Source organism: Rossellomorea oryzaecorticis (assembly GCF_045897515.1).
Lineage (GTDB): Bacteria > Bacillota > Bacilli > Bacillales > Bacillaceae_B > Rossellomorea > Rossellomorea enclensis.
This window is the reverse complement of record NZ_JBJOSA010000002.1, coordinates 288,358-346,028: the sequence shown is the minus strand read 5'-3', so window position 1 is coordinate 346,028 and position 57,671 is coordinate 288,358. Positions and strand designations below refer to the sequence as shown.

Below are 57,671 nucleotides of genomic sequence, written 5' to 3'. Positions count from 1 at the left end.
TTAGCCAATACTTCAAGTTTAACCGGGTACTCCACTTGAACATCTTTACACAGTACAACGCGAAGTGGGATCATTGGACCGAATGGATCTGGTCCCATTAATACTCCGCCGGTAGAGGAAGCAATAACTTGCGTTGCTCTAATGTTCAAGTTGTCGTTCGTGATGCCTGTAGGCACACAAAGAGCGATTTCATCAGTGAACTGTGTTCTGACTGTGAAAGAACATTCAGCAACTCCATCGATCAGGATGGTTACTTCTACAGGTACTGTCCACACGATCAATACTCTGCCGGGATTACCGTTTTCGATGATCGTACCTGTCACACTGACATCTGACGGATCAACAGGAGCAGTCTGAACTTCTACTCGCTGACCTGCTGCCAATGCTGCACTGACAGCTGCGCGGCAAGCTTCATCGGGAATGAAGTTCTTGTTTTCATACTTGTTTGCAAAGAACACCCAGTCATAGACTTTGTCTACGCGGATACATTCTGGAGCAAGGTCGTTCGTGTCTAGAGGAATCGGTGACGCTGAAGGTGTAGGAGTCTGGGAACCCCTGATTTGTTTACGTTTTGTCAAACGAATCTTCCTTTCTTTTAAATGAATATTTATATCACACTATATCCTATGGACGAGAAGGAATTTGGTATAGAGTAAATACCTATTTTTCTGAAAAAAATATAATAGGCGTTTTACTAGTTTTTTTAAAATCCGCTGAAAATAGGCAGATTATATAGACATTTGACAGTATTACTTTAGAAAAGAATTCATATTATATAACATGAAAAGGGGGGATGTAATAAAAGTAAGTAAATAAAGCTATCAAATAATCCTTTAAATTTAATTATAAAATTGAGATCTTCGAATACCTTTTGAATGAATATTACGAACGTGAAGAAATGACCTATCATTGCAATGATATTTATTATATATATAAAGCCGTGTAAACGCTGGGAAGTTTACACGGCTTTTTCTATGGGAATCACATCATGGTTCAATACATACATTTAAATATAACCATACATCCCCGAAAGCATAACTGTGAGGAGAGGTGAAGAACAATGAAGCAGCTCACCCAAACCCAGCTGCAGCAAATGATCATTCATTATAAATCTGAACTTCATAAATATCAGCAAAAATGCAGAGCGCTTGAAACTGAACCAATGGCTCAACTGCTGACAACAATAAAATCGGAACTGTCCCGTGTGCAAACTGAAAATGAAACACACGCCAAAGAGGCTAAGGAGTGGAGAAGTAAATATGAATTCACTTCACAAGAACTTAATGAAAAGTTGAAAACAGTAAAGAGCATGCAGACAGAATACAATAGATTGCAATCAGAATTACGAATAATAAAAAAAGCTCTTATAAAAGAAAAGAAAATGAATTACAATAACTGCTCATTGGCAATGCACCTTGAAAGCGACATTCATTCGTTAAAAAATACAATTAAAAGACTGGAAGATGAATCCACTTCCCTTCATATTAATGTTGCGTTTATTTGTGAAGATTTACGAAAAGAACAAATTAAAACCCATTTTACGGAAAAATTATTGCTGGTCACAGAAATATCGATTTACGAAGCAGCTCAGAAAATGCTGGATCAACAAAAAATTGAGCAGCTTATTAGTAATACCCGTTCGGAAAAAGAAGCTTTAATGAAGAAACTCGAATCTTTTAATAAAGTGAATACAGAACTTCGCAGGCATAAAAGTCATACCGAGCAACAATTAGAGGAAGAAAGAGAAAAAGTAAGGTTGCTTGAGGAAATCGTTCAACAAGAAAGAAAACAAAAAAGCGAATTAGCACATGCCCTGTTATCATTTCGCAAAAAATTTGAAAAGATGCAGAGCATCACACGATATAAAGATAATGAGCAGAAGTACGAATGAGACTTAATTTTGACTAAATTCCGTATTTTTTTATAACTTTTCAGCCTTCCAAATCTGTTTTTTCATGTATGTCAGCTATATCATCATTCAATTTGATAGAGTTGCGCATATGATAGAGAGATTTAGTTAGCAGAAAGGATGAAATAGTAGAATGGGTATCTATTTAGATGGACGTACAAGTCAAAATGCAAGTCTTGCTGAAAGTACGACCACCCCGATACTGGTTGGGGATGAAGAACTTTTCGGCATTATTGGATTGGATGTGACAAAAGCAGTTGTAGGACAGATAAGAGTTTCTTTTTCAGGAACCGTGGCAGTACAGCTGCCTTTGCTCCCAGTTTTAACCGAAGTAACCATTACAATTATCAGGGGTACTGAACAAACCGGTCTCACAACTGTTTATTCAGCCACCCAGCAGCTCAGTCTTGAAATTGCAGGACCGCAAATTATTACATTCTCGGGGGCAGACTTCAATGCACCAAAGCCGCAAGCCGGTCCACTCGTTTACAGTGCATACATCACCGCTTCTGCAGCCGGGACCATTCGTGTTGGACCTGAAAGCTTCAGCGCCATAGCCACTGCAGGATAAAAAATAAGCCGTCTTAAGCAGACGGCTTATAATCTTATCTATTTACATAAACTCCTTCAACAACCCGCCAAACGTCTCATCATCAAGCTGCAATTCATGAGAATTCAACGGCTCATCTGAATACCCGGCGACAAGCTCCTGATAAGAAGGCTGCTCAGAGTTCTGATAAATCAATCCTGTCACAAGCCCTTCTTTTTCCATCAAGACATTCATCGCCTGCTCGCGGTTGGATGGGTCATAGCCTTCCACATCGGCAAGCTTCGTCAGATTTTCTTTGAACCAGTCGTATGTGTTGATCTTATTATAGGTTACACAGGGACTGAATACGTTGATCAAGGAAAATCCTTTATGGTTAAGTCCGGCTTCGATCAGGGCAGTCAGTTCTTTCAAATCAGATGAAAAGCTTTGGGCGACGAATGTAGCACCCGCTGTCAAAGCCATTTCCATCGGTGCAAGAGCCGGTTCGATCGATCCCTGCGGGGTTGACTTCGTTTTGAATCCGGAAGAGGAACGAGGTGAAGTCTGGCCCTTCGTCAGTCCGTAGATTTGGTTATCCATTACTATATAGGTGATATCGACATTCCGACGGATGGCATGGATCGTATGGCCGAGGCCGATGGCGAATCCATCCCCGTCCCCTCCTGATGCTATGACGGTAAGGTCTTTGTTTGCCATCTTCAACCCTTGGGCAATAGGGAGGGAACGTCCGTGGATACCATGGAATCCATAGGAATTGATGTATCCCGAAATACGTCCTGAGCAGCCAATCCCAGAAACGACCGCTAAATTCTCGGGATCGAGTCCCACATTTGCTGCAGCGCGCTGGATTGATGCCTGTACGGAGAAGTCACCGCATCCCGGACACCAGTTGGGTTTAACGTTATTTCTGAAATCTTTGAAGGTAGCCATGGATTAGTTCATCTCCTTACATCTTGAGTATATTTCGTGCGGCAAGAATGGAGTCCCATCGTACTTCGTCATATTCTTGATTTTACTGCCGTAGCCGACATTCATTTTAATGATGCTTGCCAGCTGTCCTGTCGCATTATGTTCGATGACTGCCACTTTTTTGGCTTTTTGCATTAATGGCTCGAGTTTTTCTGCAGGGAAAGGATGGATCAGCCTGATATGGGCATGATTCACTTTCATTCCGTCTGCTTCCAGTCGGCTCATCGCTTCCTCGATCACACCCCTTGTAGAGTTGAAACCAATTAATAATAAATCAGCTTCTTCGTGAGGTGCATGGATATGAACAGGATTATCAAAGTTTATTTTTTCGATTTTTCGCATGCGCTTGTCCATCTGCGCCTGGCGGTTGACCGGTGATTCGGATGGTTTTCCTGTTTCGTCATGCTCTACTCCCGTTACATGGTGGATACCGTTTTTCATTCCTGGCGTCACACGCGGCGAAACACCATCAGGCGTCACTTCATAGCGCTTGAAATATTTCTTCGGTTCCAATTCTTCCAGCTCTTGCTGGCTGTTGACCAGTTTACCCCTGCGAATCTCCACTTTACTGTAATCAAGCGGTTCAACCGTCTGCTTACCGAGGGAAAGCTGAAGGTCAGAAAGAATGATGACCGGACATTGATATTCTTCTGCAAGATTGAAAGCCTCGACTGTGTCATAAAAAGCTTCCTGAACGGTACTTGGTGCCAGGACGATTTTAGGTATTTCACCATGTGTACCATAAATCATGGCCATCAGATCCGATTGTTCCTGTTTAGTAGGAAGTCCTGTAGAAGGTCCACCCCGCTGTGTATCGACCACTACGAGCGGCTGTTCGGTCATGCCTGAGAGACCGATTGCTTCCATCATGAGTGAGAGACCTGGTCCCGCAGACGCAGTAAATGAACGGATCCCTCCATAATTAGCACCAATCGCCATCGTGGCAGCTGCAATTTCATCCTCTGTCTGGATGACTGTGCCGCCGACCATCGGTAACTTCTTAATCAGGTATTCCATGATCTCCGATGCAGGTGTGATCGGATAAGCTGCCATCAATCTGACGCCGCCTGCCAATGCACCGAGTGCGATTGCATCATTTCCAATCATGAACATCCGTTTTTGTCCATCAGCTTCTTTCAGCTGCAGGGCTCCTGTTTTATCCCCCAGCTCTGTTTTCATGACTTGATATCCCTGTCTGATCGCTTCCATGTTCTTCTCTACTACGGTTTCACCTTTGCGTCCAAAAATTTCTTCAACGACTTCCTTGAATACTTCAGGGTCCAAATTAAGGACAGCACATGTGGCGCCGACAGCGACCATGTTTTTCATGAGGGACGTACCAAGCTCCGAAGCAAGTTCCGTGAAAGGCACTATGTACAATGAAGCCTCTGTGTCTTCTGGTTTTTCCGGCTTGAATTTAGCATCTGCAATGATGACACCGTCACTATGCAGTTCTTTATAGTTCACATCGATTGTTTCCTGGTCGAATGCCACCAGAATATCCAGGTCATCCGCAATTGCGCGGACCTGGGTCGTGCTTACACGTATCTTGTTATTTGTATGTCCTCCCTTGATGCGCGAGGAAAAATGTCTGTATCCATATAAGTAGTAGCCAAGGCGGTTCAATGCAATGGAGAAAATTTCACCGGTGCTTTCGATCCCTTCCCCCTGCTGGCCGCCAACTTTCCATGAAAGTTGTTCCTTCATCTATTACACCCCTTCTTACAGGTCTATGATTTCTTGATTTTCATAAAATTCAAGATTTCTATTATATACGTACTAAATAAGTTTATCACTTTTCTCTTTAAATCACTACTCCCTGAACCGTGATAAATAAAAACCGGCCGTGCGAGGGCCGGTTTTTATTCTAGCATTTAATCCTTCTATTAAAATTCCCATAAAGAAATTTCTTAATTTGCTTATCAGTATAATATCTCTGCAGGGTCCCTATCAGATTATCATATTGCCTGTAGAAGGATAATCCCTTTACTGTCGTATCAATCCCGTCAAAATCAGATCCGAAACCAACATGTTCCTCTCCTCCGAGGCTGCATATATGTTCAATATGCCTGATGATATCGGTTAGTTCCGCGCTGCCTGCTTTGTTTAGGAATTGGGGGACAAAGGTCACTCCTATTACACTGTCTTTCTTTATAAGAGCTTCGATTTGCCCGTTTTTCAAGTTTCTTGGGTTTGGGCATATTGAGTAAGCATTAGAATGCGATGCAATCGGAAATCGGGATGCTTCAATCGTGTCCCAAAATGCTTTTTCACATAAATGGGATACATCAGTCCAAATTCTCTTTTCATTCAGGAAATCAATCATTTCGTAACCGAAATTGGTCAGCCCCCCGCCTCGCGGTTCCAGTGCACCATCTGCAGCTGCATTGGCCCAATTCCATGTAAGTCCTACTGAACGCACCCCAAGGCGGTAAAGCGTTTCCAGCTTACCGATGTCCTCTTCTATTGCTTCAGCGCCTTCGAGCGTCAGCATTGCACCTATCTCGTGTTGTTGAAGCTTATCAATATCTTCTTTTGATGTGACGAATTTAACATCCCGATGAGGTTCAATGATCCTTTTGTGAAACAGATTCACCATATTTAAAGCTGCCTGAAATCTTTGACCCGGTTTTAAGTAAGATGGTATATAAATAGCAAACAACTGCACTCTGGCTCCTCTTTCTTTCAACTGAGGATATGTTATGTGCATATCTTCCTTTGACTGAAACGATAATTTATCCGGATCAAGATAGAGTTTCATCAATACATCACAATGGGCGTCGAAGATCATTACTTTTCAAATCCTTCCTTCAATCATATATGTACTATAATAAAACATAAAAAGGCTGTCCACTAAAGAAAATCTTTAACGAACAGCCTTGTTTCTTGGAATTCCGAATAAAAAGTACGAACGTATAATCTACATTGACTGCAACCTGACTAATTATCTGGGTTCCGCTATTTATCTGGGCTCCACAATCAATTTGATCGCTGTACGTTCTTCCCCATCAATCTGTATGTCTGTGAAAGCAGGAATACATATCAAATCTAAACCACTGGGAGCCACAAATCCTCTTGCAATCGCAACTGCTTTTACTGCCTGGTTCAAAGCACCTGCCCCGATTGCCTGAATCTCAGCTCCCCCTCTCTCACGAAGAACACCGGCGAGTGCACCAGCTACAGAATTAGGATTAGATTTTGCTGAAACTTTTAATATTTCCATTCCTTTTCCTCCTTGTCATTTCCCCCATACCGCATGTCCGTGGTAAAGAACAAACTTGGTATAAATGATTCCACTGCTACTATATTCAGGAAATGGACAATTCATTCCGGTATGGGTGAAAAAGGAACGAAAAACATTAATATTCTGCCATGAAAGGATGATCCTGATTGATAAGGATCCGCTCTATCTTTTTGGCTTTACCGGTCTTATTATCAATATCTATCAGACATGCACTTAGGATTTTACGCCCGTCTTTCGGTACTTCAAACCTGACAGGCAGGCTTGTTTGGAATCTCTTTAATACAGAGTCTTTACTCATCCCCAGGACTTCATCATATGGCCCTGTCATGCCCACATCGCACATAAAAGCTGTACCTCCAGGCAGAACTCGATTATCAGCTGTCTGCACATGCGTATGCGTGCCGATCACTGCTGATACCCTCCCATCAAGAAACCAGCCCATTGCCTGCTTCTCACTTGTTGCTTCAGCATGAAAGTCGACAAAGATGACAGAGGTCTTCTTTTTGGCTTCATCCACCAATTCATCGACAATCTTGAATGGGTCATCGAGAGGAGGCATGAAGGTCCTGCCTTGTGCATTGATCACCGCAATCGTCTTACCGTGGACTTCACCAAACACTAAGCCGCTGCCTGGAGTGCCCTCCGGAAAATTGGCCGGCCTGACCATTTTCTTGGATGAATCTATGAATTCAAAAATATCTTTATTATCCCAAGTATGATTCCCCAATGTCACCATATCTGCACCGTCTTGAAGGAACCTCTTGTAAATTTTTTCGGTGATCCCCCTGCCTGATGCAGCATTTTCCCCATTCACGATTGTAAAATCAGGTAAATGCTTCTTTTTCAGCTTAGGCAAGTATTCTGAAATCATTTCACGGCCCATTGAACCGACTACGTCTCCAACAAATAAAATTTTCATATAAATCCCTTTCTCAATATGTATTTACAAAGGTAAGTATTCGATATGTAGCTTATTGTAACACATTTAACCCGCCCGCTATGCATGAAGCCGAAATGACTCTCTTACAATCGAAAAGCGGAGGCGGCTCGTTCAGGAGCGACAAGCATAAGATGAACTTATCGAAAAGGCGTTCTTTGCCTTTTTGGTAAGTTTAGCTTATGACCTCGAGCTCCTAGCCGCCGGAGCTGGACAAATAAAAAAGCTGACCCCGAAAGAAATCACTCTTTCGGGTGTCAACCTGATTATTTCGCATATTCAACGGCCCGAGTTTCACGGATGACCGTTACTTTGATGTGCCCAGGATAATCCAGTTCGTCTTCGATCCGTTTGCGGATATCCCTTGCTAAACGGTGGGATTCCAGATCGTCGATGGCTTCTGGCCTTACCATGATGCGCACTTCACGTCCTGCTTGGATCGCAAAGGATTTCTCGACTCCATCATAGGATTCGGAAATCTCTTCAAGCTTTTCAAGACGACGGATATAATTCTCAAGCGTTTCACTTCTTGCACCCGGACGGGCTGCAGATAGGGCATCTGCTGCTGCGACGAGAACCGCGATGATTGACGTCGGTTCTGTGTCTCCGTGGTGGGAAGCGATACTGTTGATGACAACAGGATGTTCCTTGTACTTAGTTGCAAGTTCCACACCAATTTCGACGTGGCTTCCTTCCACTTCATGGTCGATTGCTTTACCGATGTCATGCAGTAAACCTGCACGCTTGGCAAGTCTTTCGTCTTCTCCAAGCTCGGCTGCAAGCAATCCGGAAAGGTAGGCCACTTCCATTGAGTGCTTCAAAACGTTCTGACCGTAACTTGTACGGTACTTCAAACGTCCGAGAATCTTGATCAAATCCGGGTGAAGGCCGTGAACCCCAACTTCAAATGTTGTCTGTTCACCGATTTCACGGATATATTCATCCACTTCACGGCGGGATTTATCCACCATTTCTTCAATTCGTGCAGGGTGGATACGTCCATCCTGTACTAATTTCTCTAATGCAATTCGAGCCGTTTCCCTTCGGATCGGATCGAAACCAGAAAGAATAACCGCTTCAGGAGTATCATCAATTATGAGGTCAATTCCTGTCAATGTTTCCAGCGTACGAATGTTACGTCCTTCTCGCCCAATAATTCGACCTTTCATCTCATCATTTGGCAGGTTCACAACGCTAACTGTTGTTTCTGCCACGTGTTCAGCAGCACAACGTTGAATAGCAAGTGAAAGGACTTCTTTCGCTTTCTTGTCAGCATCTTCCTTCGCACGTGTTTCATGTTCCCGGACCATGATCGCAATGTCATGGGAGAGCTCATTTTCCACGCGGTCGAGAATGATTCCTTTCGCTTCATCACGAGTCAGGCTCGAGATTCGTTCAAGTTCAGTCTGCTGTGATCGTACCATCTCGTCCACTTTGCTTTCCGTCTCTTCAATATGTTGTTGTCTTTCGTTAAGAGCTGCCTCTTTTCTTTCCAGTAAAGCTTCGCGCTTATCAAGCGTATCATCTTTACGGTCGAGGTTTTCCTCTTTTTGCATCAAACGATTTTCTTGTTTTTGCAATTCATTTCTTCGTTCACGAAGTTCATTTTCCATTTCAGTGCGAAGTCTATGATTTTCGTCCTTTGCTTCCAGTAGTGCTTCTTTCTTCAGAGCATCTGCCTCGCGCTTAGCATCTTCTAAAATCTGCTCTGCTGAACCTCTGGCACCGGCAATCTTTGCTTCAGCAATGGACTTACGAATTAGGTATCCAACAACTACACCGACGATTAGGCCAAGCAAAATGGAGATGATTGTAATAGGTTGCATTATTTCACCTCCTCTTGCTATGAACTTTCATCATGTCTTTTACATGTCGGCTTGTACATTGCTCATTTGAACTCAATATACAGCGCTAGGCTTTCAAATATTCATTCGAAAAATTTGTAAAATATACATGTTAATTTTAAATCTCAGAAAATTTATTGTCAAGGGGTTGTCCGGTCTAACACTGGATTTCTCTAGTATTTCTTTCGATTCGACAAAAATCGATAATAAATTTATTAAAGTTTACATAACATTATTACGTTAAATACTGTTGTTCTTTTTAAACGTAGTCTCAAAAGACAGGGACAAAACTAAACTGCGTCTAAAGTCGAACTCATTGGTTTAGGCTCTAAACAACGCCATTGATTTCCGTGCAAGACTCGCTTTCCGTGGGAGTCTTGCACGGAAAATCAACCGCTGCAAAGAGCCCGCACCTAACTTGTAAATTCAAACTAAAAACCCGAACTGATTTGCCTGCTAGTTCGCAAATCAGTTCGGGTTTTTCTGAAACTAAATCACTCTTGTTCCAGCCTCTTCACTCACTCTTAATCTTCCAATAGACTGAGTTCGCCTTGATCTTCAGTGTCCGCAGCTCCTGTATCCAATCCGTAATGGTCACGGATTTTCAACATGATTTCATTGCGGATTTCGGGGTTCTCTTTCAAGAAGATTTTTGCGTTTTCACGGCCCTGTCCAAGGCGTTCTTCGTTATATGAGTACCAGGCACCGCTTTTCTGAACGATATCCAGCTCTGATCCAAGATCGACGATTTCCCCTTCTTTAGAGATACCTTGTCCGTACATGATATCCACTTCCGCAACACGGAAAGGAGGAGCGACTTTATTTTTCACGACTTTGATTTTAGTTTTGTTACCAACCATTTCATTGCCTTGTTTCAGGGTTTCTGCACGACGTACTTCCAATCTTACGGAAGAATAGAACTTCAACGCGCGTCCACCAGGAGTCGTCTCGGGATTTCCAAACATGACTCCTACCTTTTCACGAATCTGGTTGATGAAGATCGCGATGGTCTTCGATTTGTTGATTGCACCAGATAGCTTACGAAGTGCTTGAGACATTAAGCGGGCTTGAAGACCGACGTGCGAATCTCCCATTTCCCCTTCGATTTCCGCTTTAGGTACAAGTGCTGCTACAGAGTCAATCACGATGGCATCTACTGCACCGCTTCGCACCAGTGCTTCAGCGATTTCCAATGCCTGCTCACCAGTATCAGGCTGGGAGAGCAGTAGTTCGTCTATGTTTACCCCAAGCTTCTGTGCGTATACAGGATCAAGTGCGTGCTCGGCATCAATGAATGCTGCCTGTCCGCCCTGTGCCTGTACTTCTGCAATTGCATGGAGTGCCACGGTTGTTTTACCTGAGGATTCCGGTCCATACACCTCAATAATTCTTCCGCGTGGATACCCGCCGACTCCAAGAGCCGCGTCAAGGGCAAGTGATCCGCTTGGAACGGTTACGATATTTCTGTCAGTTTTTTCCCCAAGCTTCATGACAGAGCCTTTTCCAAACTGTTTCTCTATTTGTTTCAAAGCCATATCTAAGGCTGCTTTACGATCGCTCACTATATTTCCTCCTTTGAAAATAGATTATAAAGACAACTTATAAGCTTGTCTCAAATCCAACCTATCTATACTATAAACCATGTAATAGAAGAAAACAAGAAAAAAGTCGAACATCCATTCGGTTTTTTTCACCTGACAGCCACAATTAAAAAACTGTCCGACGGTTAATCCGCGAACAGTTTTTAATCGGTTCATGTCAATTCTTTCAACAAATAATGCCACCCGTACTTCGCCGTCCGCTTCCGATTGCCATTCCTGCCTCCAGCAAGATTTAGAAGGAACGCTTTGGCCGGCCTGTCTTTAACCGCAAGACCGATCCACACAGTGCCAGCCTTTTTACCATCGAGATCGTCCGGGCCCGCCACTCCCGTAAAACTGATCCCGATATCAGATGCAAAGAGAGTGCGCACATTTCCAGCCAGTTCGAGCGCACACTGCTCACTTACCGCCGAATGCTGTTTCAGTGTGTCTTCCCTGACAGAAAGTACTTTCTTTTTGATTTCATCCTGGTAACAGACGACCCCTCCCTTTAAAACAGCCGAAGCTCCAGGGAGCGTGGTGATTTCAGATTGAAAGAGTCCGCCTGTAAGGCTTTCCGCACATGAAAGTGTCAAGCCTTTGTCTTTTAATAACTTCATCCCCACTTCTACAAGTGAGTCTTGGTCGTATCCGTAGAAATAGTCCCCGACCACATTTAATATCTTCTCTTCCACCCCATCCAGTAGTTCAGCTGCCACACTTTTTGACTCGTGTTTGGCTGTGAGCCTAAGGGTGACTTCTCCATCTCCTGCGAGCGGTGCGATGGTTGGATTCGTCTGCGTATCTATCAGCTCTTCCAAATCCGTCTCCAGCTGAGCTTCACCGATTCCAAAGAAACGGAGGACCCGTGAATATATGATTTCTTTCCTTTTTAACGTACCTAAAATGGCAGGGATTCCATACTTGCTGAACATGGGACGCATTTCTGACGGCGGTCCCGGGAGCAGCATATATGATATGTCGTCTTTTTTCAGGAACATACCCGGTGCCATTCCGTTCTCGTTTTTCAGTGACGCAGAGCCTTCAAGGATGAGAGCCTGCTTTTCATTGTTAGGCGTCATTTGACGCTTTGTTTTCTGAAAGTAAGCTTTAATCGACTCCAAAGCTTCTCCATCCATGGAAAGTCCTGTACCAAGTGCTTTGGCAATCGTTTCTTTAGTCAGATCATCTTTAGTAGGTCCCAGCCCGCCTGTGAAAATAAGCAGATCTGCCCTTCCCTGTGCAACTTTAACCGCCTGCGACAAACGGACAGGATTGTCTCCGACGCTTGTATGATAATAAACGTCCACACCTGCTTCAGCAAGCTGTTCGGATATGTATTGAGCATTTGTATTGGCAATCTGTCCTAATAATAATTCTGAGCCCACTGCTATGATTTCAGCATTCACTAAGATTTCCCCCTTAAGTAGAGTCTTTCTTATAAAAGAAAGAGATGATTCATGAATGAATCATCTCTTATAGATTATAGCGGGAATGGACATTCGTCCAGCTTCCGGCTTAAGAAATCACTTAGAATTGATAAATGCCTTCTTATTATGTTTGAAGTAATCCCAGCCGGACCAGATCGTAAAGAACATGGCAATCCATAATGCGATGGTCGCAAATGGCAGGTTGATCAATTCAAAGATGGCATTATGAAGCAATAGTGCGGAGATCGCGATGATCTGTGCCCACGTCTTAATTTTCCCCAACTGTCCTGCTGCCACCACTTCACCTTCACCTGCAAGAACGAGTCGAAGACCGGTCACTGCGAATTCACGGCTGATGATGATGATGACGATCCAGGAAGGAGCAAGTCCAAGTTCGACAAGCACAATCAGTGCTGCAGATACAAGCAGCTTGTCCGCCAAAGGATCTAAAAACTTTCCGAGGTTGGTTACCATGTTATACTTTCTCGCATAATATCCGTCTATCCAGTCAGTAGTCGATGCGATGATAAAAATCAATGCACCGACAAAATGTTTCACCGGCATTTCAGCACCGAGGAAAACCATCTCTCCCCAGTTAAGGGGTGCAAGCATGATGATTAAGAATAATGGGATCAAAAAGATCCTTGAAATTGTAATCTTATTAGGTAAATTCACCTTTCTACCTCCAATACTTAGAAACAAAGATAATGACTATGGATGGCACATAAATTTCATTGCTCCTCCATAATTATTACTGGGATTCCGCAGGATTATACTGGATCACTATATCTTGTCGAACCGTTTCAGTTGGTATCTTATACTCCAGCACTTTCCCATTTACATTGATATCAGTGTTGGCTGCATTACCCAGAACAAGGTAGGCCTGCTGATCATCTGTAAAGTCGAAATCCTTTTTATCATCTTTATACAGCATCCCTTGGAATAACACTTCATCTTTTGAGTTATACACGGCGACCCATGCGTCACCTTTAGCTGCCAGCTCAAGTTTAAACTGATCAGCATCCTTTAATTCATAGGTCGTTACTGTCCCCTCGGTTTTGACAGCCTCCAGGGATTGTTCCTTTTTCACTTCTTCATTATTATCTTTTTCTTCCCCGTCCTTATTATCATCTTTTTCTGCTGAATCCTTCTGCTCAGTATCTTTACCATCCGCAGGTTCTTCATCAGGCAAATCCTTCTGATCCACGGCTACGGGTTCTTTGTTCGAGGTATCTGCATTGCTTGCATTGTCAGCTACCTTTGTTTGAACAAATACCCATACGGCAACCAATACTGCAATGACAAATACAGCAATCAAAATTTTCGGGATGACATCCAAGGCTTTGGAGGAACCCGCTGAAACTCCTTTCCTCGTCTGAACACGAGAAAGAGAGACAGGAATTTCATCATCATACGCTGCGGGAATTTCTTCTTTATATTCTTCAAAAATGACTTCCGGCTGGAGCCCCACTGCTTCACAATATTGCTTGATAAAAGCCCGGACATAGAATTTACCCGGCATCATGTCGTAGGAGCCTTCTTCAATTCCAATTAGATAACGCTTCTGTATCTTCGTTACTCTCTGTAAGTCGTCAAGGCTGAAGTCTTTTGCTTCACGAGCTTCTTTAAGACGTTTTCCTAATTCCGTCACTAGTTAACACCTTCCCATTTTAAAAATCAAAACCTCCAAAATCCGAATTTTGGAAAAGGTTATTTTGTTGGGCTAATTCATATGTAATCTCTTCTTCAGGGGTGTTTCTGAGTTCAATGATATAATCAAAATCATCCAGTGAGTATTCTGAATTTTGAACAAATACATCAGGGTGCTCGATGACTTTAACAGCCGGAAGACGCATGATTTCCCTTACCAGCTGCCAGTGCTTTTCGCTGGCACGCCTGGTTGAAACGATGCCATCTATAATGAATAGATTGTCAGAGGAATATTCATCTTCAATCAGCTTGCTTCTGATTGTCTGCTTCAATAAAGTGGACGAAACAAACAGCCATTTTTTATTGGCACATACACTCGAAGCCACTACGGACTCAGTTTTACCGACTCGCGGCATGCCCCTGATCCCTACAAGCTTATGCCCTTCCTGTTTGAAAAGTTCTGCCATGAAATCCACAAGCAGGCCCAGTTCATCACGAACAAATCTGAATGTCTTTTTATCATCTGCATCACGCTGTATGTAGCGTCCATGCCTGACAGCGAGTCTGTCCCTAAGTTTAGGTTCCCTTAATTTCGTCACATTAATCGTATCCATTGTCTGCAAAATCGATTCCAGGCGGGTTATCTGCTCTTCATTGTTGGCAAGAAGAAGCATTCCCCTCCTGCCTTCGTCGACACCATTGATTGTTACAATATTTATGGAAAGCATCCCTAACAATGAGGAGATATCACCTAAGAGGCCGGGACGATTTTTTTGTATTTCATACTCTAAATACCACTCTTTTCGCTCCATTGGTTCCCTCCTGAAATTATATGAGACAACATTATCCGACAAGATCGGGGATATTTCGATACTATCACTTGAAACATCTAGCTTTTATAATAAAGGATTTTCACCTAATAGAAAAGGAAAACCTATAGAATTCATACAATTTCTGCATAATACAGAGATAAACAGTTCTTTAGGATGATTCTGCCTGAAAAAACTTTGCAGACAATATCTGCAAAACGAAATGGGTGCATAAGAAAAGGAGAGGAAAATTCCCTCTCCTTAACGAGTACCGTTGTTGTTAACCAGCTTGACCATCATGTTTGCAATCGCATGCTGCTCTTCAGGAGAAGCGACCGACCATAAATCGGCCAATACTTTTTCCTGATCATTTTTAGGTTCAACCTGTTTAGCCAGGTAGTCCCCGATTTGATAAGCCAAATCACCTACCGTCTCATTTTCCATTCCGGTATGCTGAGCTTGATTCAGGCGGTCACCTAAAAAGTTTTTCCAATCTGACCAGTTATCTAATACAGACATGGCAATGAACCTCCTCATATTTGAAATACAATGTTAGTTTGTATCATGATGAGAAAAATATGCGCGTCCTGAAAAAATATTAAGTATGCCACCCGCCATTTACGGCGAGTGTCTGGCCGGTTATGTAAGAAGAATCATCTGATAAAAGAAACGTGATGGAAGAAGCAATTTCGGTGCTGGATGCAAGTCTGCCCATCGGAATTTCTTCACTGACCTGCTGGATTTCCCCGCTTGAAAATGAACCCATCATATTTGTCTCTACAGCTCCGGGAGCAACCGCATTGACCCTGACCCCATTTAAAGCCGTTTCCTTGGCCAGTGCTTTTACAAAGGACAGCTGAGCGCCTTTGACCGCAGAATAGACGACTTCGCAAGACCCGCCGATTTGCCCCCAGATAGAGCTGACAATCACAATATTGCCCCTGCTCTTCATTAGTTTCGTAAGCAGCCCCTGCACAAGCAGCATCGGACTTTTTATATGGATATTGATCATGCGGTCCATTTCTGATTCCTTCTGATCTTGAAAAAGCCCCCAGCCTGCAACACCGCTTGAGTAGACAATCGCATCAAGCTGGAAGATGGAGTCAATGACCTTCTTCACCTCGCTTGGCTCAGTCAAATCTGCTTGAATCGGTATTGCCTCGACACCAAGCTCCTTAATTTCATTCATCAAATCAATGATTTTATTTCGGCCGGTATGATAATGAAGATATAAGTTCCATCCTTTTTCTGCAAGAGATATGGCGGTGCTTCTGCCTATACCGCCTGATGCCCCGGTTATCAAAGCATATTTCATTCATTCTCCCCCAAACATAATGAAGAACCGCCCCTGCTTAAAGGGCAGTTCCATTTTCTTTATGATTTAGGAACAACTTGACACACAGTGAATCGCTCTTCACTGATGATTTTGTCAGCGACATTCTGAATATCATCATAGGTCAAGGATTCCAAGGTTGGCACTACATCGAATAAATCCATTTCATTGAATGCGTACCTTGTAAATTGGTTGGCAATAAATTCAGGTGAATTCACCGCACGCAGGAATGAACCGATTTTTTTCTTTTTCGTCCTCTCAAGTCCTTCTTCTGTATATAAGGAGCCTTCTTTCGCTTTTAACAAAAGTTCCTGCAGTTTCTCAGCAAGTAAGTCAGGTTTTTCGGTATCGCCGCCGACAGTCGCAAATCCGAAACCATTCTCCTGTGTATAATCATAATGGAATGTCTCATCTATAAGTCCCTCATTGTATAGATCAAAATAATGAGTCGAACTCTTTCCGAACAATAGATCTAATAAGACATTCATTGACAATTCCTGTTTCAGCATCTCTTTTCCTTGCTGAGTAGGTTCAGGGGCCTTCAACCCTACCAGGCATTTAGGGGACTGAACATTCATTTCGAGAACCTGTTTCTTTTCTGCAACTTCTCCAGGTTCATCCTCGAATCGACGCTTGATCTCAGACATTTTCTCATATGGCTTCTTATCCTGATTAGCGCGGACTTGGTTCATGATCTGTTCTGGATCGACAGGACCCACGACAAAGAGAAGCATATTGCTCGGGTGATAAAACGTATTGTAACACTGATACAGCATATCCTTGGTAATCGGAGTAATCGACTCGATGGTGCCGGCGATATCGATCTTGACAGGATGATTTTTGTACATGTTCTGAATGACACCGAAGTACAGGCGCCAATCAGGATTATCGTCATACATCGTAATTTCCTGTCCGATGATGCCCTTTTCCTTTTCAACTGTCTTTTCGGTAAAGTACGGATCCTGGACAAAATCAACCAGAGTTTCAAGATTTCTTTCTACATTATCCGTGCTGGAAAATAGATACGCCGTCCTTGTAAAAGAAGTGAATGCGTTGGCAGAAGCCCCTTGGCGGCTGAACTGTTGGAATACATCCCCATCTTCTTTTTCAAACAGCTTGTGTTCGAGGAAGTGAGCGATACCATCCGGCACTTTCACGAATTCATCTTCATTCAATGGAACAAAGTTGTTATCGATGCTTCCGTATTTTGTTGTAAAAGTAGCATATGTTTTATTGAAACCTTTCTTAGGAAGAATATACACATCCAACCCGTTGGACATCTTCTCATAATAAAGATTTTCTTGAATCTGATCGAAGGAAATTTTCTTCATTATTACTCCTCCATTCCTGTTAAGAAGTAAATTGTGTCCAGCTCTACTTTATTAGCTGCGGCAATGATTTCTTCTTTGCTCGTTTTTTCGACTTCTTCAAGCCAGGTCCTGAGATCGATTTGCTTCCCGGATACAGCATTATGATAGAGGACTTCGATCAGCCCCCTTGAAGTATCCACCGTTTCAAGCATTTGATTTTTTATGACGGCTTTGGTCTGTTCAATCTCACTGTCTGTAAAGTCACCATTTTTCATGGCCTCAAGCTGCTCATTTATGATGCCTACTGCTTGATCATAGTTTTTAAATTCTATTCCTGACATGACCATCATAAGACCTTTATGGCTTTCAAGACGGCTTGCTGCATAGTAGGCAAGACTTGCCTTTTCCCTCACATTTATAAATAGTTTTGAATGGGAGAATCCGCCGAAAATGCCGTTGAATACCTGAAGTGCATAATAGTCCTTATCTCCGTACTGGGTGTTCGTACGGTATCCCATATTCAATTTACCTTGTTTGACATCCTGCTTTTCTTTTACTACATTTTCCTTTGATTTACGCTTCACTTCGGAAGTATCAACATTGACTGCTTCTCTCGCTGACAAGGAAAACAGACCGTCACATAAACGTTCAACCTGGTCCACATCGACATCACCTATGACGTAGAGATCGATTTGATCTTCACTGATCACTTTTTTGTAATAGTCATATAATTCGCTTGGAGTGATTGGATCGACGTGATCAAGCGTTCCATTTACGTGCAGAGCGAAACGCTCTTCCTTACACATTTCTTCTACGAGCCTTGAATTGGCATATCGCATTTTATCGTCGTATACTGCCTGTATCCTTACTTTCTGATTCCTCTTCTCTTTCTTGACCGTATCCTCGTCGAATTGCCCGTTCTCTACATTAGGATTCATCAATACATCTGACATGAATTCCAGACCTTTTTCAAGAAGCGGTTCTGAATCCTTTAGAAATTTCTCGTTTGCAATTTCCACCGAGAAACTGATGACATGATATTCCCCTTTTTTACCGAGGTCCGTAAAAAAGCTGGCACCGTATAATTCATCTAAATAAGTACGGAGCTTTGTTGTATTCGGGTATGTCTTTGTGCTGCTTTGCATGACATGCGGAAGAAGTCCGCGAAGCGTGACAGTTTCCTGATCTAATGGAGCTTTCATTTTCATCACAAGGTTGTTAGTTTTATACTTATCGGTTTTGACGATATGTAGTGTATAGCCCTGTTTTTTCTTAACGACTTCATTAATGTCCGTCATGGTACCGTCCTCCTTGTCCATACTTGCATTTTATACGTTGAACTAAAAAAGTAATAAACACCATTATTGTGCGGTATTTTAGTTTAACTATACATGTTGTGATAGAAAGAATTCAAGCATCTTCCTCTGCTGGAAAAATCGACACATGCAACTTCTATCATTATATGTTGGAAAGTATTTGTTCAGAATAGATCTTCATATATGCCGATTAGGAATTAACTAGCGATTTCTGTTAGTAACATTATGTGTAGAGGGATATGCAAACCTAATATAGAAGAGTTTTTTCACTCTCATCTTCATTTGATTCCATGCTTCACCGCTATTGATTCCCGTGTAAAACTCCTCTTCCGCGGGTGGTTGTGAGCCTCCTTTTCTTATTCATGGGGGGGGCACGCTGTCCAGCTGCAGGGCTTAGATGCACATGTCATAAGGCAAACCGGCCAAGAAGGCAAAGAACGCCTTCTAAGCCGATTCATCTTATGCCACACGCCTCTGAGCAAAGCCCTTCCGCTTTTCCAATAGGAGTCTTCGTCTTGCACTTCAATCAACCGGTGGTTAGAGCTAATATCTGATTGTACATTTAAACGAAACTAAAAACCCGAACTAAATTGCTTCCTAGAAGGCAAATTAGTTCGGGTCTTTCTTAGACTAAAACACTTATGTTCCAGCCTCTTTTCAATTATTAACGACTTCCCTTTACATACGGTGTACCTAACGCTTTAGGTGCATCGGCGCGGCCGATGAATCCTGTAAGTGCAAGGATCGTCAGTACGTATGGAGCGATCAGTAGATATACGCTTGGAATATTCTCGAATAACGGTATACTGCTTCCGATGATGCTCAAGCTTTGGGCGAAACCGAAGAATAAAGCTGCACCCATTGCGCCAAGCGGATGCCATTTACCGAAGATCAAAGCGGCAAGAGCCATGAAACCCTGCCCGCTGATGGTCGCATGACTGAAATCAGATGATATGGACTGGGCATATACCCCGCCCCCGACACCTGCAAATGCACCAGAGATGATAACGCCGATATAGCGCATCTTCGTAACGTTGATCCCCATTGTATCAGCGGCCATAGGATGTTCACCGACTGAGCGAAGGCGAAGGCCGAATGGCGTTTTGAACATGACATACCATACAATCACTGAAACTAATATTGCGACAAACGGGGGCCAATACGTATTCGAGAAGAAGATGTCGCCGATGACCGGGATTTTGTTGAGCAGCGGGATATCCACTTTACCGAATCCTTCAGAAATAATATCTGTTTGGCCTTTACCATAAATACGTTTAACCAGGAACAGCGTCAAACCGATTGCAAGCAAGTTGATTGCCACACCGGATACAACTTGATCGGCCCTGAATGTGATGGAAGCTACTGCGTGCAGGACAGCGAGTAATCCCCCCATGACCATTGCCACCAGAAGAGCCACCCATGGTGTCGCGGCCCCGAAAGTATCCGCAAAAGCCAGATTAAAGACGATGCTTGAAAAAGCGCCGATTACCATCAATCCTTCAAGTCCGATGTTGACAATACCGGATCGTTCGGAAAACGCTCCGCCTAAAGCAGTGAAAATAAGTGGCGAAGCCCATAATAATGTAGATGGGACTAGTATTAATAAGACATCCATGAAGCCCACTTATTTCACCCCCTTTTTACTGAATCGTTGAATTAAGTATCTGATCATGTAGCCTGAAGCAACAAAGAAAATGATAAGAGCGATAATGATGTCTACAAGTTCATTTGGAATACCTGCTTCCAGAGGCATATTCAAAGCCCCTACTTTGAGTCCACCGAACAAGAGGGCTGCAAACACAACTCCGATCGCAACATTTCCTCCGAGTAAGGCAACTGCGATTCCGTCAAACCCTACACCTGTGAAGCCGCCTTTGATAGACGCGTATCCAAATGTTCCGAGTCCTTCCATCGCGCCGGCAAGACCCGCGAAGGCACCGGAAATGACCATTGATAAAATGATGTTCCCGTTGACATTCATACCTGCATATTGAGATGCATGCTGGTTGAACCCGACAGATCGAAGTTCATAACCGCGTGTAGTCTTCTCAAGCAAGAACCACATGATGAATACGCAGGCGAGTGCAATGAAAATTCCCCAGTGTAATCTGGAGTAATCTGTAAGACTCTCGAAAAATGGTGATGATAAGGAGGCAGAGTCGGCAATATAATCCGTACGATCCTTACGTTCAGTCAAAACATCACGGATAATCGAGTTTGTTACATGAAGAGCGATATAGTTCATCATGATTGTGACGATGACTTCGTGCACCCGGTACTTTGCTTTCAGCAACCCCGGGATGAAGCCCCAGATAGCCCCTGCCAGTGCCGCAGCAATGACGGCCATAGGCAAATGAATGTATTTAGGCAGGTCGTCAAACGCAACCCCCACCCAGACAGCTGCGAGCCAGCCGACAATAAGCTGACCCTCTACCCCAATGTTGAAAAGCCCTGTCCTGAATGCAAATGCTACTGCCAGTCCGGCTAAAATATATGGAGTCACCTGTCTGATTGTTTCACCTACATAGTAGACCTCGCCAAATATCCCCTGCCATAAAGCAGAATACCCGGCAACAGGATCGTACCCGCTCACTAGCATGATAATGGTTCCAACAATGATACCTAAAAGGACAGAAATGACCGGGATTAATATATTTGTTAATCGATTAGACATTTGTGTTTTCCCCCGTTCCCTTTCCTTTAGAACCCGCCATTAACAGACCGAGTTCTTGTTCAGTCGTTTCTTTTGGATTGACAATCGCAACGATTTGTCCTTCATAAATGACCGCTATCCGATCACTTACGTTCATGATTTCATCCAGTTCAAATGAAAGCAGCAATACAGCTTTCCCGTTGTCTCTTTGTTCGATCAGCCGTTTGTGGATAAATTCGATTGCACCGACATCCAGCCCCCTGGTCGGCTGAGCTGCAATCAGCAAGTCCGGATCCCGGTCGATTTCACGGCCGATGATGGCTTTTTGCTGATTACCGCCGGAAAGTGCCCGCGCAAGTGTAAATTCAGTCGGAGTTCTTACATCAAATTCCGTGATGAGCTTTCTGGCTTGATCATAAATCTTTTTATAATTTAAGATTCCTTTATTGGAGTATGGCTTTTTATAATAAGTCTGAAGGACCATATTTTCCCCTATCGGGAAATCCAATACCAAACCGTGTTTGTGGCGGTCCTGAGGAATATGGCCCACTCCGGTTTCAAAAATCTTACGTGGTTTCATGTTCAAAATTTCTTTTCCATTCAGTTTGATGGAGCCGCTCTCTGCTTTATGAAGTCCGGTGATCGCTTCAATAAGCTCTGTTTGACCGTTTCCATCAACACCGGCAATACCGAGGATTTCTCCTGCTTTCACCTCAAGATTCAGCCCCTTCACCACAGGTACATTGCGGTTGTCTTTTACGTTAAGATTAGAAATTTCCAAGACTTTACCTTCAGGGACTGCTTCTGTTTTATCTGTCTTGAACGTAACTTCTCGACCGACCATCAGACTCGCCAAATCATTCGGATTTGTTTCCGACACTTTTACTGTTCCGATTCCCTTCCCTTTTCTGATAACGGTTACATTATCACACACCTCCATAATCTCTTTGAGCTTATGTGTGATGAGAATGATTGATTTGCCTTCTTTGATAAGGGTTTTCATAATCTGGATAAGTTCTTTAATTTCCTGCGGGGTCAGGACGGCGGTAGGTTCATCAAAGATCAGGATATCCGCACCACGGTAAAGAGTCTTAAGAATTTCCACACGCTGCTGCATACCTACTGAAATTTCAGATATTTTAGCATTAGGATCGACCTTAAGCCCATACCTCTCGGAAATATCCAAGATATCTTTTTCAGCTTTTTTAATGTCTACGGATGCCCCTGATTTCGGTTCCCTGCCGAGGATGATATTCTCAGTTACGGTAAATGTATCAACAAGCATAAAATGCTGATGGACCATTCCTATACCGAGGTCATTTGCTATGTTAGGGTTTGTGATGTTTACTTTGTTACCCTTCACGCGGATCTCACCTTGCTCCGGCTGATAAAGTCCAAATAAGACGTTCATTAACGTTGACTTACCTGCACCATTTTCACCAAGAAGCGCATGAATTTCACCTTGTTTTAACTGAAGGGTGATATTGTCATTTGCCACGATGCCCGGGAATTCCTTTCGGATGTTCAACATCTCGATTACATAATCCATTGCTTTCACTCCTTGCGTAGGCTGGGGATAGATAGTTTAGTAGTTAGAGGTCAGACCTTGGTCCGCCAGAAAAAAGGGTTTCCCCTGTTAAAACTCTAAATGAAAGATAGAAGATATGAGTTCTATACTTCAATTAAAGTTTTAAAATCACAAACCTTCTTTTAGTAAAATAATACCAATCCACAACCGGCGGTTAGTACTATATATCCAGTTTTCTTTAAAGAAAAAGGGATAAGAGACCGGCATACCATGGCCCGCTTATCCCTGTTGTCAGATGACGATTATTCTGCGGAGAAAGCTTCAGCGTCTTTCAGAGATTCAGGTACTTTGATATCTCCGTTAGCGATTTTCTCTTTCCACTCGTCTACTTTTGCCATAACTTCATCTTTGTTTGAAAGTTCATCATTAAGTTCTGCAAGACCTACACCATCTTCGTTAAGGCCATAAGAAATCACTTCTCCACCAGGGAAGTTTCCTTCTTTAGCTTTGTTGGAAAGGTCTTGTACAGCGTTATCAACACGCTTCAGTGAAGAAGTCAATACGATATTATGATCTCCTACTTTACCTTCAGCAGTTTGGTCGGAGTCAACACCGATTGCCCAGATTTCACGTGAAGGATCTTTCTCTTTCAAGTCACGTGCTTCTTTGAAAAGACCATTACCTGTTCCGCCCGCTGCATGGAATACAACGTCAGCGTTTTGTGAGTACATTTTTGAAGCGATCGTTTGACCAAGTTCTGCTTTGTCGAATGCACCAGCATAATCAGATACTACTTCTGCATCAGGATTAACCGCTTTGACACCTGCAAGGAAACCAGAATGGAAACGTTCGATAACAGGGATTTCCATACCGCCGATGAATCCGATTTTATTTGTTTTAGTCGCTAAACCTGCAACAACACCTGCAAGGAAAGAACCTTCCTGCTCTTTGAAGGTAATGCTTGCAACGTTAGGCTGATCGACTACAGCATCAACGATAGCAAAGTGTGCATCTTTTTGCTGTTGTGCGATATCATTGATTGCACCTTCCATAAGGAAGCCGATTCCGTATACTAAGTCAAAATCTTGACGAGCTAATGTGTTTAAGTTTGTAGCATAGTCTGCATCAGATTGAGATTGAAGGTAATCGTAACCGCTCTTGCCTTTTTCCATTCCGTGTTCTTCACCGAATGCCTTTAAGCCTTCCCAAGCTGATTGGTTGAAAGATTTATCATCTACTCCACCAACATCCGTAACCATTGCTACTGTAAACTGATCTTCTTTACTCTTGCCATCACCACTAGATGCACCTTCTTCTTTGTCACTTGAACCACATGCACCCAAAATCGTACCTGCTGCAAGAACAAAAGACAGCGCTAAACCGAATTTACGCTTTTTCACCTAGAGTACCCCCCAAAATTTGTTGTAATGAATTAGTAGAAAGACAGTTTACTAAACTCGCTTTCTCAATACATGGAAACTGAATTTGTCTGATCTGAAATAGTTTACTGAGTACAGAATCGGCTCGTCGTTTTCATCAAAATGCATTTGTTTGAGAACGAGTAATGCCGTTTCGGGCTCGCAATTCAGAATCGGTGAAATCTTATCGTGGTATCCCATCGGTTCGATCTGGGCGACTGCATGAGTGATTCTTCTATTCTCCCTATTCTCAAGAACGGAAAAGATAGAATTATCTTCATGGGTGAAATTCCTTGTGAGTATCCTCTCCGGAATTTTGTCCACGCAGTAAACCACGGGTTCACCGTTAGCTGTTCGAACTCGTTCAACCAGAATCATATCCTCCGCTTCGTCACTTTGAAACCTTTTCGCATCATCCTCAGTAGCTTCTTGAGTCGTTGAGCTTAAGAAAATGGTTCCCGGCTCCATTCCTGCCTGTATGATCATATTGGAAACGCTGTTCAATTGCTCGATTCCTGAAGTGAACAAAGGTTTAGCGTTTACAAAGGTGCCCACACCATGCCGGCGGATAATGACACTTTCTTCTTCAAGGATTCTCAAAGCTTCCCTGAGGGTAGCTCTTGAAACTCCCAGCTGTTTGGAAAGATCAAATTCTGAAGGGAGTTTTTCTTTTTCTTTATAAACTCCTGCATCAATATCCTTTTTCAAACGGTCAATAACTTGTAAGTATAAATGTCTATTATCTGTTTTTATTGTCACTGGAACCACCACCAAATTTTCTCAAGACATCAGACCTCTGATGTATATCTTTCCTACTAATCGAAAATACTATAACACTTTTCTTTTAATAAATAAATAGCATTATGTGATTTTGTCGAAAAAAAAGACCAATAAGGCAATTCTGAAAATTTTTTTGGTAAAAAATAGGTTAAAAAGCGTGGTTATGTCTTAAAAACATTAAATATATTGCATATTATTACACAAACAATCTTGATTCTTACTTTTATTAATATTACTGAAATATTCAACTTGATTTTGAAAACGCTTTTAATAGTATATCACATTAGTGGATAACCTAGAAGATGAGAGTGAATACCTGATATTTTTAAGGATTTTATCAGAAATTCCTGGTTCTTTCTTAACCGAAGGACTATTATATGCGAGTGCAGCACATCCTCATAAAAAAAGTGAAGCCTCCTTAAATCAAGGTAAGCTTCACTTTTCTTAAACTCTTATGCATTTTGTTCTTCAGATGGTTTGCCCACAAGCACGGTCCGAGGTTTGCTTCCTTCGTAAGGGCCGACTACCCCTCTTACTTCCATTTCGTCTATTAGGCGTGCAGCACGCGTATATCCGATCCTGAACCTGCGCTGCAGCATCGACACGGAGGCTGTTTGCATTTCCGCAATCAATTGTACGGCATCATTATACAACTCATCTTCCGCTTCACCGCTTCCAGAATCCTCAGGTATATCATCAGGAATCATTTCTTCCTGATATTGAGCTCTTTGCTGGGAAATCACGAAATCGACAATATCTTCCACTTCCTCATCCGACAGGAAGGCACCCTGTACCCTTGTCGGCTTGGAAGCACCTACAGGCATGAACAGCATATCTCCCCTGCCGAGTAACTTTTCTGCTCCCCCTGAGTCGAGTATGGTCCTGGAATCTGTCTGGGAAGATACCGCAAAAGCAATCCGTGAAGGGATATTCGCTTTGATAACACCCGTAATGACATCAACGGATGGTCTTTGAGTTGCGATGATTAAATGGATTCCCGCAGCACGCGCCATTTGGGCGAGACGGGTGATGGCATCCTCTACATCATTCGAAGCGACCATCATCAAATCTGCCAATTCATCCACAATTACAACAATATACGGCAGCAGCGGCTGTTTCTCTTCATTCTCCAGATTCTGCCTTTTTACATAGTCATTATAGCCTTCTATATTCCTAGTTCCTGTATGAGAAAACAATTCATAACGCCGTTCCATTTCACTGACCACTTTTTTCAGTGCCTGTGAAGCTTTCTTGGCGTCCGTTACCACTGGTGCCAGAAGATGCGGAACCCCGTTGTAAACATTCAATTCCACCATTTTCGGATCGATCATCATCAACTTCACTTCATGAGGCTTAGCCCGCATTAAAATGCTGGTTATGATTCCGTTGATGCAGACACTTTTACCACTGCCCGTTGCTCCCGCTACAAGCAAGTGAGGCATTTTATTGAGCTCTGCCAGCACAGCTTCCCCTGTAATGTCCCTGCCAAGACCTATCTGCAGTTTTGATTCCGGTTTATGATGCTGTTTAGACTCCAGCACTTCCCGCAGGGAAACCATGGCAACTTCAGAATTAGGAACTTCTATCCCGATCGCTGACTTACCTGGTATCGGTGCTTCTATCCGGATATCTTTAGCTGCCAGTGCCAGCGCAAGGTCATCACTCAGGTTCACGATTCTGCTGACTTTAACACCTACATCCGGATGGACTTCATATTTAGTGACGGCCGGGCCCAGATGAACCTGGGTCACCTTCGCTTTTACACCGAAGCTTTGAAACGTTCTCTCAAGCTTTGCAGCATTTGCATGGATCAACTGATACTCATTGCTTTGATCCGTTTGCTTTGGACTTTTTAAAAGCGTCAAAGAAGGAAGTTTGTAATCTTTATTTTCCACTTCGGTGAACGTGATCGGCGGTGCAGAATCTGTTTCTTCCTCATTGCTGTTCTGCGGCTGGGCTTCCTTGGCCTTTTCGGATTGGTCTTCTTTCTCCTTCTCTGAAGGCATTCCGCCATATGCCCTTTCTGCAAAATTGGAAATGATCGGTTCGATTTTCTCCTCTTCTTCAAGGTTAGCCGGGGGAACCGGTGCTTCTTGCTTTTTCGAATCGTTGTCTTCTTTTTGTTTGTTTTGTTTCTTCTCCGCCTTTTTATGATCTTTGGACTCTTTCCATTCGCTCATATCAGTCTTGAAAGCTGCCCATTGACCGCTTAAGAATTCACGAAAGCTCGACCCTGCCTTCCCTAATACTTCTCCCAGTGACTTGCCCGTCACGAGGATGATACCAATCAAGATGAATGTGGCACTGACGATCCTTGCCCCCTGAGAATCGAATAGGAAATACGAGACAGCAAATAAGATACTCCCGATCATTCCACCGCCAAGATCTGTTGTGCTGGTTTCTCCGTTTACATCCATCCAGTACAAATCCCATGTATTCATAATGACGCTCGGATTCTCAAACATCCCGTCATTGGAAAGGAGATCAAATAATTTCACATGACTTAATAGTAAAAAGCTGGCGACAATGATATAAAGTCCGAGTAATCGCCGGCTGAACAGTAGCGGAATCTCTCTTTTTATCATTAGAAAGCCTGCAATGTAGAGTACTAATAATAATGCGGCCATATACCATTCACCCAGGAAAAATCGAAAGAAATAGACGAATGCCTTCCCAACGGCCCCAAGCTCAATAATGGAGATCAAACTTAAGGCTATCAATGCCAGCCCGGTAATCTCGTATTTGATCGTTTTTTTCAGAGAATCAGTTTTTGAAGTGCGTTTCTTCCGTTTTTTTCGTTTTGCCAATATGTTTCACCTAAATTCTTTAAATTCTCTGTTGTTATGTAATTGAAGAAAGGGCCGATCACTTGGGGCAAATCATGTGCCTAAGGTGTCAGACCCTTCTCAATAAATGGATATAAGTTTACATCACAGATTCAACTTTATTATAGCATATCCAATATTTACAGAAAATCCTCTTTCTTAATTCGTGATAAATTCCCCCGGACATATTGAGCTGTTCATATAATGAGCAGGGTCACTGCTCATCACCCTGATGACCCGGTATTTATCTTCTACTTTTTGAACAAGCACAGGGACTCCCTGGTGTTCAACCATCATCTGTCCGCTGAAATCCGCTGCATCTGTTGGATATACCTGCTCATAAGGGACGGTTGTATATAGAATCATTGGATCAATCCTTCTTTTTCATCACTTTGTTTTTTGATTTCTATTAATTCATTGATTTTCCGGATGGCTGAACCAATGCCCCCGATTCCGTCAATCAACCCATATTCTACGGCATCATCCCCTACGACGTTTGTCCCGATATCCCTTGTGAGGTTCCCTTTTGCAAACATGAGATCCTTGAATGCTTCGTCTGAAATATTACTGTGTTTGGTCACAAAGCTGACGACACGCTCCTGCATTTTATCAAGATACTCAAACGTCTGGGGAACCCCGATGACAAGACCGGTCAGCCTCACTGGGTGGATGGTCATGGTTGCGGTACTCGCAATGTATGAAAAATCACAGGATACAGCAATCGGAACCCCTATGCTGTGCCCGCCGCCCAGTACAACGGATACTGTAGGTTTAGATAAAGACGCAATCATTTCAGATATGGCCAGGCCAGCTTCTACATCTCCTCCTACAGTATTAAGAATGACCACCAGACCTTCTATTTTCGGGTTTTGCTCAATCGCCACTAACTGAGGAATCACATGTTCATATTTCGTCGTTTTATTTTGCGGAGGCAGCTGCATATGACCTTCTATCTGTCCTACAATCGTTAAACAGTGAATATTGGAATCCTGAGAAAGCTGGGGTACATTCGTTTGGCCCAGCTGCTGAATTTTTTCCATCAAACCTGATGGCTTGCCTTTTCCATCATCGTCAGTTTTATTCGGCTGTGCCGGCTGCTCTTCGTTCATGTTCAACTGATTTTCGTTCATAATGACATCTCCTTTTTCAATTCCTTCTGTTGTTATTATTTTTATAAGAGCGCCATTTCATACTAGCTAACGTGGTACTCCCGATATTGAATACAGTCATAAATAAAAAAGCTGTCCGTTTGATACTAAGCGGACAGCTTTTTCGCATTTTATATAAATCATACTTCCATGATGATAGGAAGGATCATTGGGCGCCTTCTTGTTTTGTTGAATAGGAAGTAATTGAGCTGGTCCCGGATGTCCTGCTTGATAGCGGACCATTCGAAAGAGCCTTTTTGAAGATATGTCTGGACGACGTCGGTGACGATGCCCGAGGCACCTTCAATCAGTTCCTCCGATTCCCTTACGTATACAAATCCCCGAGAAATAATCTCAGGTCCAGCTACAATTGCTTTCGTCTTGCGGTTGATGGTCACCACCACAGTGAAAACACCGTCTTCGGAAAGAAGTTTTCGATCGCGGAGGACGATATTTCCAACATCCCCGACTCCGCTTCCATCAATGAGTACATTGCCTGCCTGCACCCTGCCGCTCATTTTCATTTTGCCATCTTTATACTCAAGAACATCACCTTTATCCAGGATGAAAATCTTTTTATATGGCAGCCCAATATCATGAGCAAGCTGAGAGTGTGCGACAAGCATTTTATATTCCCCTTGAATCGGTACAAAATGCTTCGGTTTCATGATATTAAGCATGAATTTTAAATCCTCTTGGCTGCCATGTCCGGAAACATGGACTTTCTTGTTTGCTGTAAGCACATCTGCACCGGCTTTGTATAACATGTTGATTGTCCGTCCGACAATCACTTCCATCCCTGGAGATGGTGTCGCTGTGATAAGTACAGTATCGCCGGATGTGATATTGACAAGCCGGTGGGATTTCTTAGCCATCCGCTGCAATGCTTCAAATGGCTCACCCTGGTTACCTGTAGCAACTATGACGATTTCATCATTAGGGTATTCTTCGATTTCATCGAGCGAAATCATAATTCCCTCACGAATGTGAAGGTATCCCAGCTTCAATGCAACATCATATACCCGCTTCAAGCTTTTGCCTACCACAGCCACTTTACGGTTGTTTTGCTCTGCTGCATCAAAGACCTGCTGGAGGCGGATCAAGTTTGATGCAAAGCATGCGACGATGATCCTGCCCTTTGCTGTACGGAATGTCTCAGTCAGCTGATTGGCGATGACCCCCTCAGATGTGGTATAACCAGGCCTTTCCGCCTCCGTACTATCCGATAGCAGACATAATACACCACTGTCCCCGATTGCCGCCATTTTCCCCAGGTCCGGTCTGTATAGGTGTTTCGCGGACTGGTCGAACTTAAATTCTCCTGTATGTACAATGGCACCTTCAGATGTATGTATACACACTCCAACCGAGTCAGGGATGCTGTGGGTGGTTCTAAAGAAAGAAACCTGTACGCCATCAAAGTTCAACAGACTGTCAGTATGGACCGTGAAGAATTTCACATCTTCTGGCATCTTGGCGTCCTTTAATCTTGATTTGACCAATGCATTCGTCAATTTCGTCCCATATACCGGTGCTTTTATTTTACTTAATACATATGATATTGCACCGATGCTGTCTTCATGGCCATGTGTCAGGAAAATTCCTTTCACGCGATCCTTATTTTCAATCAAGTACTGGATATCGGGAATGACGATATCGATTCCCAGCATTTCATTCTCAGGGAACATCAGTCCCGCATCGATGATGAAGATTTCATGGTCCACTTCCACTACGTACATATTCTTGCCGATTTCACCTACTCCGCCTAATGGGATTATGCGGATAGCCTCATTTTTTGTCTTACTCACAATTTGTGTCCTCCTATGCTGTGCTTCCCCGATCTATAATCAGTCAAATTCATTATACTTGATACCTTTTTTTAAGTACAACCAATTTTATCCTGTAAAGGAACGTAAAGGGTCTGCTACGTTCTGCTGAATGATATCGAAGCTTGCATCATTTTTCTACGTAACTATTTCGATACCGGAAGATCAAATCCTTTTTTTAATTATATATTTTTCCTTTTAATCAGTGCTTTTGATCAATCGAGTAGGGGGGGATGATTAATCCCCGACCTCTCACACCACCGTACGTACCGATCGGTATACGGCGGTTCAATCAAGATGATTGACGAAGACTTTCGTACCTAACGATAAGACTTAGGAGCCCTTGGCGATTCCAGAAGGAATTGCCAAGGGTTTTGTGTAGTATTGGACTCTGTGCGATCCTCCAATAACCCTTTCGGGTATTACCCCACTCATATGCTTTCCATTTTGGAACGCCGAGCGCAATGAGGTTACGGACCTTCGTTTTCGGCAGTTTCCACTGCTTCCACAGACACATTCGTAATCTTCTTCTGATCCATGCATCCAGGTATTTTAGGAAGCTGGGTGTATCAGCGAGTTGAAAATAGCCGATCCATCCCATTAGATATTGGTTCAGCTTTCTGATTCGCCCCTCCATCGACCACCCTGAAGATCTTGAAGTTAGAGAACGGATTTTCTGTTTCAACCGTTTTATACTTTTGGCGGCAACTCTGACTTTTGGTTTGCGATTTGATGTAAAACTAAAGCCAAGGAACGTTCTTCTCCAAGGACGGTCCACCGCAGATTTCTTTCGGTTTACCTTCAGTTTAAGTTTCTTCTCAAGAAACGTTGTCACTGAATTCATCACCCGGTTACCGGCTTTAGGCGAACGGACATAGATATTACAATCATCTGCGTACCGTATAAAGCAAAGCCCCCGTTTCTCTAATTCCTAGTCCAGTTCATTCAAAATGATGTTAGAAAGCAATGGACTAAGAGGGCCTCCCTGTGGAGTACCTTCCTCACTCTTCACCTTTACACCTTCTATCATAATTCCGGCATTGAGGTAAGAACGAATCAGTTTCAGAAGTGTTCTGTCCTTTACTTTCTTCGCGAGAAGACCCATGAGCTTGTCATGATTCACTCTGTCGAAGAATTTCTCTAAGTCAATATCGACAACCCAGCGATATCCTTCCTGGATATACGTTTTCGCTTTTCTTACGGCGTCATGGGCACTCCGATTTGGTCGGAACCCATAACTATGATCAGAGAAGGTTGGATCGTATATCTGAGAGAGTATCTGGGCAATTGATTGTTGAATCATACGGTCTGTCACCGTTGGGATACCTAACAACCGGACGCCGCCGTCTGGTTTCGGGATTTCGATCCGACGTACCGGGTCCGGCTTGTAGGTTCCCCCAAGAAGATTCTTTCGAATCCTCTGCCATTCGTGCATGATATGCGATCGCAGGTTTTGTACGGGCATAAGATCCACGCCATGGCTTCCCTTATTACGCTCTACACGTTTCAGTGCTTCAAGCATATTTGGTTTAGACAGAATCATATTCATCAACATCACTGATATTCCTTTCCTTCGTGTGTCACGTTTCCTCTTTCGATGGCCCTGCCTCACACTCCCACCAGCCCTCACGGAATTCACCGTTACCTCTAAGTGGACAGCTCATTTCAGATTGTCTGTGAGTCTCTCAGTTACCATGAGCCAGGTCGTGGCACTCTCTTGATTGTTCAGTCCTTCCCGGCTTCCTCGAGAAAAGCCGGTACTATGACCTCGGCTGACTTCTGGCGGTTCAGCGAAGAATCGCTTCTCCGGTTACCAAGTATTCAAGGCGTATCCGCCAGATCTCCCCGGGTAAGAGTGCAATCTTTCCCTCCATCTATCCGCCTCATTTACTTTCTGCACCTTCGACAGTTCGGACTTCATCTTGTATTGCAGACTTATCCAGTGCAACAAGCCTTATATGAGATTCGTGTTCCTCGGACCGGAGGTTTGCCGCCCGCTTCCTTCAGATTCCGGGTCGCCCCGGACACCCTTGCGTTAAGCTAACCGCTACAACTGTCTTCACGGCTCGGGACTCTCACCCTATAGATCACACCCATGCCGGGCGCACAATAAAAAAATGTGCAGGTTATCCCTGCACATTTTTGACTATATACTTTTGATCAATTGGCTGAGTTTTGTTCTTTCTGCTTCGGATAATGGAATGAGCGGAAGACGTACAGAACCGAAATCCATACCTTTCATTTGCAGTGCGGTTTTTACTGGTGTCGGGCTCGGGCTTGTGAACAAGCCTTTCATAATCGGCAGCAACTTTTGATGGGTTTTGGCTGCAGAGGCAATATTGCCTTCTACAAATTGATGGACCATTTCCTGCATCTGATTCCCGATGATGTGGGATGCAACTGAAACGATCCCGCTCCCGCCGATTGACAAGATTGGCAGAGTAAGGCCGTCATCACCGCTGTACAGTGCAAAGTCCTCCGGTGTATTAGAGATGATTTCCGTCATGGCATCTAAATCACCGCTTGCTTCTTTGACAGCTGTGATATTATCGATTTCTGACAATTTGATGATGGTTTCCGGCGCAATATTCACTGACGACCTGCCTGGTATATTATAGAGCATGACAGGCAGCGAGGTTGATCCTGCAATTACCTTGAAGTGCTGATATAACCCTTCCTGACTTGGCTTATTATAATAAGGGGCCACCAGCATGATGGCATCGACGCCTGCCTCTTCTGCTTTTTTTGTCAACTCAATCGATGCATGCGTATTATTGCTTCCCGTTCCAGCTACCACAGGGATCCTGCCATCGACGACTTTTACAACATGGCGGAATAAGGCAACCTTCTCTTCTTTTGTTAATGTTGGCGATTCCCCTGTTGTGCCAGCTACCACAAGGGAATCAGAGCCATTATCAATTAAATAATTTATCAGCTGGGTCGTTTTGATGAAATCTATATTTCCTTTATGATCAAACGGAGTGACCATTGCGGTAGAAACACGGCCAAAATTCAAGACTTACACTCCCCTTTACTAAATCTATCCTGCTTTAAATGTGCAATGTGCCTTCTCTAACTGAAACGTGTCATGGAGGGCATTCACCGCGCGGATTAATTCATTTTCCTTTACCAGTACCCAGATCGTCGTATGGCTGTCTGCGGATTGAAGTATACGGATTCCATTGTCGGACAGAGATGTCACGATAGCCGAAGTGACCCCCGGCACACCTGTCATCCCGGCGCCGACTACCGAAATCTTGGCACAGTTTTCTTCTATTGCGGGGTCGTAACCTTTTTTCTTTAGGATCGCCACTGCTTTTCCGGCAAGAGGCGAAGCAACAGTATAAACGACTCCTCGGGGGGAAATGTTTATAAAATCAACGCTTATCCCCTCATTTGCCATTGCCTTGAATACTTCAGCCTGAAGGTTATACTGATCCTTTTTGGCGAATACTTTAATCTGGGTAAGTTGACTTACATGTGCAATACCCGTGACTGGGTGATTTCTGAATTCTTTGTGTGCCTTTGTATTTTCTGCAGTCGTCACCAGTGTGCCTTCACCCATCGAGTAGGTGGACCTTATCCGGATCGGAATATTTGAATTCATTGCAATCTCGACTGCCCTCGGGTGGATCACTTTCGCCCCCTGATAAGCCATATTACAAACTTCATTGTAGGAAACAACCGAAATCGGCCTGGCTTTTGCCGATATCCTCGGATCTGCAGTCATGACGCCTTCGACATCGGTAAAAATATCAATATACTCCGCTTTCAATGCAGCTCCAAGTGCAGAAGCAGAGGTATCGCTTCCTCCCCTGCCTATCGTGGTGATGTCCCCATCTTTTGTTGCCCCCTGAAATCCTGCAACGACCACAGCATCATGGTTTTCAAGTTCCTGGTATAAACGGCTGCATCTCATTTCAATGATTTTTGCTTTTGTAAAATCATTGTTTGTTACAAAGCCCGCCTGAGCCCCGGTTAATGCTGTGGACCGGATGCCCTCATCTAGCAGCATCGTGGAGAAAACCAGACTGGAGATAATTTCACCGCAGGATAACAGCAGGTCCTGTTCCCTTTTACTTACAAGGGCATGTGTGCCTCCGATCAAGGATAATAGGGAGTCTGTGGCATATGGTTCTCCCTTCCTTCCCATTGCAGAGACCACTACAACGACCTTATAACCCTTATCGATTGCTCCTTTAATATGAGCAAGAGCCTTTATCCGGCTTGCTTCATCCCGTACAGACGTCCCACCAAATTTTTGAACGATCACTTTCATGACTACACCTCATTGTCAATGTTCAAGAGGCATGAAGGCTGTGAATTGGCTGATAATAGGATACGAATAGTAGAAGGACGATCCTCTTATTTATTTCACTAATCCAAGTTTAACAAGGCTTTCAGCAATCTGTACAGAGTTCCATGCTGCGCCTTTCAATAAATTGTCTGAAACAATCCACATATGGAATCCATTGTCTTCGTCTAAATCCTTGCGAATCCTTCCTACAAAAACATCCGGCTTTCCTACCGCATAGGCAGGCATTGGGTAAACCTGTTCTTCAGGGATATCCTGAAGTGTCACGCCTGGTGCTTCTTGCAGCAGGGATTGCAATTCTTTCACTGAGACGGAATCCTTTTCTACTTCAATATATACACTTTCAGAGTGACCTGTTACAACAGGAAGTCTTACGCAAGTTGCAGATACTTTAAGTGAAGGCATATGCATGATCTTTTTAGTTTCATTGATCATTTTCATTTCTTCAAATGTAAATCCATTGTCTTGGAACATATCAATTTGAGGCACGGCATTGAACGCGATCTGGTAATGCTTCTTATCTCCTTTTACAGGCAATACAGATGGCTCAAATGCGTCTCCATTTAAGATTGCCTGGGATTGTTCATGCATTTCATCAATTGCGGCAGCCCCTGCTCCTGATACTGCCTGGTAAGTAGATACAATCACTTTTGTTAATCCATATTCTTTTCTGACGGGCTCAAGAGCAGCTACCATTTGGATTGTGGAGCAATTTGGATTCGCAATGATTCCTTTATGGAGTTTGATATCTTCTTCATTGACTTCAGGTACAACCAGCGGAACATCCGGGTCCATACGGTAAGCACTTGTATTGTCCACCACGATGGCACCGCGTTTTACAGCTTCAGGAGCAAGCAGCTTGGATACACTTCCCCCCGCACTGAATAAGGCAATATCAACTCCTTCGAAGCTTTCCGGTTTAGCTTCTTCCACCTTCCATTCTTTCCCTCTGAAAGTGACACTTGAGCCTGCCGAACGTGCCGAAGATAATAACGTCAGCTGTTTAATTGGAAAATCCCTTTTATCTAACGTATGAAGCATTTGTTGGCCGACAGCACCCGTCGCACCGACCACTGCTACATGAAAACCACTTGTATTCAAAACTCTTCTCTCCTTCCAGCCATTTATGTTCTCTCATAGTAGTACAAACAATTTAGTCGTTTACTATAATAAAGGTTATTTTAACATAAACAATTATTTGACAATAGTGGTTTTTTTGATGATTTATAAATCTGCATGAAAAGAAGGCCATCCAACCGGCAGATGATAGCCTTCGAATCAATTCAGTCTAAAAATTTTTCAATAATGACCGGCTGAAGTTGTTTTCCTTCTATAGCAGCCTCAATCGTTTCTTGGATGAGCGTCATTCTTGCAACCATTGACTTGGGTTTGTTTTCCGGTGCATCCTGGCCGAATGGTATAAAATAAATATCTTTAGTCGAGATCAACCTCATGAGATTTATACCATTCAATCCCAATGCATCATTTGTTGATATCCCCAATACGACAGGACGATGATTCCGCAGGGTGGCTTTTGCAGCCATAAGTACTGGCGAATCTGTCATGGCGTTCGCAAATTTACTCATTGAATTTCCAGTAAGCGGGGCGATCACCATGCAGTCCAAAGGTATTTTGGGTCCTAACGGTTCTGCTTTAACAATTGAATCGATCACCCTGTGCCCTGTGACATCTTCAATTCTCTTGATCCAGTCTTCCCCTTTTCCAAATCTCGTTTCAGTGTTCATTACCGTGGAGGTGACGATCGGCATCACTTCTGCCCCGTTATTAACCAGTCTTTCAATTTCCGGGAATACAGCATCATACGTACAATGTGAGCCTGTTAATCCAAATCCGATCCGCTTTCCTTTAATACTCAAGTTAAGCTCTCCTTTCCAGAATCAAAATCTTCTTCAAGAAGCTGTGCTAAAACATTAGCTAATATCTGACCGGCCGTTTTCGGGGCGACAATTCCAGGAAGTCCCGGAGCCAACAGCGCTTTTATCCCCCTTTTTTCCGCATAACGGAAGTCGGTCCCGCCCGGTTTGGATGCCAAATCAATGATAAGGGTGTGAGGAGGCATCTTTGCAATTACATTCGCTTTTATAATGGAGGTAGGAATGGTATTAATGCAGATATCACAGCTTTCCACTTCCTTAGTCAATTGGTCAAGATGGAATGCATCAAGCCCCATTTCCGTGATCCTGGCAAGATGTTCGCTTTTTCTTGCACCCACCTTTACTTTTGCTCCCAGATTACTGAATGTCCTGGCCACACTCATGCCCACTCTCCCAAGACCCAGAACCACAATGGAAGACCCATGTATTGTAAAATCGGTATGTTGAATAGCCATCATAATTGTTCCTTCCACAGTAGGAATTGAATTATAGATGGCAACATCGTCTCTCTCAAATAACTGAACCAGTTTACGGTTTGTTGATTTCATTACGTTATCCAAGTATTCATTGCTAATTCCTGAATAGATCGTGCAGTGCTCTGGCGTCTGGGATACGAGATCTTCACTGAGACAAATTTTCTCATTTGAAAAGATCGTATCGATTTCTCCTTGTAGATTCGTGCCGGGAACAGGTAAGATGATGGCATCCATTATGGAGAAATCTACCTCACCTAATTTTTCCTTCACTGCCCCTGTAAAGGCATGATCCAACTGTTCAAAACCAACCAGAGAAATCTTCGCATCCAGCTCTGTCAGCTTGCGAATGATCTCCAGCTGGCGAGCATCTCCGCCTAGAACTGCGATCTGCATTCCGGTCAACATCACTGCTTTCACCTTCTTTTAACATAATCGCTATTCGAAATCCCTTTTCACTTCAACAGTGTATGTTATGAACAACTAATGGGTGAAAAGAAAAGCGAAGGGGCTTTGCTCAGAGGCGGGTGGCATAAGGCGGACCGGCCACGAAGGCGCTTTTTGCCTTCTTGGACGGTTTGACTTATGACATGTGCCTCTAAGCCCCGTAGCTGGACAAAGAAAAGCGGAGGCGGCTTGCTCAGAGGCGAAAAGCATAAGACAGGGCAGCCACAAAGGCGCTCTTTGCCTTTTTGGCTGGCATGGCTTATGTCTCGAGCCTCTAGCCGCCGTAGCTGGACAATAAGAAAAGCGGAGGCGGCTTGCTCAGACCCGACAAGCATAAGATAAACGGGCCTGGAAGGCGCTCTTTGCCTTCCTGGACCGTTTAGGTTATGACCTCGAGGGACTAGCCGCCGCAGCTGGACAATACAAAAGCGGTGGCGGTTCCTCAGTGGCAATTTGCATAAAAAAAGAACGGGAATTATCCCCGTTCAGCGTTTCTTTCTATTTTCAATTAATCACTTGAAACTTCCAATATGATCATATCAGTACCAATTGTCCTGATCTGATGCCAGGGAACCCGGATTTCGCCTGATTGTTTCCTTGACCATTTACCCGTTGGTATGACAAGGGCATGGATATGGCCCGATTTATCATCAAACTCTAAATCCGTGTGACCGAGCACGCCCAGTCTCTCGGCTTTCCGGTAATCCACGATTTCTTTTCCGCTTAGCTCACTCAACCTCACTGAAATCAGTCCTTCCATTTTGCTCTGTAGTACAATGTATACATTGTCCAGTATATTTAGAAGGGGTTTCTGTCAATGAATATAAAAAAGCAGGCTTTCACCTGCTTTTTTTGATTACTTTATTTAATGTTCTTTGGGAGGCTTCCATCCGGACTGATCAGCGAAACGGCATAATCATCTGTAAAGATGTCTTTTGCAATCCGGTTGACCTTTTCCATTGTGACTCCATCGATTTCTTCCACAATTTCATCCAGGGTACGATGGCGTTTTAATAGTAATTCATTCTTCCCATTCCTGCTCATACGGCTGTTAGTGCTTTCAAGGCTCAGCATCAAGTTTCCTTTTAGCTGTTCCTTGCTGTTGGTGAGCTCTTTGGAAGTGATGCCTTCTGCCTTTAGATCTTCCAGGGTATGGTGGACCGTATCAAATAATTGGTCCAATTGATTTGCCCCGGTTCCTCCATAAATCGTTACCATTCCACTATCCTGGTAAGCGGAGTGATAGGAAAATACGGAATATGCCAATCCCCGCTGCTCCCTTACTTCCTGGAATAGACGGGATGACATGCTTCCTCCGACAATATTATTCAATACAATCAGATTATAAATATCACTGTGGCCGATTTGAAGGCCATCGAAGCCCAGGCATAGATGGGCTTGTTCAGTATCTTTCTTTCGTGCAAGCTTATTGTAGTGGAAAGATGGCTGGACCCTTTCGGCTGGACCCTTGCCGCCTTTATAGGAACCGAAAAGTTTTTCCACTTCTTTGATGAAGCTTTCATTCACATTACCTGCTACGGATACGACGACTTGCTCCGGTGTATACATATCATGCATATATTGCTTTAATTTTTCCTTATTAAACGTACTCAGTGTGTCTTCCGTACCCAGAATCGGATAACCTAGCGGATGTTGTTCATAGATGGCTTTACTGAGAAGATCATGGACGATATCATCCGGAGTGTCTTCATACATCTTAATTTCTTCATAAACAACATTTTTCTCTTTGCCCATTTCCTCTTCATCGAAAGAAGAATTGAAAAACATGTCTGACAGCGTATGTAGGGCATATTCTGCATGGTTGTCAAGAACCTTGGCATAATAGCAGGTATATTCCTTAGAGGTAAATGCGTTTACTTGTCCGCCGATGCTGTCGAATGATTCTGCGATTTCTCTGGCAGACTTGTTTTTTGTTCCTTTGAAGAACATATGCTCAAGAAAATGGGAGATCCCATTATTATCGGGTACTTCATTACGTGAACCTGCACCGATCCAAACACCGATTGCAACGGATCGGACAGTAGGGATTTCCTCTAATACGATTCTTAGTCCATTTTGGCAAGTATGTTTCTTTATCAAAAAGTGTTCCTCCTATTCATGATGCAGAGAATGATGAGCTCGATGAATGATCGATATTTTCAATGATTCTTTCTTCTTTGAATAAACTTGAGATCGTACCAAGCCGCAGCTCCTTGTCTTTAATCTGTACAATCAAGCTGTTAAGAGAGTTTGCGGTTGAAGCGGTCGGGTGCATAAGGATGATGGCCCCCTTATGCAGCTTGGACATAACACGATTGATAAGGACATCCGGCTGAGGTTTTTGCCAGTCGATTGTATCAACACTCCACATAATCGTGCGCATATCCATATTGTGAGCGATTTTCACCACTTCATCCCTATAACTTCCGCTCGGCGGTGCAAACCATTTCACCTTTTTCCCGGTAGTCACTTCAATGATCTCATTTGTTTTCTTCAATTCTGACATTACTTTCGATGTCTCAAGAGTCTCCATATTGGGATGGGAATAAGAATGATTTCCTATCTCATGTCCTGCATCCACGATCATTTTTGCTAATTCCGGGTTATTCTTAACCCATCTGCCTTCTAGAAAAAAGGTAGCATAAACGTGATGTTTTTTCAAAGTTGCGAGCATATCTGGAATAAATTCATTGCCCCATGCGACATTTATGATAAAAGATACCATCGGTTTATCAGGATTTCCCCTGTAGACTGGAGACGGAGGTAAATCGGATAAATGGGTTTCCGGAGATATTTGCTCATATACAAGCTTTTCAGTTGAAAAGCCCCGTTCCTTTTTCATATTTTGCAATGATTTCTCCACATCTACCTTTACCCCGTTATAACCAGGAGTGGCCTTCCAGACAGTGTCAATCTTTGCGTCTTGTGCAGGAAAGCTCTTTGTTTTCGCTGCTTCTTTTATTTTCTTGGATAATTCTTCTGTACTGCTGCCGCTTACCGCTGCAGATTCATGTTTCAAGCTGAGTACATACTGATCTGATAATGGATTATCTACTGCCAATAATGTCAGAATAGCAATTACACAAATCCCAATCAAGTATTTTTTTCCCACCGTCATCCACCTTCCTTCATTTTAACATATGAAAAATAAGGACAAGGTAGAACGTGGTTTGAACTGCATAGAAAAAGGCTGCCTGTCGAGAGATTGTTCTCCAACAGGACAGCCTGTCTATCATCGGGATCAGTTATGCTTGATTTTGCTCTTCTTTTTCGCGTTGTTCCTTCAGAACTGCTTTTCTCGATAAGTTGACTCTTCCCTGGTTGTCCACATCAAGGACTTTAACTAGGATTTCATCTCCGATCGATAGAACATCTTCAACTTTTCTGATACGCTCCTCAGCGATTTCAGAAATATGGACCAGCCCGTCTTTTCCTGCAAAGATCTCTACGAAAGCTCCGAATTTTTCAATTCGTTTCACTTTACCAAGATACATTTGGCCAGCTTCCACTTCTCTTACGATATCTTCAATCGTTTTCTTCGCAACCTTGTTCATTTCTTCATCAGTAGAAGAGATGAAGATGGTACCATCTTGTTCGATATCGATCTTGACACCAGTATCATCAATGATTTTATTGATTTGCTTACCGCTTGGACCAATAACATCACGGATTTTATCCGGGTTGATGTGCATTGTAAGGATCTTTGGAGCATATTGAGAAAGCGACGATCTTGATTCGCTTAATGTTGCAAGCATGCTGTCAAGGATCTGCATTCTGCCCGCTTTTGCCTGTTGAAGTGCTTCTTCAAGGATTTCCCTTGAAAGTCCCTCAATCTTAATATCCATCTGGAGTGCTGTAACCCCTTTTGATGTACCTGCTACCTTGAAGTCCATATCCCCAAGGAAATCTTCCATACCTTGAATGTCAGTCAGAATGGAATAATGTTCCCCTGACTTTACAAGTCCCATTGCGATACCTGCTACAGGTGCTTTGATCGGCACCCCTGCATCCATCATGGCAAGCGTACTTGCACAGATACTCGCTTGTGAAGTGGACCCGTTGGATTCCAGTACTTCAGAAACGAGTCTGACAGTGTAAGGGAAATCCTTTTCATTTGGGATAACAGGCTCAAGAGCACGCTCACCGAGAGCACCGTGACCGATTTCGCGGCGGCCTGGTCCTCTGATCGGACCGGTTTCCCCTACACTGAACTGAGGGAAATTATAATGGTGCATGAATCGCTTGGATTCTTCAATCCCCAAACCATCCAGTATTTGGACATCCCCAAGGGCACCTAATGTACAAATGCTGAGTGCCTGTGTTTGTCCGCGTGTGAACAGGCCGGATCCGTGCGTTCTTGGCAGAAGGCCGACTTCTGAAGATAGCGGACGGATTTCATCTACTTTACGGCCATCAGGACGTACTTTCTCTTCAGTGATCAGGCGGCGCACTTCATTTTTAACTAGCTTGTCCAGAATCTTTTTTACTTGTTTCAATGTGTCGTCGTCAGCATCCTTTTCTTCGAAAGAAGCCATGACATTTTTTTTGACAGAGGAAATCGCTTCTTCACGTGCATGTTTCTCCTGAACCTGGATGGCTGGGATCAATTCCTCTTCACATAGTGAACGAACTTCTTTTTCAATTTCTTGATCAAGTTCGAAAAGCTCGATTTTCAGTTTTTCCTTACCGACTTTAGCAACAATCTCTTCCTGGAATGAGACTAATCGTTTAATTTCTTCATGACCGAACATGATTGCTTCAAGCATTGTTTCCTCAGGGACTTCATCTGCCCCTGCTTCAACCATATTGATCGCATCTTTAGTACCCGCAACCGAAAGATGGATTTCACTCTTTTCGAGCTGCTCTACAGATGGATTAATGATGAATTCGCCATCGATCAGTCCGACGATTACACCCGCAATTGGTCCTTCGAATGGGATATCGGATACTGAGAGCGCCAGTGAAGACCCGAACATAGCCGCCATTTCAGACGAACAATTTTGATCCACACTCATGACCATACTGATGACTTGTACTTCGTTTCGGAATCCGTCTGCAAAAAGAGGACGGATAGGACGGTCGATTAAACGGCTGGCCAGGATGGCTTTTTCACTTGGTCGTCCTTCACGTTTGATAAAGCCACCCGGAATTTTACCGACCGCATATAATCTTTCTTCATAGTTGACTGTCAACGGGAAGAAATCAAGCGGCTTCGGCTCCTTGGATGCAGTTGCACTGCTCAGTACTGCAGTATCTCCATAGCGTACCAATACTGCTCCATTGGCTTGTTTAGCCAATTGGCCCACTTCCACCGTCAATTCTCTTCCAGCCCAGTCGATGGAAAAAGTTTGTTTAGTTTGTTCCATAAAGTGTACCCCTCTCTTTATACATCACTTAAAGGGTGTCGGTTTAACCTTACCCGTAATAAATAAATACAGTAATCTATATCATGCACTAAAGTGCTGTTATATTCAATTCTCATTATTATGTATTGTAGACAAATTGACGTTATATGAACACTTTTGAAATAAAATCTTTGATTGCCTTACTTAAAAAGTAATGGAGAATCATACAAAGATTTCCACTTATTAAAACTAAAGAAAAAGCGGGAAATATTCCCGCTTCCTTGTGTCTGATTATCGACGTAAACCTAGTTTGTTAATTAACTCACGGTAGCGTTGTACATCTTTCTTACGCAGGTAAGATAAAAGATTACGACGGTGACCTACCATTTTAAGAAGACCGCGACGAGAGTGGTGGTCTTTCTTGTGAACGCGCAAGTGATCGTTCAGATTGTTAATTTCTTCTGTTAGGACAGCAATTTGAACTTCTGGAGATCCAGTATCGTTCTCATGTGTTTTGTATTCACTGATAAGTTCGTTTTTACGCTCTTTAGTGATAGCCATCCTTTTCACCTCCTAATGATTTCTTTCAAATCCCCTGTTACCGAGCATACGTTGGTGATTCGTGATGCCAAGCAAAGGTTCATTTCATACGCTATTTAGAATACTACTTTTTTCTACAAAAATCAAGGGATAACATCAAATTCCCGAAAAGTACGTAATAGCCGTATCTTTGTCCCTCTGAATTTGTGAGATCAACTCGTCAATTCCCGAGAATTTCTGTTCGTCACGTATTCTTTCAAACCACTCGATATATACCTCTTCGCCGTAAATGGAAGAATTGAACTCAAACAAATGCACTTCAATTGATAAGGAATAGTCATCAGGATTTTTGAACGTCGGCTTGAAACCAATGTTGCACACGCCATCATACCATTGGTTATGGATTTTCATACGGACAGCATACACCCCGTTTTTCGGTAATAAATAAGGGTGTGTCAATTCAATATTCGCTGTAGGGAAGCCTATTTTACGCCCGCGTTTGTCGCCATGAATGACGGTGCCCTTCATTCTGTAAGGTCTGTCCAAAAGCGTGGTTACCTTCGAGACATTGCCTTCTTTCAAATGATTCCTGATTAAAGTTGAACTGATCTTATCCTCTTCTTCCGTAAGCTTTGGAACGGTGATGGAAGTAAATCTTTCCCGGGAATGAAAAGGCAGTGTTTCCATCGTGCCCTTTCCCATCCGTCCATAAGAATAATCAAAACCAGCCACTACTTGGCGGACATTTAAATTGATGATGTATTGATCGACAAATTCCTGAGGAAGCAGGGACGCAAACTCAGAAGTGAAACGTACAACAAACAGATAGTCCACCCCTAAGTTGCTTATGATTTCCTTTTTGTCTTCAAGCGGAGTAATGAAATGGATATGTTTATGCTTATGCCCGAGCACCACAGAAGGATGGGGATCAAATGTCATCACAGCACTATGTAAATGTTGATCTCCAGCCGATTGAACGGCCGTTTTGATAACCCTCTGATGGCCTTTATGAATCCCGTCAAAATATCCGAGTGCAAGGACCATCGGTGGAAAATCTTCTTTTTTAAACGAATGAGGATGATGTACGGTTATTATCTTCACAGTATTTCACCTTTTTCACTAATCGTTGAATAATACTTTCACCGGCTTAATTACCCCGGGTTTCTCAGGGTGGCGCCGATAGATGGCAATGGCACGGTCAAGATGAACCATCACCACTTCGGTATCACCGGGCCAGTTCCCGGGTTCTTCTAAGCGGGCACCGTTCTTAACTTTCTCTGCTAATGTATCACTAATTTCCATTTTCGGCAAATGGGAAAGTCCCGATTCCAAGGGACTCAGAAGCTCTTCAGCCCGATTTCCCTCAGCATATTCCTCCACCTGTTCTAAAGTAAAACAGTCGTCTTGTGAGAGACCTGCTGAACTTGTACGTGTGAGCGCTGACATATGAGCGGGATAGCCGAGCTGCTTTCCTATTTCTACAGCAAGGGTCCTTACATAAGTCCCTTTACTGCATGACACTTTAAATGAGAAACATGGATTCTCCCCTTCCAATTCTGTCCAGTCACCATTAAGCAGCAATTCGTGAATATGTACCTTCCTTGATGGACGTTCCACTTCAATCCCCTGTCGGGCATATTCATAGAGTCTTTTGCCATTCACTTTAACTGCTGAATACATCGGGGGTGTTTGAGTGATCTCACCTGTCAAGCCGTTTAATATCTCTTGCACCCTTTCTCTGTCTATCGGTTGTTCTACAGTCTTGGTTTCAACGACGTCTCCCCAGGCGTCTTCGGTCGTTGTGGAGGAGCCCAGTGTCACTTCTCCTTCGTACGTCTTCCCTGCTGCTGTAATATATTCAGCTATTTTTGTGGCCCTGCCGATGCAAATCGGCAGTACACCTGAAACTTCAGGATCCAATGTCCCGGTATGGCCAACTTTCTTAGTCCTCAGTATTTTCCTCAATTTAAACACACAATCATGCGAAGTCATGCCCCTTGGTTTCCATAATGGCAAGATCCCGTTCATCTTCTTATCCTCCATTCTTACTGAAATTCAAAAAAGACTGACCCACACGAAATTCATTCCCGCGTGAATCAGCCCTCTTTGCTTACTCGTCTTTATTCTGTGAATCTTCATCCGGTTCATCTTGCACTTTGCGAAGAAGCGTTTCAATATGATTACCGTATTCAATCGATTCATCAAACTCAAAGATTATCTCAGGTGTTTTGCGGAGGCGGACCCTCTGTCCAACTTCAGAACGGATGAATCCTTTTGCCTTCGCGAGACCCTTTAAGGTATTTTCTCTTTGGTCTTCTCCACCAAGGACAGTAATATATACTTTTGCCTGTTGAAGATCACCTGATACCTGTACATCGGTAACAGTCACAAATCCTATACGCGGGTCTTTAATCTTTCTTCCGATAATATCGCTGAGCTCTTTCTTCATTTGCTCGCCAACTCGATTCGCACGATGGCTCATCAATATCACCCCATATTTCTGTCATTAATGTGTGTTGAATCGCGGGCATGACTCTTACAGCAATTCCCAAGTCGTATCGGTTCTTTCCCATTCGGGAAAAGAATCAATGAACTTCAATGCATTTTCTATTTCTTTTTCACTCGATGCTTTCGAGGAAGCGACGGTGACAATGGCTATCCTTGTCCTTTGCCACACTTCCTGATGATCGATTTCTGAAACAGATACATTATATTTCTGTTTTAAGCGAGTGAGGACTCTTTGTAAAACAGCTCTCTTCTCTTTAAGGGAGTGAGAATCATGAATCATGCACTCACATTCAACATAAGTGATCATTTACGAGTGATTTCCTCCATGACATAAGCTTCGATTACATCGCCTTCTTTAACGTCGTTGAAGTTTTTAATCGTAATACCACATTCATAGCCTCTCGCAACTTCTTTCGCATCATCCTTGAATCGTTTTAGAGCATCAAGTTCACCTTCAAAGATCACGACGCCGTCACGGATCAGACGGACACCGGAGTCACGGGAGATTTTACCCTCTGTTACATAGCTTCCCGCAATAGTTCCGACTTTAGACACTTTGAACGTTTGACGGACCTCTGCCTGACCAATGATTTTTTCTTCAAATTCCGGATCAAGCATACCCTTCATTGCTGATTCAATTTCTTCCATCACTTTATAAATGATGCGGTGTAAGCGGATTTCCACACCTTCAGCTTCAGCAGCACGTTTCGCGTTGACATCCGGACGCACATTGAATCCGATGACAATTGCATTGGAAGCGGAAGCAAGAGTGATGTCAGATTCATTAATCGCCCCGACACCAGTGTGGATGATGTTGATCTTGACACCTTCAACTTCAATTTTTAATAATGAAGCAGCCAAAGCTTCCACTGAACCTTGAACATCAGCTTTAAGGACCAGGTTGAGATCCTTCATTTCGCCTTGTTTCATTTGTTCGAAAAGGTTTTCGAGACTTACTTTGGATTTTTCTCCGCGCTGTGCCTGCAGGGCCTGTGAAGCACGTGATTCACCTACGGAACGGGCTGTTTTCTCATCCTCAAATACTACAAATCGGTCCCCTGCTTGAGGTACATCATTAAGACCTGTAATTTCAACAGGAGTCGATGGGCCGACTTTCTTCACACGGCGTCCAAGATCATTGACCATTGCACGCACGCGTCCGAAGGTGTTCCCTACTACAATCGGATCACCAATTTTAAGTGTACCGTTTTGAACTAATAAGGTAGCTACAGAGCCGCGACCCTTATCAAGCTGCGCTTCGATGACTGTACCGTTTGCAAGGCGGTCAGGGTTCGCTTTCAACTCTTCTACTTCACTTACGAGGACGATCATCTCAAGAAGGTTATCAATCCCTTCCCCGGAAAGAGCAGACAGTGGAACGAATATTGTGTCGCCTCCCCATGCTTCCGGTACAAGCTCATACTCTGTGAGTTCCTGCATCACTCTATCAGGGTTTGCTGCTTCCTTGTCCATCTTATTCACGGCAATGATAATCGGTACTTCAGCAGCCTTGGCATGGTTGATTGCTTCAACCGTCTGCGGCATGACACCATCATCAGCTGCAACGACGATGATCGCGATATCCGTTACTTGAGCACCGCGTGCACGCATTGTAGTGAAGGCAGCATGTCCTGGAGTGTCAAGGAATGTGATTTTCTTGCCTTCGACTTCTACCTGATAGGCACCGATATGCTGAGTGATTCCGCCGGCTTCGCCTGCTGTCACTTTAGTATTACGGATAGAATCAAGCAGAGTCGTTTTACCATGATCGACGTGACCCATGATGGTTACGACTGAAGGGCGTTCCTGTAATTCTGCTTCCTCATCTTCAGTGAAATATACACCGAGGTCGGTTGTGTCGATTTTGATTTCTTCTTCAACCTCTACTCCATATTCACCTGCAATCAACTCGATTGAATCCTTATCCAATTCTTGGTTGATTGTCGCCATGACACCAAGCATGAAAAGTTTCTTGATGATTTCTGACGGCTCTTTGTGAAGTTTTTTAGCAAGTTCGGCAACCGTCAAGGATTCAGAGAATGTAATCTTGGAAGGAAGCTCTTTCTTTTTGGCAGGCTGCTGTTGCTGAGGTGCCTGCTTGAAGTTTTTATTCGGTTTGTTATTTCTGTTATTTTTATTATTTCTCTTATTGTTGTTATTGTTATTATTATTGAAAGCTTTTTTCTCCTTCGACTGAGACTGCTGACCATTCTTCTTTCCATCGCGGTTATTCGGTGCAGAATTCACCTTGCCTTTGGAAGAGGAATTATTTTCTTTGGCAGTGTTCTGTTTTTGGTTTGAATTATTCTGAGCCGGTTTATTACCCTGCTCTTTAGAATTACTTGAAAACATTGAATCTAACTTTTTCACGGTGTCGTCTTCTATTGTTGCCATATGGTTTGATACCTCAATATTTAATTGCTTTAATTTTGAAATAACATCTTTGCTTGAAACATTATATTTTTTTGCATATTCGTAAACTCGCGTCTTGCTCATATGTTCACCCCCATTGAGATTCAATCGAGCATATCAGATAATTTACCGGCAAAACCTGCATCGGATAATGCCACAACTACCCTGGCTTCTTTGCCGATGGAATGACCGAGGATATACCTGTCCTCTACAAACTTAACAGGCACATGGTAAGACTTGCATTTATCCATGACCTTCTTCTGAGTGTTTGCGGAAGCATCTTTTGAGAGCAGTACAAGCTTCGCCCGGCCGCTCCTTACTTCCTTGATCACCAATTCTTCACCGGAAATAATCTTCCGTGCCCGATTTGCCAACCCTAAAAGTGACATCCAACGATCTTGTTTCATACGCTAAACGTTACTCCTTCTCTACAAGACTTATCAATTCATCATAAACGGAATCGTCTATCTTTGCTTGTAATTGATTGGCTAAAGTGTTTTTCTTCTTTGCCTGTAAAATAACTTCCTTGTCCTTGGAGAGGTAAGCACCGCGTCCCGATTTCTTACCTGTGGGATCGACCGATATCTCTCCTTCTTTCGATCGGACAATTCTTATCATATCTTTTTTAGGTTTCATTTCCCCTGTTGCAACACATTTGCGCAATGGTATCTTTTTGCTGCCCATGCTTTTCACCTCTTACTCTTGATCATCAAAATCAATATTCAAAGGTTCGTTATCATACTCTTCTTCTTCATCCTGTGGAAGAAAAGCTTCCTCACGAGGATAGAGTCCGAGTTCGCGTGCATCGGTTTCACTTTTGATATCAATCTTCCAGTTTGTCAATTTTGCAGCCAGCCGAGCATTCTGTCCGCGTTTTCCGATTGCTAGAGACAGCTGATAATCGGGTACGACCACTCTTGTTGCTTTTTCTTCTTCATTCACTTGGACGTCCAGCACTTTGGATGGACTCAGTGCATTTGCAACAAAAGTCACCGGATCTTCAGACCAGTGTACAATATCAATTTTTTCACCTTTTAATTCATTTACGATAGCCTGCACGCGGGCGCCCTTCGTTCCCACACACGCTCCTACCGGATCAATCTCCGAATTTTCAGCATGAACGGAAATTTTCGATCTGTCACCTGCTTCGCGGGCCACCGATTTAATTTCTACGGTACCGTCAAAGATTTCAGGAACTTCAATCTCAAACAGGCGTTTCAATAATCCTGGGTGTGTTCGGGAAACAAAGATTTGAGGACCTTTTGTCGTTTTCTCGACTTTGGTGATATATACTTTGATCCTGTCATGCGGTTTATAAGTTTCATTGGGCATCTGTTCACTTACAGGGAGCAGGGCTTCAATCTTGCCAAGCGCCACATAAATGAATCTATTGTCCTGACGCTGGACGATACCGGTCATGATATCTTCTTCGCGATCAACGAATTCTGAGTAAATGATCCCGCGTTCTGCTTCCCTTACACGTTGTGTGACAACCTGCTTTGCTGTCTGGGCCGCGATGCGCCCGAAATCTTTAGGTGTAACCTCAAGTTCGACTACATCACCGACTTCATAGCTCGGATTGATCTCAGCCGCGTCTTCTACAGAAATTTCAAGACGAGAATCAAAAACCTCATCAACTACTTCCTTGCGGGCGAATACCCGCATTGTGCCCGTATCCAGGTTCAAATCTACGCGGACATTCTGTGCCTGATTGAAGTTTCGTTTGTAAGCTGACACCAAAGCGGCTTCGATTGCTTCAATGATCACATCTCTTGCGATGCCTTTTTCTTTCTCTAAAACAGTTAGAGCATCTAATAACTGAGTGCTCATGTTTGTGTAATCCCCCTTTATAGTACGGTTGTATCCTGATTAGAATGTAACAGCCAATCTTGCAATCGCAATCTTGTCTGATGGGATTTCAACCTTCTTTTTACGAGTTTTGATGGTGACTTCCAATGATAATTGCTCAGAAGAATAGGAAAGTAATGTCCCTTCAAACGCTTTTTCTCCATTGATCGGTTCATATGTTTTGACGTAAACATTCTTACCGACAGCTTTTTGAAAGTCCTTTTCATTCTTTAAAGGACGCTCCGCTCCTGGAGAAGATACTTCCAAGAAGTAATTATGTGGAATCGGATCGATTTCATCCAGTTTCTCACTTAGTCGTTCGCTGACCAAACCGCATTCTTCAATGTCCACACCGGAATCCTTGTCGATAAAAACACGAAGGAACCAATTGGAACCTTCTTTGACGTATTCCATGTCAATGAGTTCAAGTGACATGTCATCAAGGATGGGTGTAACAAGTTCTTCTACTAGTGTAATAATTTTGCTCATACTTACCTCCTGGTCTATATGAAAATCTTGCACCAAGACTAGAAATAATCCTTAAAAAACCCATGTAATAACGAAAGAGTGGGGTGCGACCCCACTCTTCTGCTTAGAGCTATCTTTAGTATTTCCACTAAAAATATACCATAATCCACATTTTTATGCAAACAATTCCCATGGGACGGGGCTAGAAGAGGGACAATTGGTTTTTATCGGGCAGACTTTCAAGACACCCGTGATTGTCCAGGTACTCGATGATGGTCTTCGACACCCGTCCTCTTTGTTGAAGATCTTCTTTAGAAAGGAATTCACCGTCTTTACGCGCCTTCACAATATTGATCGCCGCGTTCGTACCGAGTCCCGGTATGGAATTGAACGGAGGAATCAAGGAATCGCCATCGATGATGAACTCTGAAGCATGCGATCGGTAAAGATCCACCTTTTGAAATTTGTAGCCCCTCTCACACATTTCAAGTGCAAGTTCCAGAACTGTCAATGTATTCTTTTCTTTCGGTGAAGCATCCAGACCCTTGCTGTTGATCTCCTCGATCTTCGCACGCACAGCCTGGGAGCCTCTCACCATTGCTTCAATATCAAAATCCTCTGCCCTTACCGTAAAGTAAGCTGCGTAGTAAAGTAAAGCATGATGAACCTTGAAATAAGCGATCCTCACAGCCATAAGCACGTACGCTGCCGCATGGGCTTTCGGGAACATGTATTTAATTTTGAGGCATGAATCGATATACCAGTCAGGGACACCATTATTCTTCATTTCCTCTACCCATTCATCCTGCAGGCCTTTTCCTTTACGCACGAATTCCATGATCTTAAACGCAAGGGACGGCTCAAGCCCCTGATAGATTAGGTACACCATGATATCGTCACGGCAGCCGATTACTTCACTCAGGTTGCATATATTGTTGTGAATCAATTCCTGGGCATTCCCAAGCCATACATCGGTTCCGTGTGAAAGTCCTGAAATCTGGACAAGTTCCGAGAACGTAGTAGGTTTTGTATCTTCAAGCATCTGACGTACAAACCGGGTACCGAATTCAGGGATCCCGAGTGTTCCGGTTTTACACATGATTTGATCTTCTGTAACACCCAATGACTCTGTTCCACTGAAAATTTTCATTACTTCCGGGTCATCGGTTGGAATCGTTTTAGGGTCGATCCCGGATAAATCCTGCAGCATTCTGATGACAGTCGGGTCATCGTGACCCAGTATGTCCAGTTTCAGCAAGTTATCATGGATGGAATGGAAGTCAAAGTGAGTCGTTCTCCATTCTGAATTCTGGTCATCTGCCGGGAATTGGATTGGGGAGAAATCAAAGATATCCATATAGTCCGGGACTACGATGATCCCGCCGGGATGCTGGCCTGTCGTCCGTTTGACCCCTGTACATCCACTTACCAGCCTGTCTATTTCCGCTCCCCTGACTTGCAATGCATTGTCATTCGCGTAGCCTTTGACATATCCATAGGCAGTTTTTTCTGCAACGGTTCCGATTGTCCCTGCACGGTAGACATTATCTTCCCCGAACAGCACTTTTGTGTAATTATGAGCCTGAGGCTGATACTCACCCGAGAAGTTCAGGTCGATATCCGGGACTTTGTCCCCCTTGAAACCAAGGAAGGTTTCAAACGGAATGTCATGTCCATCTTTTTTATATGCGTGTCCACACTCAGGACAGTCTTTATTCGGCAGGTCAAAGCCTGAACCGACAGAACCATCATCAAAGAACTCCGATTTCTTGCATGCCGGGCACACATAATGCGGAGGAAGCGGGTTTACTTCGGTGATTTCTGTCATTGTCGCTACGAAGGAAGAACCGACAGATCCCCGGGAGCCGACAAGATATCCATCATCCAGCGATTTTTTAACCAGTTTATGTGAGATCAAATAAATGACCGCGAATCCATGGCCGATGATACTCTTGAGTTCTTTTTCAAGCCTGGCTTCCACAATTTCCGGCAGTTCTTCTCCATATATGCTCCTCGCCATCGCATAACTCATCCGGCGCATTTCTTCATCTGCACCTTCGATTTTTGGTGTATATAAATCATCTTTGATAGGTTTGATCACATCGACCATATCCGCAATCTTATTGGAATTTTCAACGACAATCTCCTTAGCTTTCTCCTTGCCAAGGAAAGAGAAGCAATCAAGCATCTCATTGGTTGTCCTGAAGTGCACATCCGGCAGCGAGTGTCGATTTAACGGATTTGCCCCGCCCTGAGACCCTACGAGGATCTGGCGGTATATTTTATCGGTTTCATTCAAATAATGAACATTCCCCGTCGCTACAACCGGCTTATCGAGCTTTTCACCAAGCTCAACGATATTCTTGATGATGTCTTCCAGGTTCTTCTGACTTTGCACCAGATCGAGTTCTATCAAGTGTTGATAGACCTCTTTCGGATGTACCTCCAAGTAGTCATAAAACTCTGCTGTGTCTTCGACTTCCGCTTTTCCTTTCTGCATCATGCCTTCAAACACTTCGCCCTTATCGCAGCCTGATCCCACCAGAATACCTGCACGGTACTTTTGCAGCTGGGAACGTGGGATTCTTGGAACTCTGTAGAAGTAATGCATATGAGAAATGGACACCAATTTGTATAAATTTTTAAGTCCTTCTTCATTTTGGGCAATCAATGTGCAGTGATAAGGTCTTGAGCGTTTATAAGCGTCGCCTTTACCCATATAATCGTTTAATTGATTATGATTGACAATGCCTTTTTCAAAGGCATCTTTAAGCATCTTCAATAATAGATATCCGGTAGCTTCCGCATCGTAGATCGCTCGGTGATGCTGGGTCAATTCCACATCAAATTTCTTGGCTAATGTATTCAATCGATGGTTTTTGAACTGCGGGTATAACAATCTGGCAAGTTCCAAAGTATCGATTACCGGGTTAGCCGCCTTGGAGAGACCTGCCTTTTGATATCCTGCATTCAAGAACCCCATATCAAACGAAGCGTTGTGGGCGACCAATATGTCATCGCCGACCCATTCATGATAATCATGAAGGACATCGTTGATTTCCGGTGCATTCTGGACCATATCATCTGTGATACCTGTTAAATCAATCGTGGTTGCAGACAGCGGATGGTGCGGATTCGCAAAGGACTCGTAACGATCGATGATCTCGCCGTCCTTGATCTTAACGGCTGCAAGCTCGATGATTGTATCGTATACCGCTGAAAGCCCAGTAGTCTCAACGTCGAAAACAACATAAACGGCATCTTCAAGCGGACGGTCGGTTTCGTTGTATCCGATCGGCACACCGTCATCCACGAGGTTAGCTTCAAGTCCGTATAAAACCTTGATATCATTCTTCCTGCTTGCACTATAAGCCTCAGGGAATGATTGTGCAACAGCATGATCCGTTATCGCGATTGCTTTATGTCCCCATTTCTTTGCCTGTGCAACAAGACTTGAAACAGAGCTGACGGCATCCATTTGGCTCATCGGGGAATGCATGTGCAGCTCTACCCTTTTCTCTTCTGATGGGGCAGTATCAAGGCGAAGTACAGGTTTGATCTCATTAACGTCGTTGGCAATCATGACAAGATCCCTGACGAATGTATCGTTTTGGATACTTCCCCGGCATCGCACCCACATACCTTTTTTCATGTTATTCATGACAGCTGCGTCTTCTTTATCCCTGGAGAACATTTTGACAAGGATTGAACTCGTATAGTCTGTTACTTTGAAGGTAAGGAGCGTCCTGCCGCTCCTGAGTTCCCTTGTTTCACAATCAAAGACATACCCTTCAATCGCAATGCGTCTTTCTTCATCGTAAATATCTTCAATCTTCCTGAAGTCAGCATCATCTTTAATTGAAAGACCAAGCATGAAGGGGCCGCTTGGAGCATCTGAAGCTTCTTCTTTCTCAGCTTTTTCCATTTCAATGAGAGCCTGCTTTGCTCTCTCCTGATCTTCTTTCATTTTTTCTTGAAGGAATTTTTCATAGTCATTATTTTGTTCATCCATTTTAGCAACTTCAGCATCAAGCACCAGTCTCGGAAAGCCGAAATTTTCGAATGCTGAACAAATGATTTCCCCGTACTTTCTTTTTAATTGCGCTGCTTCGGTATCGTTTGATGCCTTAACAACAATTTTGTTCCCGATTATTTCAGGTTTTTGAGTATTGAGCAGTTTCAATAGGGGAGGGGAAATCCCCTGGATTTCTTTTACGCACTCGCTCCAATAATCAAGTATGGCTTGTTCGGTTAATTCCATATTGAGCACTTTTAAACTGAAGCTCACATTGGCAATATGCTTGAAAGATGTCTGAAGGGCCATAGAAAAACGGCTCCAGACTTTACATGGAATCATTTCTTCAAGCGTAAAACTGAAATGCCACTTCCGTTCGCTTCGGTAAACTGAAAGTTTTTCTATCTCTGCATTGTTAAAGTATTTAACGAATGCATCTTCCGTCAGACCCAGCTGCTGCAACAGCAGTTGAAATCTTTCTTTTTTGCCGAGGGACTTTTCATCCATTTCCCTTTCCCCCACTTCTATAAATTATTTGTAATGTTGATAACTGAAGAAAAGGGCTGACGATAAGGATCATTGCTTCCCTAATGGTTCAGCCCTTTTATATTAAGAAAGTGTTTTGAATATATCTATCAGAGTCGATAAAAGATCATCTTTGTGAACCTCATGCATGTCGCCTGTTTTTCTAACTTTTAATTCAACAATGCCTTCTGATGCCTTTTTACCGACAGTGATACGGATTGGCAGCCCGATCAGATCTGAATCGGCGAATTTGACCCCGGGACGTTCGGCACGATCGTCCATCAAAACATCATAACGGTTCTTTCTAAGCTCTTCATAAAGTTCGTTTGCCAGATTGGCTTGATGCTCATCCTTCATGTTGATGGGAATCAAATGAAGATCATATGGTGATAAATCGGATGGCCACACCAGACCTCTATCGTCATTATATTGTTCTGCCACCGCTGCAAGAGTACGTGAAACCCCGATGCCGTAGCAGCCCATGATGATGGATTGAGCACGGCCGTTTTCATCAAGATACGTACTGTTCATGGCATCTGAATATCTTGTGCCAAGCTTAAAGACGTGGCCTACTTCGATTCCCTTTGCAAATGAAATGGTACCTTTTCCATCCGGTGAAGGGTCACCCTCCTGGATGAAACGTAAGTCACCGAATACTGCAGCCTGGAAGTCACGCTCAGGATTCACATTGACCAGGTGATACCCTTCCTCATTCGCACCCGCAATACCGTTGCGGACATATTTGACAGCCTGGTCTGCGACAATCTTTATCTTGTCCCCTGCAGTACAAGGGCCGATCGAACCGACAGTGCACCCCATGATTTCTTTCGTTTCTTCAGCAGAAGCAAGTTCCACTGATTCGGCATTCATGAAATTCTTCACTTTAATGTCATTTATTTCGTGATCACCGCGTGAAAGAATCAATACAAATTCTTCGTCCACTTTAAAGAGCAGTGACTTGATGCAATTCTCTCTAGATACTTCAAGGAAAGAAGCCACTTCTTCTATCGTCTTGACACCCGGGGTCGCGACTTTTTCTGTGTCCCTCATGTCCTCATTTGAAGATGAATACGAATCAATTACTTCAGCCATTTCGATATTTGCCGCGTATGTGGATTGATCAGAATAGGCAATCGTATCCTCTCCGACTTCAGACAGAACCATGAATTCATGAGTGTCCTTACCGCCCATTGCACCGGAATCGGCGATTACCGCCCTGAAATTCAGCCCGCAGCGCGTAAAAATATTTGTATAGGCCTGGAATATTTGCTCGTACGTATCATCGAGGCTTTCTGCTGATGAATGGAATGAATAGGCATCCTTCATCACAAATTCCCGTCCGCGCAGCAATCCAAAACGCGGACGCTTTTCATCCCTGTATTTCGTCTGGATTTGATAAAGCGTAAGAGGAAGCCGCTTATAGGACTTTATTTCATCTCTTACGATACTAGTAATCATTTCTTCATGGGTTGCCCCAAGTGCGAACTCACGATCATGGCGGTCATTCATGCGCATCAGTTCAGGTCCGTATGTGCCCCATCTTCCTGACTCTTTCCATAACTCGGATGGCTGGAGTGCGGGCATCAATAGTTCTGCTGCCCCGACGGCATCTAATTCTTCACGGACAATTTCCTCAACTTTTTTCAATACTCTTTTACCTAGAGGAAGAAAACTGTATATTCCGCTTGCATTTTGCCGGATGTATCCTGCACGCAGCAATAGCTGGTGACTTTTTATATCAGCATCTGCCGGAATTTCTTTCAGGGTAGGGATCAAAGTATTACGTTGCTTCATTTATTAGCACCTCAGTTACCAGATAAT

48 protein-coding genes and 1 pseudogene (1 of these 49 running past the window's edge) are annotated in these 57,671 nt (G+C 43.4%); 2 read left to right on the top strand and 47 right to left on the bottom strand.

What is annotated here, in order from left to right:
* Window positions 1-578 carry the 5' portion of a BMQ_0737 family morphogenetic spore coat protein gene (locus ACKA06_RS03850; RefSeq protein WP_198257740.1) on the bottom strand. Its footprint begins 610 nt before the window's first position, so only the first 578 of its 1,188 coding nucleotides appear in the window; it begins with the start codon at window positions 576-578; the stop codon falls past the left edge of the window.
* A 482-nt stretch (window positions 579-1,060) separates the two neighbouring features.
* Here ACKA06_RS03850 and ACKA06_RS03845 point away from each other — a divergent pair, with 482 nt between their 5' ends.
* On the top strand, window positions 1,061-1,891 hold the full coding sequence (locus tag ACKA06_RS03845) for a coiled-coil domain-containing protein (protein WP_411159017.1): 831 nt from the start codon (window positions 1,061-1,063) through the stop codon (window positions 1,889-1,891).
* Between the two features lie 151 nt (window positions 1,892-2,042).
* Window positions 2,043-2,480, top strand: coding sequence for a hypothetical protein (locus tag ACKA06_RS03840; protein WP_214874034.1), 438 nt, complete (start codon window positions 2,043-2,045; stop codon window positions 2,478-2,480).
* Between the two features lie 42 nt (window positions 2,481-2,522).
* Here ACKA06_RS03840 and ACKA06_RS03835 read toward each other — a convergent pair whose 3' ends face one another.
* From ACKA06_RS03835 to ACKA06_RS03610, 46 genes and pseudogenes are all read right to left on the bottom strand, one after another.
* The gene (locus ACKA06_RS03835; protein WP_198257742.1) at window positions 2,523-3,389 is read right to left on the bottom strand and encodes a 2-oxoacid:ferredoxin oxidoreductase subunit beta; all 867 of its coding nucleotides are present in this window, start codon (window positions 3,387-3,389) and stop codon (window positions 2,523-2,525) included.
* Window positions 3,390-3,392: 3 nt separating this feature from the next.
* On the bottom strand, window positions 3,393-5,135 hold the full coding sequence (locus ACKA06_RS03830; protein WP_411159016.1) for a 2-oxoacid:acceptor oxidoreductase subunit alpha: 1,743 nt from the start codon (window positions 5,133-5,135) through the stop codon (window positions 3,393-3,395).
* 160 nt (window positions 5,136-5,295) lie between these two features.
* A complete protein-coding gene (locus ACKA06_RS03825; protein ID WP_198257744.1) occupies window positions 5,296-6,219 on the bottom strand; it encodes a dipeptidase in 924 nt (307 codons plus the stop codon).
* A 171-nt stretch (window positions 6,220-6,390) separates the two neighbouring features.
* Window positions 6,391-6,651 carry a stage V sporulation protein SpoVS gene (gene spoVS, locus ACKA06_RS03820; RefSeq protein ID WP_032088761.1) on the bottom strand — a complete coding sequence of 87 codons (261 nt, stop codon included), beginning with the start codon at window positions 6,649-6,651 and terminating at the stop codon, window positions 6,391-6,393.
* A 136-nt stretch (window positions 6,652-6,787) separates the two neighbouring features.
* Window positions 6,788-7,591 carry a TIGR00282 family metallophosphoesterase gene (locus tag ACKA06_RS03815; protein ID WP_032088762.1) on the bottom strand — a complete coding sequence of 268 codons (804 nt, stop codon included), beginning with the start codon at window positions 7,589-7,591 and terminating at the stop codon, window positions 6,788-6,790.
* Window positions 7,592-7,875: 284 nt separating this feature from the next.
* Window positions 7,876-9,435 carry a ribonuclease Y gene (gene rny, locus ACKA06_RS03810; RefSeq protein ID WP_032088763.1) on the bottom strand — a complete coding sequence of 520 codons (1,560 nt, stop codon included), beginning with the start codon at window positions 9,433-9,435 and terminating at the stop codon, window positions 7,876-7,878.
* Between the two features lie 542 nt (window positions 9,436-9,977).
* Window positions 9,978-11,015, bottom strand: coding sequence for a recombinase RecA (gene recA, locus ACKA06_RS03805; RefSeq protein ID WP_032088764.1), 1,038 nt, complete (start codon window positions 11,013-11,015; stop codon window positions 9,978-9,980).
* Between the two features lie 191 nt (window positions 11,016-11,206).
* Window positions 11,207-12,442, bottom strand: a complete 1,236-nt coding sequence (locus ACKA06_RS03800; protein ID WP_198257746.1) for a competence/damage-inducible protein A — start codon at window positions 12,440-12,442, stop codon at window positions 11,207-11,209.
* A gap of 117 nt (window positions 12,443-12,559) precedes the next feature.
* Window positions 12,560-13,138, bottom strand: coding sequence for a CDP-diacylglycerol--glycerol-3-phosphate 3-phosphatidyltransferase (gene pgsA / locus ACKA06_RS03795; protein ID WP_198257747.1), 579 nt, complete (start codon window positions 13,136-13,138; stop codon window positions 12,560-12,562).
* A 76-nt stretch (window positions 13,139-13,214) separates the two neighbouring features.
* On the bottom strand, window positions 13,215-14,114 hold the full coding sequence (locus tag ACKA06_RS03790; protein WP_198257748.1) for a helix-turn-helix domain-containing protein: 900 nt from the start codon (window positions 14,112-14,114) through the stop codon (window positions 13,215-13,217).
* A 19-nt stretch (window positions 14,115-14,133) separates the two neighbouring features.
* Window positions 14,134-14,925: a DUF3388 domain-containing protein gene (locus tag ACKA06_RS03785; protein WP_032088768.1), complete on the bottom strand. Its 792-nt coding sequence runs from the start codon at window positions 14,923-14,925 to the stop codon at window positions 14,134-14,136.
* A gap of 258 nt (window positions 14,926-15,183) precedes the next feature.
* Window positions 15,184-15,441 carry a DUF3243 domain-containing protein gene (locus ACKA06_RS03780; RefSeq protein ID WP_032088769.1) on the bottom strand — a complete coding sequence of 86 codons (258 nt, stop codon included), beginning with the start codon at window positions 15,439-15,441 and terminating at the stop codon, window positions 15,184-15,186.
* 79 nt (window positions 15,442-15,520) lie between these two features.
* Complete coding sequence (gene ymfI, locus ACKA06_RS03775; RefSeq protein ID WP_058298445.1) at window positions 15,521-16,237, bottom strand: elongation factor P 5-aminopentanone reductase; 717 nt, start codon at window positions 16,235-16,237, stop codon at window positions 15,521-15,523.
* Window positions 16,238-16,296: 59 nt separating this feature from the next.
* On the bottom strand, window positions 16,297-17,586 hold the full coding sequence (gene yfmH, locus ACKA06_RS03770; RefSeq protein WP_411159015.1) for an EF-P 5-aminopentanol modification-associated protein YfmH: 1,290 nt from the start codon (window positions 17,584-17,586) through the stop codon (window positions 16,297-16,299).
* 2 nt (window positions 17,587-17,588) lie between these two features.
* Window positions 17,589-18,863, bottom strand: a complete 1,275-nt coding sequence (gene yfmF / locus ACKA06_RS03765; protein ID WP_032088772.1) for an EF-P 5-aminopentanol modification-associated protein YfmF — start codon at window positions 18,861-18,863, stop codon at window positions 17,589-17,591.
* 682 nt (window positions 18,864-19,545) lie between these two features.
* Window positions 19,546-20,505 (bottom strand): ABC transporter permease, encoded by a 960-nt coding sequence (locus ACKA06_RS03760; protein WP_058298442.1) that lies wholly within the window; start codon window positions 20,503-20,505, stop codon window positions 19,546-19,548.
* Window positions 20,506-21,555, bottom strand: coding sequence for an ABC transporter permease (locus tag ACKA06_RS03755; RefSeq protein ID WP_032088774.1), 1,050 nt, complete (start codon window positions 21,553-21,555; stop codon window positions 20,506-20,508). It abuts the gene before it with no gap.
* Window positions 21,548-23,083, bottom strand: a complete 1,536-nt coding sequence (locus ACKA06_RS03750; RefSeq protein ID WP_411159014.1) for an ABC transporter ATP-binding protein — start codon at window positions 23,081-23,083, stop codon at window positions 21,548-21,550. The genes ACKA06_RS03755 and ACKA06_RS03750 overlap by 8 nt, the downstream gene beginning before the upstream one ends.
* A gap of 281 nt (window positions 23,084-23,364) precedes the next feature.
* Entirely contained in the window at window positions 23,365-24,462 is a 1,098-nt protein-coding gene (locus ACKA06_RS03745; RefSeq protein ID WP_032088776.1) for a BMP family lipoprotein, read from the bottom strand.
* Between the two features lie 51 nt (window positions 24,463-24,513).
* Window positions 24,514-25,239 (bottom strand): GntR family transcriptional regulator, encoded by a 726-nt coding sequence (locus ACKA06_RS03740; RefSeq protein WP_032088777.1) that lies wholly within the window; start codon window positions 25,237-25,239, stop codon window positions 24,514-24,516.
* A 473-nt stretch (window positions 25,240-25,712) separates the two neighbouring features.
* On the bottom strand, window positions 25,713-28,067 hold the full coding sequence (locus ACKA06_RS03735) for a DNA translocase FtsK (RefSeq protein ID WP_032088778.1): 2,355 nt from the start codon (window positions 28,065-28,067) through the stop codon (window positions 25,713-25,715).
* Window positions 28,068-28,244: 177 nt separating this feature from the next.
* Window positions 28,245-28,451 (bottom strand): YlzJ-like family protein, encoded by a 207-nt coding sequence (locus tag ACKA06_RS03730; RefSeq protein WP_032088779.1) that lies wholly within the window; start codon window positions 28,449-28,451, stop codon window positions 28,245-28,247.
* Window positions 28,448-29,194 carry a ClpP family protease gene (locus tag ACKA06_RS03725; RefSeq protein ID WP_032088825.1) on the bottom strand — a complete coding sequence of 249 codons (747 nt, stop codon included), beginning with the start codon at window positions 29,192-29,194 and terminating at the stop codon, window positions 28,448-28,450. The genes ACKA06_RS03730 and ACKA06_RS03725 overlap by 4 nt, the downstream gene beginning before the upstream one ends.
* 179 nt (window positions 29,195-29,373) lie before the next feature.
* Complete coding sequence (locus ACKA06_RS03720) at window positions 29,374-31,041, bottom strand: ribonuclease J (RefSeq protein WP_058298439.1); 1,668 nt, start codon at window positions 31,039-31,041, stop codon at window positions 29,374-29,376.
* A gap of 310 nt (window positions 31,042-31,351) precedes the next feature.
* Window positions 31,352-32,614 (bottom strand): annotated as a pseudogene (gene ltrA, locus ACKA06_RS03715) (group II intron reverse transcriptase/maturase).
* Window positions 32,615-33,205: 591 nt separating this feature from the next.
* Window positions 33,206-34,075: a 4-hydroxy-tetrahydrodipicolinate synthase gene (dapA, locus tag ACKA06_RS03710; protein WP_269751501.1), complete on the bottom strand. Its 870-nt coding sequence runs from the start codon at window positions 34,073-34,075 to the stop codon at window positions 33,206-33,208.
* 24 nt (window positions 34,076-34,099) lie between these two features.
* Complete coding sequence (dapG, locus tag ACKA06_RS03705; RefSeq protein WP_411159013.1) at window positions 34,100-35,338, bottom strand: aspartate kinase; 1,239 nt, start codon at window positions 35,336-35,338, stop codon at window positions 34,100-34,102.
* Between the two features lie 90 nt (window positions 35,339-35,428).
* On the bottom strand, window positions 35,429-36,475 hold the full coding sequence (gene asd / locus ACKA06_RS03700; RefSeq protein ID WP_411159012.1) for an aspartate-semialdehyde dehydrogenase: 1,047 nt from the start codon (window positions 36,473-36,475) through the stop codon (window positions 35,429-35,431).
* Window positions 36,476-36,657: 182 nt separating this feature from the next.
* Entirely contained in the window at window positions 36,658-37,251 is a 594-nt protein-coding gene (locus ACKA06_RS03695; RefSeq protein ID WP_032088783.1) for a dipicolinate synthase subunit B, read from the bottom strand.
* Entirely contained in the window at window positions 37,248-38,150 is a 903-nt protein-coding gene (gene dpaA / locus ACKA06_RS03690) for a dipicolinic acid synthetase subunit A (protein WP_058298437.1), read from the bottom strand. Before dpaA ends, ACKA06_RS03695 begins: the two co-directional genes overlap by 4 nt.
* 547 nt (window positions 38,151-38,697) lie before the next feature.
* Window positions 38,698-38,931, bottom strand: a complete 234-nt coding sequence (locus tag ACKA06_RS03685) for a YlmC/YmxH family sporulation protein (protein WP_411159011.1) — start codon at window positions 38,929-38,931, stop codon at window positions 38,698-38,700.
* Window positions 38,932-39,050: 119 nt separating this feature from the next.
* Window positions 39,051-40,289, bottom strand: a complete 1,239-nt coding sequence (locus tag ACKA06_RS03680; protein ID WP_197670781.1) for a M16 family metallopeptidase — start codon at window positions 40,287-40,289, stop codon at window positions 39,051-39,053.
* Between the two features lie 16 nt (window positions 40,290-40,305).
* A complete protein-coding gene (locus ACKA06_RS03675; RefSeq protein ID WP_411159010.1) occupies window positions 40,306-41,307 on the bottom strand; it encodes a polysaccharide deacetylase family protein in 1,002 nt (333 codons plus the stop codon).
* 127 nt (window positions 41,308-41,434) lie between these two features.
* The gene (gene pnp, locus ACKA06_RS03670) at window positions 41,435-43,555 is read right to left on the bottom strand and encodes a polyribonucleotide nucleotidyltransferase (protein WP_032088788.1); all 2,121 of its coding nucleotides are present in this window, start codon (window positions 43,553-43,555) and stop codon (window positions 41,435-41,437) included.
* A gap of 270 nt (window positions 43,556-43,825) precedes the next feature.
* Window positions 43,826-44,095: a 30S ribosomal protein S15 gene (gene rpsO, locus ACKA06_RS03665; RefSeq protein WP_032088789.1), complete on the bottom strand. Its 270-nt coding sequence runs from the start codon at window positions 44,093-44,095 to the stop codon at window positions 43,826-43,828.
* Window positions 44,096-44,230: 135 nt separating this feature from the next.
* Window positions 44,231-45,175, bottom strand: a complete 945-nt coding sequence (gene ribF, locus ACKA06_RS03660; protein WP_032088790.1) for a bifunctional riboflavin kinase/FAD synthetase — start codon at window positions 45,173-45,175, stop codon at window positions 44,231-44,233.
* Between the two features lie 18 nt (window positions 45,176-45,193).
* Window positions 45,194-46,102 (bottom strand): tRNA pseudouridine(55) synthase TruB, encoded by a 909-nt coding sequence (truB, locus tag ACKA06_RS03655; RefSeq protein ID WP_198257752.1) that lies wholly within the window; start codon window positions 46,100-46,102, stop codon window positions 45,194-45,196.
* 82 nt (window positions 46,103-46,184) lie between these two features.
* Window positions 46,185-46,556, bottom strand: a complete 372-nt coding sequence (gene rbfA / locus ACKA06_RS03650; RefSeq protein ID WP_032088792.1) for a 30S ribosome-binding factor RbfA — start codon at window positions 46,554-46,556, stop codon at window positions 46,185-46,187.
* A 54-nt stretch (window positions 46,557-46,610) separates the two neighbouring features.
* On the bottom strand, window positions 46,611-46,889 hold the full coding sequence (locus tag ACKA06_RS03645) for a DUF503 domain-containing protein (RefSeq protein ID WP_058298433.1): 279 nt from the start codon (window positions 46,887-46,889) through the stop codon (window positions 46,611-46,613).
* Window positions 46,886-49,078 (bottom strand): translation initiation factor IF-2, encoded by a 2,193-nt coding sequence (gene infB, locus ACKA06_RS03640; RefSeq protein WP_411159009.1) that lies wholly within the window; start codon window positions 49,076-49,078, stop codon window positions 46,886-46,888. Before infB ends, ACKA06_RS03645 begins: the two co-directional genes overlap by 4 nt.
* 20 nt (window positions 49,079-49,098) lie before the next feature.
* Complete coding sequence (locus ACKA06_RS03635; RefSeq protein WP_032088795.1) at window positions 49,099-49,401, bottom strand: YlxQ family RNA-binding protein; 303 nt, start codon at window positions 49,399-49,401, stop codon at window positions 49,099-49,101.
* A gap of 10 nt (window positions 49,402-49,411) precedes the next feature.
* The gene (rnpM, locus tag ACKA06_RS03630) at window positions 49,412-49,678 is read right to left on the bottom strand and encodes an RNase P modulator RnpM (protein WP_032088796.1); all 267 of its coding nucleotides are present in this window, start codon (window positions 49,676-49,678) and stop codon (window positions 49,412-49,414) included.
* A 12-nt stretch (window positions 49,679-49,690) separates the two neighbouring features.
* Window positions 49,691-50,824: a transcription termination factor NusA gene (gene nusA, locus ACKA06_RS03625; protein WP_032088797.1), complete on the bottom strand. Its 1,134-nt coding sequence runs from the start codon at window positions 50,822-50,824 to the stop codon at window positions 49,691-49,693.
* Window positions 50,825-50,863: 39 nt separating this feature from the next.
* Window positions 50,864-51,331 (bottom strand): ribosome maturation factor RimP, encoded by a 468-nt coding sequence (gene rimP, locus ACKA06_RS03620; protein WP_032088798.1) that lies wholly within the window; start codon window positions 51,329-51,331, stop codon window positions 50,864-50,866.
* Window positions 51,332-51,512: 181 nt separating this feature from the next.
* Complete coding sequence (locus ACKA06_RS03615; protein WP_411159008.1) at window positions 51,513-55,832, bottom strand: PolC-type DNA polymerase III; 4,320 nt, start codon at window positions 55,830-55,832, stop codon at window positions 51,513-51,515.
* 102 nt (window positions 55,833-55,934) lie between these two features.
* Window positions 55,935-57,644 (bottom strand): proline--tRNA ligase, encoded by a 1,710-nt coding sequence (locus ACKA06_RS03610; RefSeq protein WP_411159007.1) that lies wholly within the window; start codon window positions 57,642-57,644, stop codon window positions 55,935-55,937.
* Window positions 57,645-57,671: the final 27 nt, after the last annotated feature.

Bases quoted from the DNA above. Each gene is read 5' to 3' on its own strand.
- ACKA06_RS03825 (WP_198257744.1), bottom strand. From the start codon at position 6,219: ATGATCTTCGACGCCCATTGTGATGTATTGATGAAACTCTATCTTGAT.
- ACKA06_RS03675 (WP_411159010.1), bottom strand. From the start codon at position 41,307: ATGACGGTGGGAAAAAAATACTTGATTGGGATTTGTGTAATTGCTATT.
- rbfA (WP_032088792.1), bottom strand. From the start codon at position 46,556: ATGAGCCATCGTGCGAATCGAGTTGGCGAGCAAATGAAGAAAGAGCTC.
- yfmH (WP_411159015.1), bottom strand. From the start codon at position 17,586: ATGAAGAAAATTTCCTTCGATCAGATTCAAGAAAATCTTTATTATGAG.
- ACKA06_RS03785 (WP_032088768.1), bottom strand. From the start codon at position 14,925: ATGGAGCGAAAAGAGTGGTATTTAGAGTATGAAATACAAAAAAATCGT.
- ACKA06_RS03635 (WP_032088795.1), bottom strand. From the start codon at position 49,401: ATGAAACAAGATCGTTGGATGTCACTTTTAGGGTTGGCAAATCGGGCA.
- ACKA06_RS03835 (WP_198257742.1), bottom strand. From the start codon at position 3,389: ATGGCTACCTTCAAAGATTTCAGAAATAACGTTAAACCCAACTGGTGT.
- ACKA06_RS03830 (WP_411159016.1), bottom strand. From the start codon at position 5,135: ATGAAGGAACAACTTTCATGGAAAGTTGGCGGCCAGCAGGGGGAAGGG.
- ACKA06_RS03645 (WP_058298433.1), bottom strand. From the start codon at position 46,889: ATGATCACTTATGTTGAATGTGAGTGCATGATTCATGATTCTCACTCC.
- ACKA06_RS03755 (WP_032088774.1), bottom strand. From the start codon at position 21,555: ATGTCTAATCGATTAACAAATATATTAATCCCGGTCATTTCTGTCCTT.
- dpaA (WP_058298437.1), bottom strand. From the start codon at position 38,150: ATGTTGACCGGAATGCAGATCGCAGTTCTAGGCGGAGATGCTCGCCAG.
- truB (WP_198257752.1), bottom strand. From the start codon at position 46,102: ATGAACGGGATCTTGCCATTATGGAAACCAAGGGGCATGACTTCGCAT.
- rpsO (WP_032088789.1), bottom strand. From the start codon at position 44,095: ATGGCTATCACTAAAGAGCGTAAAAACGAACTTATCAGTGAATACAAA.
- rnpM (WP_032088796.1), bottom strand. From the start codon at position 49,678: ATGGGCAGCAAAAAGATACCATTGCGCAAATGTGTTGCAACAGGGGAA.
- infB (WP_411159009.1), bottom strand. From the start codon at position 49,078: ATGAGCAAGACGCGAGTTTACGAATATGCAAAAAAATATAATGTTTCA.
- rny (WP_032088763.1), bottom strand. From the start codon at position 9,435: ATGCAACCTATTACAATCATCTCCATTTTGCTTGGCCTAATCGTCGGT.
- ACKA06_RS03845 (WP_411159017.1), top strand. From the start codon at position 1,061: ATGAAGCAGCTCACCCAAACCCAGCTGCAGCAAATGATCATTCATTAT.
- ACKA06_RS03750 (WP_411159014.1), bottom strand. From the start codon at position 23,083: ATGGATTATGTAATCGAGATGTTGAACATCCGAAAGGAATTCCCGGGC.
- ymfI (WP_058298445.1), bottom strand. From the start codon at position 16,237: ATGAAATATGCTTTGATAACCGGGGCATCAGGCGGTATAGGCAGAAGC.
- ACKA06_RS03610 (WP_411159007.1), bottom strand. From the start codon at position 57,644: ATGAAGCAACGTAATACTTTGATCCCTACCCTGAAAGAAATTCCGGCA.
- rimP (WP_032088798.1), bottom strand. From the start codon at position 51,331: ATGAGCAAAATTATTACACTAGTAGAAGAACTTGTTACACCCATCCTT.
- nusA (WP_032088797.1), bottom strand. From the start codon at position 50,824: ATGAGCACTCAGTTATTAGATGCTCTAACTGTTTTAGAGAAAGAAAAA.
- ACKA06_RS03615 (WP_411159008.1), bottom strand. From the start codon at position 55,832: ATGGATGAAAAGTCCCTCGGCAAAAAAGAAAGATTTCAACTGCTGTTG.
- ACKA06_RS03780 (WP_032088769.1), bottom strand. From the start codon at position 15,441: ATGTCTGTATTAGATAACTGGTCAGATTGGAAAAACTTTTTAGGTGAC.
- ACKA06_RS03725 (WP_032088825.1), bottom strand. From the start codon at position 29,194: ATGAACGAAGAGCAGCCGGCACAGCCGAATAAAACTGACGATGATGGA.
- pnp (WP_032088788.1), bottom strand. From the start codon at position 43,555: ATGGAACAAACTAAACAAACTTTTTCCATCGACTGGGCTGGAAGAGAA.
- ACKA06_RS03730 (WP_032088779.1), bottom strand. From the start codon at position 28,451: ATGATTCTATATACAACCGTCCCTTATGAGCAGGTATATCCAACAGAT.
- dapG (WP_411159013.1), bottom strand. From the start codon at position 35,338: ATGAAAGTGATCGTTCAAAAATTTGGTGGGACGTCTGTACGGGATGAA.
- spoVS (WP_032088761.1), bottom strand. From the start codon at position 6,651: ATGGAAATATTAAAAGTTTCAGCAAAATCTAATCCTAATTCTGTAGCT.
- ACKA06_RS03840 (WP_214874034.1), top strand. From the start codon at position 2,043: ATGGGTATCTATTTAGATGGACGTACAAGTCAAAATGCAAGTCTTGCT.
- ACKA06_RS03815 (WP_032088762.1), bottom strand. From the start codon at position 7,591: ATGAAAATTTTATTTGTTGGAGACGTAGTCGGTTCAATGGGCCGTGAA.
- yfmF (WP_032088772.1), bottom strand. From the start codon at position 18,863: ATGACGGACATTAATGAAGTCGTTAAGAAAAAACAGGGCTATACACTA.